48 protein-coding genes (1 of these 48 only partly in view) are annotated in these 54028 nt (G+C 43.6%); 22 read left to right on the top strand and 26 right to left on the bottom strand.

The window, feature by feature from the left end; translation table 11 throughout:
• Positions 1–224, top strand: a 224-nt coding sequence (locus ACK1U4_RS06485) for a hypothetical protein (RefSeq protein ID WP_419421665.1), incomplete at its 5' end; no start/stop codon positions are given.
• A 48-nt stretch (positions 225–272) separates the two neighbouring features.
• Here the strand turns inward: ACK1U4_RS06485 and ACK1U4_RS06480 are convergent.
• From ACK1U4_RS06480 to radC, 3 genes are all read right to left on the bottom strand, one after another.
• Positions 273–2276, bottom strand: a complete 2004-nt coding sequence (locus ACK1U4_RS06480; protein ID WP_419400800.1) for a TonB-dependent receptor domain-containing protein — start codon at positions 2274–2276, stop codon at positions 273–275.
• A gap of 131 nt (positions 2277–2407) precedes the next feature.
• Entirely contained in the window at positions 2408–3877 is a 1470-nt protein-coding gene (locus tag ACK1U4_RS06475) for a DHA2 family efflux MFS transporter permease subunit (RefSeq protein WP_419400799.1), read from the bottom strand.
• A gap of 126 nt (positions 3878–4003) precedes the next feature.
• A complete protein-coding gene (gene radC / locus ACK1U4_RS06470) occupies positions 4004–4678 on the bottom strand; it encodes a RadC family protein (RefSeq protein ID WP_419400798.1) in 675 nt (224 codons plus the stop codon).
• Between the two features lie 114 nt (positions 4679–4792).
• Here radC and coaBC point away from each other — a divergent pair, with 114 nt between their 5' ends.
• Positions 4793–6106 carry a bifunctional phosphopantothenoylcysteine decarboxylase/phosphopantothenate--cysteine ligase CoaBC gene (coaBC, locus tag ACK1U4_RS06465; protein ID WP_419400797.1) on the top strand — a complete coding sequence of 438 codons (1314 nt, stop codon included), beginning with the start codon at positions 4793–4795 and terminating at the stop codon, positions 6104–6106.
• 4 nt (positions 6107–6110) lie between these two features.
• On the opposite strand, the gene ACK1U4_RS06460 is transcribed toward coaBC, so the two are convergent.
• The 4 genes from ACK1U4_RS06460 to ACK1U4_RS06445 form a co-directional block, all read right to left on the bottom strand.
• A complete protein-coding gene (locus tag ACK1U4_RS06460) occupies positions 6111–6896 on the bottom strand; it encodes a nicotinate-nicotinamide nucleotide adenylyltransferase (protein ID WP_419400796.1) in 786 nt (261 codons plus the stop codon).
• Positions 6871–7653, bottom strand: coding sequence for an NYN domain-containing protein (locus ACK1U4_RS06455; protein WP_419400795.1), 783 nt, complete (start codon positions 7651–7653; stop codon positions 6871–6873). Before ACK1U4_RS06455 ends, ACK1U4_RS06460 begins: the two co-directional genes overlap by 26 nt.
• Positions 7654–7918: 265 nt before the next feature.
• On the bottom strand, positions 7919–10099 hold the full coding sequence (gene pta / locus ACK1U4_RS06450) for a phosphate acetyltransferase (protein WP_419400794.1): 2181 nt from the start codon (positions 10097–10099) through the stop codon (positions 7919–7921).
• Between the two features lie 9 nt (positions 10100–10108).
• On the bottom strand, positions 10109–11284 hold the full coding sequence (locus ACK1U4_RS06445) for an acetate/propionate family kinase (protein WP_419400793.1): 1176 nt from the start codon (positions 11282–11284) through the stop codon (positions 10109–10111).
• A gap of 277 nt (positions 11285–11561) precedes the next feature.
• On the opposite strand from ACK1U4_RS06445, the gene ACK1U4_RS06440 reads away from it, so the two are divergent.
• The 5 genes from ACK1U4_RS06440 (at position 11562) to xerA (ending at position 15729) form a co-directional block, all read left to right on the top strand.
• The gene (locus ACK1U4_RS06440; protein WP_419400792.1) at positions 11562–11753 is read left to right on the top strand and encodes a hypothetical protein; all 192 of its coding nucleotides are present in this window, start codon (positions 11562–11564) and stop codon (positions 11751–11753) included.
• 355 nt (positions 11754–12108) lie between these two features.
• Positions 12109–12339 carry an LPS translocon maturation chaperone LptM gene (gene lptM, locus ACK1U4_RS06435; protein ID WP_419400791.1) on the top strand — a complete coding sequence of 77 codons (231 nt, stop codon included), beginning with the start codon at positions 12109–12111 and terminating at the stop codon, positions 12337–12339.
• On the top strand, positions 12329–13636 hold the full coding sequence (gene lysA / locus ACK1U4_RS06430; RefSeq protein WP_419400790.1) for a diaminopimelate decarboxylase: 1308 nt from the start codon (positions 12329–12331) through the stop codon (positions 13634–13636). Before lptM ends, lysA begins: the two co-directional genes overlap by 11 nt.
• An 86-nt stretch (positions 13637–13722) precedes the next feature.
• Entirely contained in the window at positions 13723–14691 is a 969-nt protein-coding gene (gene dapF, locus ACK1U4_RS06425) for a diaminopimelate epimerase (RefSeq protein WP_419400789.1), read from the top strand.
• A 129-nt stretch (positions 14692–14820) separates the two neighbouring features.
• Complete coding sequence (xerA, locus tag ACK1U4_RS06420; RefSeq protein WP_419400788.1) at positions 14821–15729, top strand: site-specific tyrosine recombinase/integron integrase; 909 nt, start codon at positions 14821–14823, stop codon at positions 15727–15729.
• An 18-nt stretch (positions 15730–15747) separates the two neighbouring features.
• Here the strand turns inward: xerA and ACK1U4_RS06415 are convergent, their stop codons facing one another.
• Together ACK1U4_RS06415 and ACK1U4_RS06410 are read right to left on the bottom strand one after the other, a co-directional pair.
• On the bottom strand, positions 15748–16200 hold the full coding sequence (locus ACK1U4_RS06415; protein ID WP_419400787.1) for a cyclic nucleotide-binding domain-containing protein: 453 nt from the start codon (positions 16198–16200) through the stop codon (positions 15748–15750).
• A gap of 14 nt (positions 16201–16214) precedes the next feature.
• Positions 16215–17288 carry a nitrilase-related carbon-nitrogen hydrolase gene (locus ACK1U4_RS06410; protein WP_419400786.1) on the bottom strand — a complete coding sequence of 358 codons (1074 nt, stop codon included), beginning with the start codon at positions 17286–17288 and terminating at the stop codon, positions 16215–16217.
• Positions 17289–17526: 238 nt separating this feature from the next.
• Between ACK1U4_RS06410 and rpoN the strand changes: the two genes are divergently transcribed.
• A complete protein-coding gene (gene rpoN / locus ACK1U4_RS06405) occupies positions 17527–19176 on the top strand; it encodes an RNA polymerase factor sigma-54 (protein WP_419400785.1) in 1650 nt (549 codons plus the stop codon).
• Between the two features lie 10 nt (positions 19177–19186).
• Here rpoN and thiS read toward each other — a convergent pair whose 3' ends face one another.
• The 3 genes from thiS to rpoH form a co-directional block, all read right to left on the bottom strand.
• Positions 19187–19387 carry a sulfur carrier protein ThiS gene (gene thiS, locus ACK1U4_RS06400; RefSeq protein ID WP_419400784.1) on the bottom strand — a complete coding sequence of 67 codons (201 nt, stop codon included), beginning with the start codon at positions 19385–19387 and terminating at the stop codon, positions 19187–19189.
• Between the two features lie 97 nt (positions 19388–19484).
• Positions 19485–19850: a DUF423 domain-containing protein gene (locus ACK1U4_RS06395; protein WP_419400783.1), complete on the bottom strand. Its 366-nt coding sequence runs from the start codon at positions 19848–19850 to the stop codon at positions 19485–19487.
• Between the two features lie 2 nt (positions 19851–19852).
• Positions 19853–21052 (bottom strand): RNA polymerase sigma factor RpoH, encoded by a 1200-nt coding sequence (gene rpoH, locus ACK1U4_RS06390; RefSeq protein ID WP_419400782.1) that lies wholly within the window; start codon positions 21050–21052, stop codon positions 19853–19855.
• A 192-nt stretch (positions 21053–21244) separates the two neighbouring features.
• Between rpoH and ACK1U4_RS06385 the strand changes: the two genes are divergently transcribed.
• The 3 genes from ACK1U4_RS06385 to tmk all read left to right on the top strand — a co-directional run bounded on the left by ACK1U4_RS06385 (position 21245) and on the right by tmk (position 24097).
• The gene (locus tag ACK1U4_RS06385; RefSeq protein ID WP_419400781.1) at positions 21245–22153 is read left to right on the top strand and encodes an aminotransferase class IV; all 909 of its coding nucleotides are present in this window, start codon (positions 21245–21247) and stop codon (positions 22151–22153) included.
• A 96-nt stretch (positions 22154–22249) separates the two neighbouring features.
• A complete protein-coding gene (gene mltG / locus ACK1U4_RS06380) occupies positions 22250–23473 on the top strand; it encodes an endolytic transglycosylase MltG (protein WP_419400780.1) in 1224 nt (407 codons plus the stop codon).
• Complete coding sequence (gene tmk, locus ACK1U4_RS06375; RefSeq protein WP_419400779.1) at positions 23474–24097, top strand: dTMP kinase; 624 nt, start codon at positions 23474–23476, stop codon at positions 24095–24097.
• 354 nt (positions 24098–24451) lie between these two features.
• Here the strand turns inward: tmk and nadB are convergent, their stop codons facing one another.
• Positions 24452–26137 (bottom strand): L-aspartate oxidase, encoded by a 1686-nt coding sequence (nadB, locus tag ACK1U4_RS06370; RefSeq protein WP_419400778.1) that lies wholly within the window; start codon positions 26135–26137, stop codon positions 24452–24454.
• Between the two features lie 464 nt (positions 26138–26601).
• Here nadB and dapA point away from each other — a divergent pair, with 464 nt between their 5' ends.
• The 3 genes from dapA to purC are packed head-to-tail and all read left to right on the top strand — an operon-like array spanning position 26602 to position 28547.
• The gene (dapA, locus tag ACK1U4_RS06365) at positions 26602–27495 is read left to right on the top strand and encodes a 4-hydroxy-tetrahydrodipicolinate synthase (protein WP_419400777.1); all 894 of its coding nucleotides are present in this window, start codon (positions 26602–26604) and stop codon (positions 27493–27495) included.
• A gap of 17 nt (positions 27496–27512) precedes the next feature.
• A complete protein-coding gene (locus ACK1U4_RS06360; RefSeq protein ID WP_419400776.1) occupies positions 27513–27779 on the top strand; it encodes a hypothetical protein in 267 nt (88 codons plus the stop codon).
• Positions 27780–27833: 54 nt separating this feature from the next.
• A complete protein-coding gene (gene purC, locus ACK1U4_RS06355) occupies positions 27834–28547 on the top strand; it encodes a phosphoribosylaminoimidazolesuccinocarboxamide synthase (protein WP_419400775.1) in 714 nt (237 codons plus the stop codon).
• Positions 28548–28813: 266 nt separating this feature from the next.
• On the opposite strand, the gene serB is transcribed toward purC, so the two are convergent.
• On the bottom strand, positions 28814–29806 hold the full coding sequence (gene serB / locus ACK1U4_RS06350) for a phosphoserine phosphatase SerB (RefSeq protein ID WP_419400774.1): 993 nt from the start codon (positions 29804–29806) through the stop codon (positions 28814–28816).
• Between serB and ACK1U4_RS06345 the strand changes: the two genes are divergently transcribed.
• The 3 genes from ACK1U4_RS06345 to ACK1U4_RS06335 all read left to right on the top strand — a co-directional run bounded on the left by ACK1U4_RS06345 (position 29786) and on the right by ACK1U4_RS06335 (position 32254).
• Complete coding sequence (locus ACK1U4_RS06345; protein ID WP_419421664.1) at positions 29786–31309, top strand: hypothetical protein; 1524 nt, start codon at positions 29786–29788, stop codon at positions 31307–31309. The genes serB and ACK1U4_RS06345 overlap by 21 nt on opposite strands.
• Before the next feature lie 104 nt (positions 31310–31413).
• Entirely contained in the window at positions 31414–31665 is a 252-nt protein-coding gene (locus ACK1U4_RS06340; protein WP_419400772.1) for a PA3496 family putative envelope integrity protein, read from the top strand.
• A gap of 49 nt (positions 31666–31714) precedes the next feature.
• The gene (locus ACK1U4_RS06335; RefSeq protein WP_419400807.1) at positions 31715–32254 is read left to right on the top strand and encodes a UPF0149 family protein; all 540 of its coding nucleotides are present in this window, start codon (positions 31715–31717) and stop codon (positions 32252–32254) included.
• Between the two features lie 181 nt (positions 32255–32435).
• Here the strand turns inward: ACK1U4_RS06335 and argG are convergent, their stop codons facing one another.
• From argG to carA, 8 genes are all read right to left on the bottom strand, one after another.
• Positions 32436–33791: an argininosuccinate synthase gene (gene argG / locus ACK1U4_RS06330; RefSeq protein WP_419400771.1), complete on the bottom strand. Its 1356-nt coding sequence runs from the start codon at positions 33789–33791 to the stop codon at positions 32436–32438.
• A gap of 147 nt (positions 33792–33938) precedes the next feature.
• Entirely contained in the window at positions 33939–34415 is a 477-nt protein-coding gene (gene greA / locus ACK1U4_RS06325) for a transcription elongation factor GreA (protein WP_419400770.1), read from the bottom strand.
• 278 nt (positions 34416–34693) lie between these two features.
• Positions 34694–37936 carry a carbamoyl-phosphate synthase large subunit gene (gene carB, locus ACK1U4_RS06320; RefSeq protein ID WP_419400769.1) on the bottom strand — a complete coding sequence of 1081 codons (3243 nt, stop codon included), beginning with the start codon at positions 37934–37936 and terminating at the stop codon, positions 34694–34696.
• A 20-nt stretch (positions 37937–37956) separates the two neighbouring features.
• The gene (locus tag ACK1U4_RS06315) at positions 37957–38409 is read right to left on the bottom strand and encodes a PIN domain-containing protein (RefSeq protein ID WP_419400768.1); all 453 of its coding nucleotides are present in this window, start codon (positions 38407–38409) and stop codon (positions 37957–37959) included.
• A gap of 11 nt (positions 38410–38420) precedes the next feature.
• Positions 38421–39536 (bottom strand): AAA family ATPase, encoded by a 1116-nt coding sequence (locus tag ACK1U4_RS06310; protein WP_419400767.1) that lies wholly within the window; start codon positions 39534–39536, stop codon positions 38421–38423.
• A gap of 243 nt (positions 39537–39779) precedes the next feature.
• Positions 39780–40343 (bottom strand): hypothetical protein, encoded by a 564-nt coding sequence (locus ACK1U4_RS06305; RefSeq protein ID WP_419400766.1) that lies wholly within the window; start codon positions 40341–40343, stop codon positions 39780–39782.
• A 3-nt stretch (positions 40344–40346) separates the two neighbouring features.
• Positions 40347–40916 carry a ComF family protein gene (locus ACK1U4_RS06300; protein ID WP_419400765.1) on the bottom strand — a complete coding sequence of 190 codons (570 nt, stop codon included), beginning with the start codon at positions 40914–40916 and terminating at the stop codon, positions 40347–40349.
• A gap of 2 nt (positions 40917–40918) precedes the next feature.
• A complete protein-coding gene (gene carA / locus ACK1U4_RS06295) occupies positions 40919–42109 on the bottom strand; it encodes a glutamine-hydrolyzing carbamoyl-phosphate synthase small subunit (protein ID WP_419400764.1) in 1191 nt (396 codons plus the stop codon).
• Positions 42110–42492: 383 nt separating this feature from the next.
• Between carA and ACK1U4_RS06290 the strand changes: the two genes are divergently transcribed.
• The gene (locus tag ACK1U4_RS06290; RefSeq protein ID WP_419400763.1) at positions 42493–43743 is read left to right on the top strand and encodes an FAD-dependent monooxygenase; all 1251 of its coding nucleotides are present in this window, start codon (positions 42493–42495) and stop codon (positions 43741–43743) included.
• Positions 43744–43785: 42 nt separating this feature from the next.
• Here the strand turns inward: ACK1U4_RS06290 and ACK1U4_RS06285 are convergent, their stop codons facing one another.
• Both ACK1U4_RS06285 and ACK1U4_RS06280 read right to left on the bottom strand, forming a co-directional pair.
• Positions 43786–46914, bottom strand: coding sequence for an HD domain-containing protein (locus tag ACK1U4_RS06285; RefSeq protein ID WP_419400762.1), 3129 nt, complete (start codon positions 46912–46914; stop codon positions 43786–43788).
• 131 nt (positions 46915–47045) lie between these two features.
• The gene (locus ACK1U4_RS06280) at positions 47046–47348 is read right to left on the bottom strand and encodes a hypothetical protein (RefSeq protein ID WP_419400761.1); all 303 of its coding nucleotides are present in this window, start codon (positions 47346–47348) and stop codon (positions 47046–47048) included.
• 211 nt (positions 47349–47559) lie between these two features.
• On the opposite strand from ACK1U4_RS06280, the gene ACK1U4_RS06275 reads away from it, so the two are divergent.
• Positions 47560–48816, top strand: a complete 1257-nt coding sequence (locus tag ACK1U4_RS06275; protein ID WP_419400760.1) for an FAD-dependent oxidoreductase — start codon at positions 47560–47562, stop codon at positions 48814–48816.
• A gap of 145 nt (positions 48817–48961) precedes the next feature.
• Here the strand turns inward: ACK1U4_RS06275 and ACK1U4_RS06270 are convergent, their stop codons facing one another.
• The gene (locus tag ACK1U4_RS06270; protein ID WP_419400759.1) at positions 48962–50500 is read right to left on the bottom strand and encodes an OmpA family protein; all 1539 of its coding nucleotides are present in this window, start codon (positions 50498–50500) and stop codon (positions 48962–48964) included.
• Between the two features lie 585 nt (positions 50501–51085).
• Between ACK1U4_RS06270 and ACK1U4_RS06265 the strand changes: the two genes are divergently transcribed.
• From ACK1U4_RS06265 to ACK1U4_RS06255, 3 genes are all read left to right on the top strand, one after another.
• The gene (locus tag ACK1U4_RS06265; RefSeq protein WP_419400758.1) at positions 51086–51715 is read left to right on the top strand and encodes a rhomboid family intramembrane serine protease; all 630 of its coding nucleotides are present in this window, start codon (positions 51086–51088) and stop codon (positions 51713–51715) included.
• A gap of 19 nt (positions 51716–51734) precedes the next feature.
• Complete coding sequence (locus ACK1U4_RS06260) at positions 51735–52685, top strand: metallophosphoesterase (protein WP_419400757.1); 951 nt, start codon at positions 51735–51737, stop codon at positions 52683–52685.
• 245 nt (positions 52686–52930) lie between these two features.
• On the top strand, positions 52931–53845 hold the full coding sequence (locus ACK1U4_RS06255; RefSeq protein WP_419400756.1) for a bestrophin family protein: 915 nt from the start codon (positions 52931–52933) through the stop codon (positions 53843–53845).
• A 147-nt stretch (positions 53846–53992) separates the two neighbouring features.
• Here ACK1U4_RS06255 and ACK1U4_RS06250 read toward each other — a convergent pair whose 3' ends face one another.
• Positions 53993–54028 carry the final stretch of a thioesterase family protein gene (locus tag ACK1U4_RS06250; protein ID WP_419400755.1) on the bottom strand. Its footprint extends 777 nt past the window's final position, so only the last 36 of its 813 coding nucleotides appear in the window; its start codon lies off the right edge, out of view — the gene reads right to left on this strand; its stop codon occupies positions 53993–53995.

Genomic DNA, 54028 nt, shown 5'->3' with positions numbered 1-54028 from the left:
AGATATCGGTTATTACTCTCAGCTTCTCAGTCGGCTTTTGCCGAATTAAAGCTGTTGAAGACTGCGTAACTTCAGTTATGAAAAAGTTTTTTGCGTCCTTTTTCATCGTGTATGCAATTTGGTGGCTAATGCTCAGCCTTAAATTTGATATCAGCCTAACCTGGTTAATATTAGCAAATCACCCTTGGATTTGGGTTGGAATTGTCAGATTAGGTCTGGACTAATACAGTTAAAGATAACAGAGATGATTAACCTCGACAGTACCAATAGATTTAAAACTGATAACTCATGGATACTTTGACATTGCGTCCCATGGCTTTATCGCTACTGTTTGAAACATGTTCGGCATACTCAGCATCGCTTAGATTATAGACCCCTGCATCAATACTAAGATTTTTTAACGCACTAGGACGATAACTACCAAACACATCATAAGTGGTAAAACTTGGCAAACGTGATACCGCAGTGCCACTGGTTTGGCGTGTCAAACTTGCCACATGGCGAATATTACTGCCAAAACTAAATTGCTCATTGAAGGCGTAGTCAAAACCAACATTAAACAAGTCGCCAGCATCTTTACCAAGTCGATAGCCTTTATCGGTTTCGCTTTTGGCATGGGCATAGCCTGTGTTTAGGCTGATATTGTTGAGGCGATATTTAGCATTTAACTCATAGCCTTTGATTTTGGTGTCGCCTGCATTGCTATAACTGGCACACTTTCCATCTGTGACTGCTTTGCCTGTCGTACAATCAATACCGTTTAAACGATTGATTTTATTATCATACTTGGTGTCAAAGGCTTTGGCTGTCAGCGACAATTTATCTTGTTCATTCAACACGCCTTGAAAACGACTGCTAAAACCCACTTCGGCATTCGCCCCTGTTTCGGCTTTTACATCATTATTGATAAAGACCTGCCCATTTTGCTGTAACGTTTCTGGCAATGGTGGGCCATTAAACAACTGAGTGTAACTGGCAAACAGCGTATGATTGGGGGTAAGCTTAAACTCACCTGCCAACGCTCCAGATACTTGGTTGTAGTCCTCACTGCTAAGGCGTTCGGATGGGGTGTAATGGTCAAACCGCACACCGGGAGTCAAGGCGAATCGCCCAAAGTCCACACGGTCTTGCAAGTACACGCCGACACTGGTCGCATCTTCGGTAATTTGGCTAGTTGGTAAGGTTGCAGATTTTTTATATGCCTCTACGCCATAGTTAAGGGCGTGTATTTGGTGGATTTTTCGTTTGATATTGACATTAAGCCCATCGGTTTTGCCTTCGGTCTGAATACTCATCGGCGTTGTGCCACGCAAACCTTGTGATAGGGCTTCATTGGTCAAATGATAAACTTTGCTATTTAGCTCAAAATTTGTATTGGGTTTAAACTGATAGCCCAACGTATAGGTTTCATTATTAGAAAAACCTGCTTTAATATTATTGGGCAAATTGGCTTGATAGCCGACATTTGGGCGAAATGGGTATAGCCCCTCATTGTCATAACGCTGATAACTGGCAGTGATTTTATGTCCATCAATAGGCGTGACACTGGCTTTGGCTAAGATATTTTTGATATTAATATCATCGCCTTGGATGTGTTTACCACCACCATCTTCGCCACCATCGCTATCACGTTCGCCATACGACAATAACAAATCTAACTTGTCATTTGGCTGGGCATAAGTGGTAATGGTACGCTGAAATTGTTTATCATTACTGCCATAGCCCAGTTTGATTTTTGCCCCCAGTTTTTGATTGGGTAATAATAAATCTTCAGCATCCACCGTGGTAAACGCCACGCCACCGCCAATCGCATTGTTGCCCAACGTTACCGAATTATTACCCACAGCGACTTCGGTAGTTTTATATAAATCTGGGTCAAGCCCACTAATCCCTGCATGGTGAAAGCCACGAGTTTCTGGCTGACGCACGCCATCCACCGTGATTTTCAGCCCACTGCCTGCATTATCCGAACCTAGACCACGAATATAAATATGTTGGTCAACTCCAGACGTACCGCCCACATTAATGCCTGCTACGGTTGGTAAATATTGGCTAATCAAATCGGCTTGTTGTACCTTGACTGAGTTGTCATGGTGGACACTTTCGACCTGTCGTTGAGGGGTATATTGATGGGTGTTAAAGGTGATGGTTTGTAGCGTTGTAGTGGGTTCGGATTCACTCGCCAACACCGATGACGAATAAAACGCTGTCAAAATACAGACGCTAAGATAAGATAATGCACGATGTGATACTGGGGAAAAATTGGTTGTTAACATAAGACCACGCAAATTACCAAAAATAATAGGATGTGTTACAATGAAGTGATAATAATAATATAAATGATAATCATTATCAACAAAAAAATCGCAATTTAAGAAGGAATTTGGTGTTTTACTCAAATTTTCCCTTAACGATACATCCCAGCCCCATCACGAGGGTGCAAGCGTAAAAAATAAAACCCAGACACAATCGTCAATAGCCCCAACAGCATAAACGCATACGAAAACGCCTGCGAAGTCTGAGCCAAGCTCGCCCTTGCAGGGGTCAATAAATGCAACAACGAAGCCCCAAGCCCAATCCCAAAGCTAATCGCCAACTGCTGATTGACCGACAACAAACTATTACCGCTACTGGTCTGATTGGCTCGAAGCCGTGCGATACTGATACTATTCATCGTGCTAAACTGTAGCGAATTACACGCTCCCATAAATGCCAACAACGGCACACTCAGCCACAAGGGTGTATTTTTGTCAAATTGTGATAACAGCATGATATTCATACCAATTATCAAAGTATTGCCAAACATGGTCATGCGATAGCCGAATTTTTTGACCACTTTTGTCACCAAAGGTTTGGTCAATAACGCCCCCACCGCAATTGGTGCAAGTAGCCACCCTGCTTGCGAGGGCGAATAACCCAACACCACTTGCAACAATAATGGCAACAAAAACGGCACAGCACTCATGCCAAGCCGAGTCAGCAAATTGCCGACAATGCCTATGCGAAACGTCCGCACCAAAAACAAATCCAGCCCAAACAATGGCTTTTGCCCATTACGAGATTCAGAATATTTGGCATGAAAATAATAACCCACCAATAACATCACCGCCAAACACGCCACCATAGCGGTAAAAATCATCGATAACGGCTTGTCACGGCTGATATTATTGGCAAATTCAAGGGCAAAGGTAAAACTTGCCATCGCCCCACCAAACAGCAAAAACCCCAACAAATCCATACTTGGATTGCGTTGTAAATAATTGGGCATCAACTGCCAACCAGCCCATAGCCCCAATATACCCATCGGAATATTAATCAAAAAAATCCAATGCCAACTGGCAAGCTCCACCAAATAACCACCCACCAAAGGACCAATCACAGGGGCAATGAGGGCAGGCATCACCGCATAATTCATCACCGATAACATCTGCTCACGAGGGTAACTTTTTATCAAGGTCAATTTCGCCACAGGCATCAATAACGCACCGCCCAAGCCTTGCACGACACGAGAAAAAATCAAGCTATTCAAAGTCGGTGAAATCGCACACATGATAGAGCCTGCGGTAAAAATCCCAATCGCCATCATAAAAGTGGTTTTTGTGCCGTATTTGTCGGCAATATAGCCACTAATCGGCGTGAAAATCGCCAACGTCAAGGCGTAGCTAATCACCGTCCATTGCATCGAGAGTGCAGGTTGGTTAAGGTCGGTCGCCATCGAGGGCAAGGCGGTATTGAGTACCGTGGCATCCAAAATCTGCATAAATAACGCAATCGCTACCACGATGGGTAGCCATTTGCTTTGGGTGGGGGTCAAAATGGGGGTAGTGTGGTCATTTTGAAGCGGTTTTTTATCTTCGGTGATGAGGGAATTTGGCATGGTATCAATTATTAGACAAGTGCATTAAACATGGTATTGTAGTCTAAGTTTTTGTAGCCTTTGTTGTAATTCGGCATATAATTGTTTAAGGTAGAATGTTACACAATTTTTATTTAGTTGCTTAGATTAAAAAACGTTAAGTTCCTTTAAAGATCTCGTTCCATCTTGCCCCACGATAATATGGTCAATCAGCGACATATCCACCAACTCACACGCTTTTGACAGGGCTTGAGTGAGTTGTAAATCCGCCTTAGACGGTTGTGCGGAGGTATTGGGGTGATTGTGAGCGATAATGAGCTGACTTGCCCCATATTTTAACGCATTTTTTAGCACCTCACGCACGCACACCGAGCAAGACGAAATCCCACCAGTAAATAAAATCTCAAACTGAATCAAGGTCAATTCATTACTCAAAAACAGCACCGCAAATACCTCACGTTTGAGATGGCGAAGTTGGGTGGTGAGGTAGTCTTTGACCAGTTGGCTAGAGGCGAGGGTGGGGGAGGCTTTGACTTGGCTAGCAAGGTAGCGTTTGCCCATTTCTAGACTGGCGAGGATTTGGGCGTATTTTGCTGTGCCGATGCCGTGACACGCCATGACTTCTTCACTTGGGGCGGATAGTAGCCCTGCAAGACTGCCGAATCGCTCAATCAGCCCTCGTGCCAGTTCGATGGCGGAGTGGTCTTTTGTGCCTGTGCGTAGGAATATCGCCAAGATTTCGCTGTCGGATAGGCTGTCTGCTCCTTTTTGCAAAAGCTTTTCTCGTGGGCGTTCGTCCTCGTGCCAGTCTTTGATTGCCATAAAAATCCTTATTTTTGGCTAATTTTATTTTTCCTTAATCATACCTAAACTTAGCAAAAATTGTTACTATATCTCCAAATTTTTTATCCCAAAATCATTCTCAAAAGAAACACTATGAAAAATATTATCCTTGCTATCACAGGTGGCATTTCTGCCTACAAATCTGCCTTTTTCGCTCGCCTACTTATCAAAGACGGCTACAACGTGCGAGTTATTATGACTGATGGGGCAAAAGCCTTTATCACCCCCATGACCTTGCAAGCCTTGACTGGCAACCAAGTCCATAGCGAATTACTCGATGAAACCGCCGAACTAGGTATGGGACATATCGAATTGGCAAAATGGGCGGATTTGATGATTATTGCCCCTGCCACCGCCAATACGCTCGCTCGCCTTGCGATGGGCATGGCGGATGACTTGCTTGCCACCGTGTGCCTTGCCACCACCGCCCCTGTGTTGGTCGCCCCTGCGATGAATCAACAAATGTGGCAACACCCTGCGGTCAAACTCAACGTACAGACGCTTGGCGATTTGGGTTATGAAATTATCACCCCTGCCAGTGGCGTGCAAGCCTGTGGCGATGTGGGCGAGGGGCGACTGCCTGAGCCAGAGGACTTGCTGGCGTATGTGAATTACGTCATCGCTCGCAACCAAACACCGCAAGTATTGGCAGGCAAAAACGTCACCATTACCGCAGGGGCGACCGTTGAGGCGATTGACCCTGTGCGATATTTGTCCAATCATTCATCAGGTAAAATGGGCTTTGCGTTGGCGAAAGCCTGTCGTAATGCAGGGGCGAATGTGACATTGATAGCAGGCGGTAAGGTGCAACTGCCGACACCGCTAGGCGTTGAGCGTGTCAATGTGCTGTCTGCCGAAGATATGCTACAAGCCTCTCGCCAAGCGATGTTGGGTGAATTACCGCATCAAGTGATGGATTTTGATGATGAAGATGAAGAACATCACCATCATCACCACGACCATGACGAATTTGGCAATGATATCGAGCCAGAACCGATTAATCATAAAGCCGATATTTTTATCGCTACCGCTGCCGTTGCCGATTATCGCACTCGTGAATCTGCTCCGCAAAAAATCAAGAAAACCCAAGATGAAATGGTGTTAGATTTGGTAAAAAATCCTGATATTTTGGCGACGATTTCGCATGAATTTGCCGAGGTGTTTACCGTAGGTTTTGCTGCCGAAACACAAGATGTGGAAAAATACGCTCGTGGCAAGTTGTCTGCGAAAAACTTGGATATGATAGCCTGTAATGATGTATCACGCACGGATATAGGCTTTGCCAGTGATGACAATGCAATGACGGTGTTTTTTGCGGATAAAGAAGAGGGCGTGAGCCTAGAGAAAGCCAGTAAGGATAAAATCGCTGAACAGTTGGTAGCGTTGATTGGTGAGCAAATTCATTAGGGTGTTACAGTATAGCTTGATGCTGATATAAGCCAAATTGCTCAATCAATGCCAGCACACTCGCTGGCACAACGGCATTCAATGCCTGTCGGTTACCTTGTTGTACCCATTGGCGAATATCACGACTAGCGATTGTTGGTGGCACAAAGCTATCTATAAAAATAGGGTAAGGGGGCTGATTTTTGAGGGTGTTTAACTCAAATGTCAGCCGATTTTTTAGTGGGATAGCCAGTTTTTTTGCCAACATATTTAATTCATTTTGAGTGAGTGGTGAATTGGTATTGGTGGTAAGGTTTTGGCAATTTGGTTTCACAGTCGGACGAGGCAATACCCATAAATTTGCTAAATCCATCAATTCAAAGCCTCGATACCATTTATCCAACTGTAAAATACTGTCTTCACCAAGGATAAAAATGCGAATATCATTGGGATAATGTTGACGAAAGTTGCTTAATGTATCAAAGGTAAAAATCGGCAGTGGTCGCCCCAGCTCGCTGTCATCAATGTGCAAAAATGGATATGGTTCGATGGCGACTTTGAGCATCGCAAGGCGTTGCTCGGTGGGAGTGGGACGGTCTTTTAGTGGTGAGCCTGCCGTGGGGAGTAAACTGGCGATGATGGGTGTATCGGCAAAATGCTTGCGGAGCTGTTGATACACATGCTCGATAATGCTCAAATGTCCGATATGAATGGGGTCAAATGAACCGCCCAACCATACTCGAATACATGGGGCTTGGGTTGTTAAGCGTGGGCTATGGGCGAGGTTAGAGGATTTCACGATTGCGGACAAACACGACTTTGTGGTTATTGTCGTTGGGATAGCGTTCTTGCAGTTCAAAATAACGAGGGTAGGCTCGTAAAAAGTCACTAAATTTATCAAAATTAAATAAACGTGCATCAAAATCGGGTTCGACTTTTAGCAGGTAATTTTTGACAGGGGCGATATTTGCCCACCCTTGCTCGTCCGCCATGCTGTCAATCGCCACTTTAACAAAGGTGATTGCCACATCAATGGGCTTCATTTGTTTACTAGCCGAAAATAGCATATCTGCCGAATCATAAAAATCCACGGTCGCAGGGTGTTTTTCTTCTTCAAAAAATTCTAGGTAAGTAAAGCGGTCACAGGCTTGGACAAAGGGCTTTGGGGTGTTGCTACGCCCAAAACCATACGCCAATAGCCCTTGCTCTCGAATGCGTTGGGCAAGGCGAGTAAAGTCGCTATCGGAAGACACCAAACAAAAGCCGTCAAAACGTTCGGTGTAGAGTAAGTCCATTGCGTCAATAATCAGACTGGCATCGGTGGCGTTTTTGCCTGTGGTGTAGCTAAATTGTTGAATGGGTTGGATAGAGTGCGACAGTAGCACGTTTTTCCAACTGTTCATTTGTGGGCGTGTCCAGTCGCCATACGCACGGCGAACACTGGCTGTGCCGAGTGTGGCGATTTCTGACAACAGGGGGTCGAGGTGGTTGACCGAGGCATTGTCGGCATCAATCAGTACCGCAAGGCGTGCATCGGTTGGTTGGGTGCTGTTGATGGCTGATGACATGAGTTGGGGTGTCTTGGTCGAAATGTTGGGATTATTTTAGCATAAAATTTTGGGTGGATATAGAATTTGACGTTTAGAATAAGTTAAGACTTATGCAGTTTTGACGTTTCCGTTCGTGGTGAGCCTGTCGAACCATAGGAAACGCTACCTTTCGACAAGCTCAGGGCGAGCGTTTCGATTACTTTTGCATAAGTCCTATAAGTAAAGGGCGTATTCAATACGCCCTTACAAAAACATTTGTTTATTATTAATGGGTTGAATGTAATTAAAAATCCCCGCTATCCGCCTGTACGGCGGTCAAAGCAATGGTATAGACAATATCATCGACCAACGCCCCACGAGAGAGGTCATTCACAGGTTTATTTAACCCTTGTAACATAGGTCCTACGCTGACCACGTTGGCAGAGCGTTGCACCGCCTTATAAGTGGTGTTACCTGTGTTAAGGTCTGGGAAGATAAACACGTTGGCTTGTCCAGCGACAGGTGAATTAGGGGCTTTGGATTTGGCAACACTCATCACTGAAGCTGCATCATATTGCAAAGGCCCATCAATTAGCACGTCCAATTGCATTTCGGTGGCTTTGGCTTTGGCGATTTCAGTGGCTTGGCGGACTTTATCCACATCAGCCCCTTCACCCGATGAACCTGTCGAATAGCTAATCATCGCCACTTTTGGCTCAATCCCAAAGGCTTTGGCTGATTGGGCGGATTGTAGGGCGATTTCGGCAAGCTGTTCGGCAGTAGGGTCTGGGTTGATGGCACAGTCGCCATACACCACGACCTGTTCTGGCAATAGCATAAAGAATACGGATGATACCAGTGAGTATTGCGGTGCGGTTTTAATCAACTGGAACGCAGGACGCACGGTATTGGCAGTGGTATGTACTGCACCAGATACCAAGCCATCGACTTCATCTAGGTATAGCATCATCGTGCCTAATACCACGGTGTCTTTTAGTTGTTCTTTGGCTTGCAATTCGTCAATTTTACCTTTACGCCGTTCGACCATTGGTTTGACGTAGTTGTCAATCAATGGCGTTGGGTCAAGGATTTCAAGGTCTTTTGGCAATCTTAAACCCAGATTTTCTGCCACTTCTTTGACTTCTTCTGGTTTGGCAAGTAGCACACAGTTCGCGATACCACGGCTTTGGCAAATAATCGCCGCCTCAACGGTACGAGGCTCATTGCCCTCTGGTAGCACGATACGCTGTTTGGCATGTTGGGCTTTTTTCACCAATTGATGACGGAATGCTGATGGTGATAGGCGAGGATTGGCGTTGCCTTGGCTAAAGGTGGCTTTTATCCAATCCAAATCAAGGTGAGCCGCCACATAGTTGGTCACTTCATCGGCTCGGTCAGTGTCATCGGCTGGGATTTCGTGGCTGATATTGCTCAGTTGTTGCACGGTGTCAAAGCTGTCGGTATTGACCAACATCACAGGAATACCCGTTTTGAGGGCAGGGCGACATAGGTTGATGACATTTTGGTTTGGCATAATACCGCCTGTCAACACCAAGCCTGCCAATGGCACGCCATTCATGGTGGCAAGTGCGGTCGCCAAAATCAAATCATCACGGTCGCCTGCGGTCACCAGTAGATTGCCACGAGTGAATGAGTCTTCAAGGTTGGCAACGGTGCGAGCCACCAGTTTTGTGCCAACCACTCGGCGAGTTTTAGCTTCGCCCTCATTGAGCCAAGTTGCCCCCAGTTCTTGGGCGATATCCCACGGACGAGGCACGCTCAAGGTATTGCTAAAGGGTACGACCCCAATCAAGCGGAATTTATCGGTATCAAAGTCTGGGGAATGGGCTTTGATGGCGTGGAGTTGGTCGCTTGATAAGGCGATTTTGGCTTGACCAGGGGCGACAGGCTCGGTGGCATAGGCGTTAGGTACGTCCTTGATACGCATCAAAATCGTCCCCAAAGTGCGGTCATTTGCCATACCGCCAAAGTCACGAGCGAACAGGTCAAGTTTATCCGCTAACGCATTCGGCTGAGTCAAGTCGCCACCACTGACCAAAATCACTTTGGCATCAAGGGCATTGGCAATCGCCAAATTCACCGCTTCGGCATAGCTTGAGTCGTTGTCGGACACCAAGCCCTCACACACGATGACATCATATTGGTCGGTCAAAGTTTGGTGTTTGGCGACCACTTCTTCCATTAAGTCGTCAAGTTGGTCGTTGCCAATCACTCGTTCGAGGCGAGTTCGGCTAATCGAGGTGGGTGGGGTGAGGTTAAAGGCGTGTTGGGCGAGGGTGCTTGAGCTGTCGGCAAGGTCGGTGGCTTCGGCACTATTGTTTAAGTCAGTTGTGCTGATGGTTTGGGAGAAAGGTTTTAAAAATCCTGCTTTTAGCCCAACATAGTCCAATGCTCGGATAAAACCAAGACAAGCTGATGTTAAGCCAACACCGCTACTGGTGGGTACAAATAAAATTGTTTGCATTTTATTTCCTTAATCAATCGCTAATACCATTTTTGTTTCTTTGGCAATTTGGGCTTCTTCATCGGTTGGAATGACCCACAATTGCAATTTGCTATCGGCTGTATGGAAACTACCTTCCGCCCCACGGCTTAATTCAGCATTTTTCGCCTCATCAACCGCAATGCCAAAATGTGGTAAATTTGCCAAAATCTTGGCTCGAATGCTGGCTGAATTTTCCCCAATACCGCCTGTAAACACAATCCCTGTAAAAGTCGGCAATGCACAGCTTAATGACGCAATATAACGGGCTGATTTATAACAGAAAATCTCAATCGCCAAACTTGCGTCTTCATTGCCCTCAAGCGAGGCTTGTTCAACGGTACGCATATCATTAGAAATGCCTGACAAACCAAGCAGACCGCTTTGCTTGTTCAAAATCGTATCAATTTGGTCAAGGCTATAGCCCAAAATACGGTGCAAATGAATGTGCAAACTTGGGTCAACATCGCCACTGCGAGTTCCCATCACCACGCCCTCAAGGGGGGTCAAGCCCATACTGGTATCCAAGCTTTTGCCATCATACACGGCTGTCAATGAGCAACCATTACCCAAATGCACAGTTACCCAACCATTGGTTTGATTGGTGGTTGCCAATTCATCGGCACGGTTGCTGACGTAGGCATGCGATGAACCATGAAAACCATAACGGCGGATATAATGTTCATTATATAGCTCTTTTGGGATGGCATAACGGAAGGCTTTGGGGGGCATGGTTTGGTGAAAGGCGGTGTCAAATACCACGACTTGGGGTAATTCAGGATAGATTTTTTGCACCGCTTCAATGCCGAGTGCATTGGCAGGATTGTGTAATGGGGCAAGGATTTTTAGGCGTTTGACTTCGGCAAGTACGTGGTTATCGACTTTGACCGCTTCAGAAAATTCACGTCCACCATGTACCACACGATGACCCACGGCAATGGGGTTATAGTCCGCCAATAATTCAAGGACTTTTTGTAAAGCAAGTTGGTGGTTTGCCCCTGCGAGGGCGATTTCGATTTTTTCACCATCAAGATTGGTGTGTTTGATACGAGCGGTATCGAGGTTTAAGTTTTCTGCAAGCCCTTGCAACCGCTCGCCATCTTCGCTAAGTAAAGCGTATTTGATGGACGATGAGCCACAGTTAAGTACCAAGATTGGGTTTTTCATACAATTTCCTTATGATAATCACTGTCCTTTCCGTGTGACAATGATTTTTTAGAAATTAAAAGATATCCGTATCTTTGGTGTTAATGCAGTTGATATGACAATTTTTTCTGAAAAAGGTTGTTTAAAAAGTTGTCAAAGTATTGTAGCGGAAATTGGCAAAAGGTGGGGATTATTTTCGCATGAATAAAATTTTTTGTGGCTAAACTGTTGGTTGGCAACTGTCAAAAACTGGACGAATCATGTTAATATAGCCCACGTTACATTCATGGAAGTCGCCATGACAGTCATTAATTACCATATTAGTATCGAAGATTCGCAAAACAATCAAAGTGATTTTGTTGAAGATAACTTGACCGAACCAACTGATGAATTATTATATCAAATCTCAGGTATTCGTCCCTTTACAGGTGGTAAGCATATCATTACTAATGAAATGGTAAATCAAATTCGTGAGCAAGAAGAGATTTAATTAGGACTTACGCAAAAATTCCATTTGTAGGTTGGGTGGAAGAATGACACCCAACATAAACCCTTCAAATTGTTGGGTATCGCAAGCTCTACCCAACCTACGATTTGGTTAAATGCGTAAGCCCCATTAATAAAAGATTGGTATTGTGTAAAAAGTAAAGTTTTGACATCGGTAAGGTGCGTCATACGCACCTTTAAAAAAGCTGACGCTATCTAAGTGGTGCGTGAGACGCACCCTACATTTGATTTATTAAAACTTACCATTTTGATATTACCAAAAAACTCAATGTTCTAATTTGTTAAAATTTCCGTAGAATAGGGGTTTTTTCATTTTTTTCTCATTTAAAGGCACTGCTATGTCAAAACTTCATCTAATTAGCACCTTAATAATTACCTTAGCCCTCACCGCCTGCGGACAAAAAGGGGCGTTATATTTACCAGAACAAAATTCATCAGTCGTTGAACCACAAGTCCAACCAGCCGATGACAGCACCCAACCAGCTGTCAGCGATAATCCGCAAAACCCCAATGTCAACCCAACTTCACCCTTACCGAGCAACCATATAGGCAACGCCAATGACTATTAATACCGACTCTTTACAACCGCTTAACATTGACCCGATTCACCATGTCAGCCATTTGCCATATTTTGACTACCAAGATAAGCAATTAGCGGTTGAAGGGGTGCTATTAAATGACATCGCCAAACAGTTTGGCACGCCTTGCTATGTGTATAGCGGACAAGCCATTTTGGACGCTTATCAACACTATGTCGATAGCTTTGCCGAGATTGACACCCAAGTTTGCTATGCCGTCAAAGCCAACAGCAATTTGGCGGTGTTGCAACTGCTTGCCAAACAAGGGGCAGGCTTTGACATCGTGACTGGGGGCGAGCTAGCAAGGGCGTTAAAAGCAGGGGCAGACCCTAGCAAAATCGTGTTTTCAGGATTGGGCAAAACCGCTGATGATATCAAAACCGCATTGAGCGTGGGCATTGCCTGTTTTAATGTTGAAAGCGAAGCCGAGCTGTACCGCATTAGCCAAGTTGCTCAAAGTATGGGCAAAACCGCTCCGATTTCCTTGCGAGTGAATCCCAATGTCGATGCCAAAACCCACCCTTATATCTCGACTGGATTAAAGGAAAATAAATTTGGCATCACCGCCGAAGATGCCCCTCGGATTTATGGTATTGCCAAAAATTTGCCGAATATTAACATCGTGGGGATTGATTGTCATATTGGCTCACAACTCACCGAAGCCCAGCCATTTGTTGATGCGTTGGATAAAGTCATTGAGCTAATCAATCAGCTAAAAGCCGATGGTATCGAGCTTGAGCATATCGACTTGGGCGGTGGTTTAGGCGTGCAGTATGTGGATGAGCAAGTGGCAACTATCAACGAATTTGCCCAGTTATTATTGCCAAAACTTAAAACGCTAGGTTTAAAACTGTACCTTGAGCCGGGGCGGAGTATCGTTGCCAATGCAGGAGTGTTATTGACCAAAGTCGATATTTTAAAACCAACTGAACATAAAAATTTTGCGATTGTCGATGGGGCGATGAATGATTTGATTCGTCCGTCATTGTATCAATCGGTGATGGCGGTGATTCCGACCCAGTTAAATTCACAAGCTGAACCCAAAGCGTGGGATATTGTCGGAGCGATTTGTGAAACGGGGGACTTTTTGGCAAAAAATCGTGAATTGGCGTTAAGCGATAATGATGTTTTGGCGATGACTGGGGCAGGTGCGTATGGCTTTACCATGTCGAGCAATTATAATAGCCGTCCGAGAGCGTGTGAAATTTTAGTCAAAGATGGGCAGGCTCATGTTATCCGTGAAAGGGAAACAGTGGAAAGTTTGTGGGAAAAAGAATATTTATTGTAGGGTTTTATCTTTGGTTTGCCCCCTTATAAAAAAACGTCTAGCATGGTAAGATAATCAGCATATTATAATAATTTTAAGGAATAATCATGCTAATTGAATTTACCAAAATGCACGGACTGGGCAATGACTTTATGGTCATCGACCTTGTGACCCAACGCCTCAACCTTACCACCGAACTGGTCAAATTACTGGGTGACCGCCATTTGGGGATTGGCTTTGACCAACTGCTGGTGGTTGAGCCACCCTCTCGCCCAGATGTGGATTTTCGCTATCGGATTTTTAACCAAGACGGCACGGAAGTTCAGCAATGTGGTAATGGGGCAAGGTGTTTTGCACGCTTTGTACAGGCTCGTAAATTATCATTTAAACAACGCATTCGAGTCGAAACTGCCAGTGGCATTATTACCCTTAGCACGGATGATTATGGCTGGGTGCAAGTCGATATGGGTAAACCCAAATTTGACCCTGCGGATATTCCATTCGCTCCCAAAACCATTACCCAAGTCAAGAACTCTTACCGCCTCAATGTCGATGGCACACCTGTCGCCTTGTATGTCGCCAATATGGGCAATCCGCATGCCGTTATTAAAGTCGATGATGTATTGACTGCTGATGTCGAAAAATTGGGCAAAGCCATCGAAAGTCACGAAGCCTTCCCTGAAAAGGTCAATGTCGGCTTTGTGCAAGTGATGAATAACCGCCATATCCGTCTGCGTGTGTATGAGCGTGGGGTGGGCGAAACCCAAGCCTGTGGTACAGGGGCGTGTGCGGCGGTGGCGACTGGTATTCGTGAGGGCTGGCTTGATGAAGGCGTGGACATTCGAGCCCAGTTGTATGGGGGTAGTTTGATTATTCGTTGGCAAGATGGCTATCCACTGTATATGACAGGGCCTGCGACCTTTGTGTATGAAGGGGTGTTTAGTCCAGAGGGCTTGATGACAGGGGCAGGGTTAAAACTCACCACCCCAAGTTATACCTCTAATACCAGCAATACCAGTGCAGACGTTGCTCAAGACCCTGCGGTGACGGATGAGCCAACTGGCTATTATCGTTAAATAATCTGTTATTCTCAATACCCCCTCTAACTCCCCCTTCACAAGGGGAGAATACTTCTCGTTTTTAAGGGCAAGTTGGGGGATGTCTAATGAAATCAATCATTTATATTTTGGCTTGAGAATGGCAGTATGATAGATACCATGAATTTGGCAGAGCGTTGGCTGTCGCAATTAGCAAGCCAACATTATAGCCCTGCCAGTTTGCGAAGTTATCGGCAAGCGTTACAACCCTTTGGGCAATACCTTGATGAACAGGCTTTGAGCCTTGAGGTGTTGCGTTATGCGGATATTTCGACTTATATCACCACTCGCTTAGAGCGTGATAATCTTGCCAAAAGTAGCGTGCAACAAAACCTTAGCATATTGCGTCAGTTTTTTGCGTGGCTAGTGGCAGAAGCCATCTTACCCCATAATCCCACCACCGCTGTTCGGCTCAAACGCCAACAACGCCCCTTGCCAGAGCTGTTAGACAGCGATTTATTATCGCAACTACTTGACCAACTCCCCCCATCTGACACCAAGCAAGCCCAGCTTTGGACTCGTGATAAAGCCATGTTTGAATTGCTTTATGGCAGTGGACTGCGAGTCAGTGAAGTGGTAGGGCTAAACTTATCGGATGTGGATAAAGCCGAACGACTGGTGCGTTTGGTGGGTAAAGGTGAAAAAACTCGCATCGTTCCTATCGGTAGTAAGGCGTGGCAAGCGATAAGCGACTATCTACCGTATCGCACCTTATGGCTAAAAGCCGATGAATCCGCCATATTTATCAGTGAGCGTCATGGCTCACGGCTGACGACTCGCACTGTGCAATCACGGCTCAAACACCACGCCAAACGAGCAGGCATTGCCCAAAACTTATACCCACATTTGCTACGCCATTGTTTTGCTTCGCATTTATTGAGTGACAGTGGTGATTTGCGAGGGGTGCAAGAGTTGTTAGGGCATAGTGATATCAGCACCACGCAGATTTATACACATTTGGATTTTGGGCAACTGACCAAGGTGTATGACAAAGCCCACCCTCGTGCCAAGCGGTAGCCTTTTTCTAATACACTACTAACTTTTCCGACTTAACGTTTCGGACGTTCGGCGGAGTTTTAGACTCAAAATAATCGCAATGCCTCGAAGCATTTCCACCCCAATACGAGGATGGTCAGCCAAAATGGTTTCAAAATCTTGCCGTGATAGCGTCACCAACGCCGATGGCTGAACCGCTCGCACCGTGGCAGAGCGTGTCAGTGTATCCAATAACGCCATCTCCCCTGTGTTATCCCCTGCCTTAATCAAGCCAACTTGGGTCAGTGAACCATTTTGCCCATTTTTAAGCACATCCAGCTCCCCTGCCAATAAAAATGCCATATAATCGCCATGTTCACCTTCATTAAATAGCACTTCTTTTGGGGCAAGTTCTCGAAATTTGAGATGTTGCTCGACCACTTGAAACATATAAGGGTCAAATTTGGCAAAAAATGGGGTGTTTTTGAGATGGGTAAATAAAATATTTTCCATAATTATATTCTTTATTAACTCAAGGGATTAACAATGCCAAACCGTTGACATTGTTGCAAATCAATTTGTTGTCGCCATTGCTGTTGGGCGGAATTATCCCACGCACTCAACAACACCGAGGGCAACATGGGCAAAAAGTGATAGCAATCGCTTGGGGGAATCCACGATTTGGCTTGATTGGCAATGGGTAGCACGTCAGCAAAATCTTGTGAAAAATCAGTGATAAACAATTGGGGTAATTGATTAAAACTCACAGGGGTGGGAGTTAGTACCTCACCATTGGCATTGGTAAATAAGCTGTGTCCCCATGTTTCTCTGAATTGGGTTGCTGTGAATTGGGTTGCTGTGAATTGGGTTTTTCTGAATTGGACTTCTTGAAATTGAGTTTCTTTAAGCGGTGTTTGTTGAGATTGGGTATTTTTGACAATACCGTGCCGTCCTGTTTGCCCTGCTCCTACCACCAAACATTGACTGTCTAACGCCCTTGCGGTCAGCAGTGATTGCCAATGTGCCTTGCCTGTGGCATAGGTAAAGGCAGACGGTGCGGTCAGTATGTCTGCCCCCATTTCACGCAGTTTGATGGCAAGGGTAGGGAAGCGAATGTCAAAACACACCATCATACCAATATTACCCAAAGCAGTGTGAGCGACCACAGGGGTATCCCCTGCCTCAAAAGTTTGCCCTTCGTCATAACTGCCTGTGCTGTCGTTAACCGTGGCTTTAAACAGATGAATTTTATCATAACGAGCCACACAATCGCCTGCTGGGTCAAATAATAAGCTGACTTGTCGAAGCTTGTCATCAGCGACTTTTTGTCCATTGGGGCGGAATTGACAAGGCATTGTCCCTGCCAATAAATGCACATGATAATGGCGAGCCAACGCACCGCACCAGTCACTGAGTGGTTCAAAATATCGACTGATTGCCGATTGATTGCCAAAGCCAAACGCATTTTCTGGCAATACCACCAGTTTTGCCCCTGCGTGACTGGCGAGAGCCACCCCTTGCTCAATGCAAATAAGATTCGCCATGATATCGGTTTGGCTGTTTAATTCGACAATCGCAATGTTAAAATTGGGCGTGGACATGGCTGGCACTCATAAGAAACAATAGGCTAAAAATTGGTGGAAAATGGGCTAAATAAAAGGGTAGCAGTCTCATTGTAGCATAATCATCCGTGACAACCATCGCCAAAATCACCCCAGTGAGCATAGATAACTGTACCAAGACTAAAAAAAACCTTAAAATATTATCAAAGAACACTGTTAATATGAATAATAATAACCACAATCGCTGTCAGCAACACTTGAAAGGTAGTATTACGCAATGAAAATGGCTCTTGGCACAAAACTGACAACAGGGCTGACCCTCACACCCCAAATGCAACAGGCGATTCGCTTGTTGCAATTGTCCAGTTTTGAGTTGGAGCAAGAAGTTCAACAAAAATTGGATAGTAATCCACTGCTTGAGCGTGATACTGACGATGATTGGCAAACCGCCAACAATGCTGACGCAGACACGACTGCTAATGCCACTCCTCAAGAAGCATCAAATCCAGAATCCTCAGTGGAGGATTTTGGTTGGCAAGATAATTGGCAACGCAACACCAAAACCGATAGCAAATCTCGTGATGACAATGCTGATTGGCAAGATGGTGGTGATGGTTTTGATGGTGGCTTTGATGGCGATGGGGGCTTTGATAATATTGATAGCAGTGAGCATTTTGCCAGTGATAATTTGGAAATGACAGTCGATACCCAATGGGATGAAGTCTATACCCATGAGCCGACAGGGCTGTCACGAGTGGACACCGATGAGCTAGACGATGATTTTAAATTTAGTACCCAAGGCAATATCCAAGACCATGTGCGTTGGCAGTTAAATTTTAAACATTTATCCGACATCGAAATGATGATTGCTGAATATCTGATTGATAGTATGGATGAGCGAGGCTTTATCACTTTAAGTTGTGATGAGCTATTTCACAGTTTTGACACCATGTTGGCGTTTTATCAAGTCGAGGATTTAGAGCTTGAACTTGAAGACATTGAATTGGTGGTCAAGCAAATCCAAAATTGTGACCCCATTGGCGTAGGGGCGAGAAGTTTGGCGGAATGTTTGCTGATTCAATTAAAACGCTTGCCCAAAGATACGCCCCACCTCGAAAATGCCCAAAAACTGCTGGCGTATCCAGAATATTTTGTCAGTAATAATATCAGTGCGTTACTCAAAGCCACAGCCCTCAATGTGGACGATATTCAGCCTTGTATCAACTTGCTTCGTACCCTAAACCCCAATCCTGCGTTAAGCTATGAGCAGTCGCAAAGCCACTTGGATTTTGTGCCAGAAAGCTATGATGTGCCTGATGTGTTGGTCAGTCAAAGCAAAAACGGCTGGCACGTGCAGTTAAATCCTGACCTGTTGCCAAAATTACGAGTCAATCAAGAATATGCCAATTTGATTCAACGCAATGACCAAACCGAACAAGGCGTATACTTGCGTGAGCAACTGCAAGACGCACGGTTATTTATTCGCAGTATCGAGGAGCGTAATCAAAACTTGCTGAAAGTCGCTACCTGTATCATCAAGCGTCAACAGGCGTTTTTGGAACAGGGCGAAACTGCCATGCAACCGATGATTTTACGAGATGTGGCAGACGAGGTAGAACTGCATGAATCCACGGTGTCACGTATCACCACCAGTAAGACCATGCTGACACCTAGGGGCTTATTTAGCCTAAAATATTTCTTTTCTAGTCAAGTTAGTAACGATGATGGCGACGGCGTATCTTCGACTGCGATTAGTGCGATGATAAAACGCATGATTGACGCTGAAGACCCCAAAAAACCACTTTCGGATAATGCCATCATGGATAAGCTCAAAGAGGATGGCATCGACATCGCTCGCCGTACCGTCACCAAATACCGTGAAGGGATGAATATTGGCTCATCGACTCAGCGTAAACAGCGGTTTTAGATTAAATTGTCTAACCACCACCCACCGCTTGCACGACTTCGATGGTCATGTTGTCGGTGATAGGGGTGTTGCCGAGTTGGGTTTTGGGGACAAGTTCGCCATTGACTTCAACGGCAAAACGCCCTTGGGTTTGTCCCATTTCATCAAGAAACTGTAATAGGTTGGTGTGAAGGGTTTGCATGGTTTCGCCATTCAATTGTACTTGGGGCATTTTGATTTCCTAGAGCCTAAAGATTGAGGTAAGGTATGTCATACACACCCTAAAAAATAATGTATATTAATGGTGTGCATGGCACACCTTACGATTTTTATATTTTTGCTTTTGCTACACTCACCGCTAACCACACCCACGCCACTATCCACAGCGTACCACCAATCGGCGTAATCGCCCCAAACCATCTCGGCATTCCCAACGCCATCAAATAGAGTGAGCCAACAAACAACACAATGCCAAGCTGTAATAGCCAAGCCACACTGGCAGGGGCGAATTTTAGTCGTATCAATAACCCAACGATGAGTAAGCCCAACGCATGATAAAAGAAATATTGCGTGCCGATTTGCCACCAGTTGAGTTGTTCAGCCGTTAGCCGAGCCTTTAAGCCGTGCGAGCCAAACGCCCCACACACCACCGCTAACGCCATATTGATTGCACCAATACTTATCCAGTTCATCATAATCAATCCAACTGTAAATGGGTATTGGCAAGCATGGCTTCTTTGATTTTATCCATCGCATTTTTTTCAATCTGACGCACTCGCTCGGCAGAGATGTTATATTCCGCTGCCAACTCATGCAAGGTGGCTTTTTGGTCATTCAGCCAACGCTGTTGCACGATATCACGAGAGCGGTCATCAAGCTCTTCCATCGCTTCCATCAAGGCATTGTTATTGGATTCTTCCCAGTCGGCATCTTCGATGGCATCAGCAGGGTCGGAGTCGTCCTCAAGGTAGTATTGTGGGGCGTAGCGTCCTTCGTCTTCATCATCGCTTTGGGCTTCAAATGACGCATCATACGAGGTCAGACGGCTTTCCATCTCTAACACTTGTTTGACCGTGACGTTGAGGTCTTTGGCAATCGCCTCAGCTTCGTCAAGGGTCAGTTGGTTGTTGGTTTTTTTCAACGAACGTAAATTAAAAAACAGCTTACGGTGAGCCTTGGTGGTAGCAACTTTAACAATCCGCCAGTTACGAATGACAAATTCGTGAATTTCTGCTTTTATCCAATGCACCGCAAAGGATACCAAGCGTACGCCTTTATTGGGGTCAAAACGCTGTACCGCTTTCATCAAGCCAACATTGCCTTCTTGAATCAAATCGCCTTGTGGCAAGCCATAGCCCGAATAACTGCGTGCGATATGAATGACAAACCGCAGATGCGACATGACTAACAAACGTGCTGCCTCGACATCGCCTTCATCGGTGTAGCGGTGGGCGAGTTCTTGCTCTTGCTCTGGGGTCAAAATCGGAATTTGATGTACGGCATTGATATATGCCCCAAGATTGACACCGGGGGCAGACAAGGCAGTCGGAATGGCAGGCACGATGGCACGACTTTTACTGAGTTTTTTGCGAGGGGTAGGGCGTTTTGGGCGTTCGCTAAATTCATCAGCTTCATCTATTCCATCATTGATATAATCGTCATCAAAGCTGTCATCAAAATCATCATAATCACCGTCAAAATTTGATAAATCATCCATGTTATCAAAGTCAGTATCATCAAAGTCAGGCTCGTCAAGCCAGTCATCTAGCTCGTCTTCGCTATTTTCTTCAAGCAAGGTTTGTTCATCTGTACGGGTGTCAGCATTTTTGGCGGAAGTTGGGTGCTTTTTTGTACGAGAAGAACGATGAGCGTTAGCGGTTGTTGAGCGAGTTGCCATGAAAAAACCTGTCCATTTAAATAAAAATCAGTTAAAACTTTTGTGAATCAGTATGCACCAAAGCCAACGTTTTTTTAAGCGTGATTTTGTAAGTGCTGTTTTAACCATGTTACTATAGCCCTGTATTTATCAGCCCTGTACTTATTAAGCATCCTACAAAAAATCACATACAAAGGCAAGGTGTCAATCATCATGTGGTACGAACTTTATAGCGTCTTTCTGGGTAATTATCAACCGCTCACCACACTTGATATTGATGAGCGAGTGATTGCCTACGGTGATGGGTTTTTTACCACCATGGCGGTGGTGGCAGGCGAGGTCAATTGGCTGGATTATCATATACAGCGAGTGGTTGATAGCTGTGACGCCTTACAACTTACCCTTGATATCCCAACGCTTGTGACTGCCGTGCAAGCCCACGCTCAAGCGATGGGGCAGGGGGTGCTAAAGCTGATTGTTTGCCGAAAAAATCAACCTGTCAAAGGCTATGGCTTTGTCAATGGTGATGCCCATACGTGGGTGAAGCGAATGCCGAGCGACACGCCTTTGGCACAAATACCCCAACGTATCATCCTCCAACCGCCTAGCCAAGCGGTATGTCTAACCCAACAAATCGCCTGTTTACCCAAACCCTTGGCAGGGTTAAAACTACTCAATGCCCAAGATAAAGTGCTTGCCAGTCGTGAGCTGTTAACCTATCAAATTAATGCTCAAGACAGCCAACGAACTAGCAATCTTCCCATCATTGAAGGTTTGGTAAAAAACGTGATGGGCGAGTGGGTCGAGGGGACTTTTTGTAATATTTTTTATCAATTAAAGTCTATTGATGTAAATACTGTTAGTACAGACTCTCAGCAATGGTTTACCCCACCACTGGATAACTCAGGGGTCAAAGGTGTGATGCGTCAAGTCATTATGGATAACCTAGCCAAGCATCAACAGCCAGTGATTGAGCGTGTATTAAGCGATGCGGATTTGGGCGAGTTAAGCGGATTATTGGTATGTAATGCGGTGCGAGGCGTGATACCCATTTCGATATTGCAATTACCGAATGGCGATAGTGTTACATTTGCTGACTTTTTTATCAACTTTAACCGATGAATTCTAGCCCTGCCCAACCCACGTTAACCAAAAATTATTGCTATTTTTGTGATAAATTGCTAAATTTCGCTTAATTTATTCTGCTATCGAATCACTATGAACGACCAATCAGACAATACCCATAAACAGCCAGAACATTCCCACGATAATTCCCTTGCCAATGACTTACCAAAACCCACCACTGACGAGGGTTTGACCGACAAGCATCCTATCATTGTTGAAGATGATGAATTGCTAACTCGCTCCAAAATCGAATTTGCCGATGAAGTCACAGGGCGAGCCAAACACCCCTCAAAATTCCGTGGTTTGGCAATCGTGGCGTTTGTGGTCATGTTATTGGGTTGGCTATTGTTTGCTTTTTATAACACCTTGTTTGGCACGATTAAACAACCCAAACAAATGATGACGGTGGATAAAGGCGAAACCTACTATGGGTTGGTTGATAAATGGGATAAAAAACAAAAACTATTTGTTGCCCCATTAGCCAAGCTATACATCAAGCTAAAAATGGATAAGTCACTGCATTCTGGCGTGTACCAAATTCCAGAAAACCCCAGTTTTGCCACCATGCTAAACGTACTTCAACAGGGTGAAAAAGTCGCCTTTATCAAAGTGCAAATCATCGAGGGTAAGACCGCCAAAGATTTATACAAACATCTGACCGACAATAAAGGCATCAAAAACGAAGTCATTAACGGCTCAAAAGTCGATGTCGCCAAACTTGGGCTGAATTTACCTGCTGAGTACACGCCAAACGGTAATCTTGAAGGCTGGTTTTCACCAGATACCTATTATTTTAATGAGGGCAGTAGCGACAAAAAAGTATTGACGGATTTATTTACTCGTCAGCATGATGCCTTGATGAGTGAGTGGGAAAAGCGTCAAGCCGACTTGCCGTATGCCACACCGTACGAAGCCTTGATTATGGCTTCTATCATCGAAAAAGAAACCAGTGTCGATAGCGAGCGTGGCGAAGTGGCAGGTGTGTTTATCAATCGTTTGAAGAAAAAAATGCGACTGCAAACCGACCCTACGGTGATTTATGGCATGGGTGAGCGGTATGATGGCAATATCCGCAGAGCCGATTTGGCAGAAAAAACCCCGTACAACACCTATCAAATTGACGGCTTACCACCCACGCCGATTGCATTGCCGAGTATTGCCTCTATCAAAGCCTCACTGCATCCTAACAATACGGATTCGCTGTACTTTGTGGCGACTGGTAAAGGTGGGCATAAATTTACCAGTAATTTGGCAGACCATAACGAAGCCGTACAAGAATACCTACGTGTCATTCGAGAAAAAAAGGCGAGTGAATAAATGATGAGTACATTGACACCGCAATTTATTAGTTTTGAAGGCACAGAAGGGGTGGGGAAAACCACGCTGATTCAAGGCGTTGCTGAGCATCTTCGCAAAGCAGGTATCGACTTCATCCAAACTCGTGAACCAGGGGGAAGTCCGTTTGCCGAAAAACTGCGTGAGTTACTGCTTGACCCTAACGTGACGATGGTGGAAGAAAGCGAACTGCTACTGATGTTTTCGGCACGAGCTGACCACCTAGCCAATACTATTTTGCCTGCACTTGCCAATAATCAATGGGTGCTGTGTGACCGTTTTATTGATTCAAGTCTAGCGTATCAAGGCTTTGGGCGTAAGCATGGCGACCCTAGTGAGCTTGCCAAAGTGCAACAATTAATTGATAGCTTTGTGCCACGGTTGCCAGATACCACGATTTGGCTAGATTTGCCTGTGATTGAGGGAATGAATCGAGCCAAAAGCCGAGGTAAGCTTGACCGCTTTGAGCAAGAGCAAGTGGCGTTTTTTGAGCGAGTGTATCAAGGCTTGGCGTATTGTCACGACCGCTATCCGCAACGGGTTAAACGCATTGATGCGAGTGGTTCAGTCGAAGATGTATTGCAAAGAGTTTTAACAGTGATTTAATAATAGACCTTTTTCCAATTCCTCAAGTAGTGTGGGTTAGCGAAGCGTTACCCACGAAATAGCGTGTTAAAACTGATGCCGTTTTAAGGCAATCTTTCGACCAGCTTAGGGCGAATGTTTGTATTTTTTTGCGTAACTCCTAGAAATAATAAGCATTTTTTGTAGGGGCGTATTGCATACGCCCTTTTATATTAATATTTTAAAATCAATGTGTTAAATGGTGCGAAAAACGCCCCCTACGTTTTTTATAGCTTTTATCAAGCATTAAATCAACCGTAATATCTTGAGATTTTGGGCGTATGCAATACGCCCCTACAGAATCATATCATTTAAAACATTATATTTAACAAACGCTTACGGCAAAGATGGTGTCAAAATGGTATCACCGACCACAGGTAAGGTCTGCGGAAAGTCCTTACTATAGTGCAAGCCTCGTGACTCGTGACGGCGTAATGCACAACGCACAATCAACTCAGACACCAACAATAAATTGCGTAATTCAATCAAATTTTTGCTCACCACAAAATTGGCATAATACTCATTCACTTCTTGTTTTAATAACAAAATCCGACTTAACGCACGGTGTAAGCGTTTATCCGAACGCACAATCCCCACATAATGCCACATGGTTTGGCGAAGCTCATCCCAGTTTTGTAGCACAATCACCTCTTCGTCAGGGTCAGTGACCTCTTGGCTATCCCACGCAGGGATGTTGGGCAGGCTTGGCACTCGGTCTTCAGCAAATGCACTGGCGATATGTTTGGCAGCACTCATCCCATACACAAAGCACTCAAGCAGTGAGTTACTTGCCATGCGGTTTGCCCCATGCAAGCCTGTAAAGGAGGTTTCGCCCAGTGCGTATAGATTGATGACATCGGTTTGGGCGTAGTCATTGACCATCACACCGCCACAAGTATAGTGGGCGGCAGGCACGACAGGGATTTTATCCACCGTCATATCAATGCCAAGCTCAAGCAAGCGTTCATACAACATAGGGAAATGGGCTTTGATAAATGCTGGGTCTTTGTGGGTGATATCCAGCCACACATGACGCAAGCCCAAACGCTTCATCTCAAAGTCAATGGTACGAGCCACCACATCTCGAGGGGCAAGCTCGCCACGCTCATCGAAGCGAAGCATAAATCGCTCGCCCTCTGGATGTTCTTTGGTCGGTGGCAGACGTAGATATGCCCCTTCGCCTCGCATCGCCTCGGTAATCAAAAACGAACGTGCCTCTGGGTGATATAGGCAAGTTGGGTGAAATTGGTTAAACTCAAGGTTTGCCACTCGGCAACCTGCACGCCATGCCATCGCAATGCCATCACCTGTGGCGATATCGGGATTTGAGGTATAAAGATAAGCTTTTGACGCACCGCCACACGCAAGGGCGACAAATGGGGCAACAAAGGTCATCACTTGATTGGTTTGCAAATCCAACGCATACAAGCCCACCGCACGGTTGGTTTCGCTGATAGGGGCATCGGCAAGTTTAGCAAGTTTATTGGTGGTGATGACATCAATCGCCGTGACATATTCAAATAGCTTAACATTCGGGCATTGTTTGACACGTTTCACCAAGGTAGTCGAAATCGCCACCCCTGTCGCATCGGCAGCGTGGATGATACGGCGTTTGGTGTGACCGCCCTCACGAGTCAGATGCAAGGTTTCATTTTCATCAAGGGTAAATTTGACACCTTGTTTTAACAAGAACTCCACCGCCTCACGGCTATGCTCAACGGTAAACCGCACCGCATCGGCATGACATAGCCCAGCCCCTGCAATCAGCGTATCACTGACGTGTTCATCGACCGAATCATCATCCGACAGCACCGCCGCCACACCGCCTTGAGCATAAAAGGTACTGGCTTCGGTGAGTTTGTCTTTGGCAAGTACCGCAATGTTGAGGTGGCTTGGCAAAGATAACGCCAACGTCAGACCTGCACCGCCACTGCCGACAATCACCACGTCAAAATGGTGGGCATTGTTTGAATTGGGTATGATGGGGGAAGGATTGGTAGCGTCTTGGTCAAGGTGAGTCATAATTAGCTGTCCCTAAAATATGCGGTATGATGGCATTTTTGCATAATTTCTAAATTATCACAAATCCAATAAATATCGTATTGTAGGGGCTTATTGCATAAGCCCAATATTTGAAATCTTAAAATAGGGCGTAAGCATTACGCCCCTACGACTTTAAATTTTGGATTCGATATTAGGTTTTACACAAAAGTGTTATTTGTAGATTTGGGTCAAAGTATCAGACCCAACATAAATGATTGATAGTGTCGTCTGATGATACCATTTTTTGAGCAATAGTTTCAGATAAAGGTGACGGTATGCTACCATTTTTTGGCGATTTGGGAGGGGCGTTGGCAATTATCCACATGCTTGCACAATAACGCTTAAACTATGGCGATATTTTGTGGTAAACTACTCGCCATAATTTGGTGTAATAATGATGTTATTGGAAAAATAAAGCCCTATAGTATAAAAGGTATTCAGCTATGACAACCATTCAAGAAAGATTGCAAGGTTCGATGGTTGCTTTAATTACGCCCATGCACAGCAATGGGGACGTAGATTGGCAATCATTAGCCACCCTTATCGATTGGCAAATTGAACAAGGCACAAAGGTGCTAGTGGCTGTCGGCACGACAGGCGAATCTGCCACCCTTTCCATGCAAGAGCATGCGGATGTCATCGAATTTTATATCAAGCAAGTGAATGGACGAGTGCCTGTCATGGCTGGTACAGGGGCGAATAATACCCTAGAAGCCATCGAATTGACCCAGCACGCCAAACAAGCAGGGGCGGATGCCGTATTATTGGTTGCACCTTACTACAACAAACCGACCCAAGAAGGTATTTATCAACATTATAAAGCCATTGCTGAAGCGGTGGATATTCCACAAGTGTTGTATAATGTACCGGGGCGTACCATTGTTGATGTTCAGCAAGCCACCGTGGAGCGTTTGGCAGATATCGAAAATATCGTTTCGATTAAAGATGCCACAGGCGATGTCGCTCGTGGGGCGAAACTCATCGAAGCCATCAAAGGGCGGATGACCGTACTATCAGGGGATGATGCCACCGCCTTGCAACTGATGAAACATGGGGCAAAAGGTAATATTTCGGTCACTGCCAACATCGCACCACAAATCATGGGGCAAGTGTATGACTTAGCCCTAAAAGGTGAGTTTGATAAAGCCGAAGCATTGGACAAAACCTTGGCACATTTACACAAAGATTTATTTATCGAGTCTAGCCCAATTCCTGTCAAATATGCCTTACATAAAATGGGGCGTATCGAATCAGGCATCCGCTTGCCGTTGACATGGCTGTCTGAGCAATATCACGCCACCATTGATGCCGACTTAGCACAGGCAGGGCTATTATGAAACAGGTTATGAACGCTATGACAAACAACTTCATGGGTATCGGCTTGGTCAGCCTCGTATTGGCGACCACAGGTTGCTCGACCTTTAAACACAAAGTGGGCGATAACTCTTTGGACTATACCAAAACCCAAAAACTTGCCCCTGTGCAACTGCCTGCGGATAGCCAAACCTATCCTTTTGTGCCAATGTACCAAGTGCCTGAATCTGGTGAAAACACCCTAAAATTGACAGGCGAACAAGGCAAGCGTTTTGTATTGCCAAAACCCATTAGTACCGTTAAATAATTAATTCCTTTTCCAAATAACCCATTTTTTATACAAACTCTGGTGGAAAAACCCATGCAAAAACAACAACTGCTTTATAAAGGTAAAGCCAAATCGGTATTTGAAACCCAAGACCCAGACTACCTTGTATTGGAGTTTCGTGACGATACTTCGGCATTCAATGGCGAACGTATCGAACAATTGGCTCGTAAAGGTCAAGTCAATAACCGCTTTAATGCCTATATCATGCAAAAGCTTGCCGAGGCAGGTATCGAAACCCACTTTGAAAAGCAACTCAGCGACAGCGAAGTATTGGTCAAACGCCTAAAAATGATTCCTGTTGAATGTGTGGTGCGTAACTATGCCGCAGGTTCATTGGTACGCCGTTTAGGTCTAGAAGAGGGTAAAGCACTGACCCCACCAACTTTTGAATTGTTTTTTAAAGATGATGCGTTAGGCGACCCAATGGTCAACGAATCGCAAGCCATTGCATTGGGCTGGGCGACCGAAGCTCAACTTGCCGAAATGAAAGCCTTAACCTATAAAGTCAATGACGTGCTATCACAACTGTTTGATGCAGGCGGATTGATGTTGGTAGATTTCAAACTTGAGTTTGGTCTATTCAAAGACCGTATCGTATTGGGTGATGAATTTTCGCCAGATGGATGCCGTGTTTGGGATAAAGAAACCAAGAAAAAACTCGACAAAGACCGTTTCCGTCAAAGCCTTGGTGATGTGATTGAAGGCTATGAAGAAGTTGCCCAACGTATTGGCGTACCGATGAATTAATGGGTGGCATTATTTTTAATTAGGACTTACGCAAAAGACACTGGATTCCTGCATACGCAGGAATGACGACAAAGATTTTAATTACTCGTCACCCCTGCGAAGGCAGGGAACTAGCGTCTTTTTTATTTGCAAAGTTATCCAAAATTGCGTAAGTCCTATTAATTAGAAATAACATCCGTTCTGTAGGGGCGTATTGCATACGCCCAAGATTGTAAAACGTTGTTAAATTTGTAAAAAGCCAGATTCTTATAATCTGGCTTTTTTATTTATTTTAACCCCAAAATCGCCATCACCCCATCCAGTCCTGCCACGGTCACTGCATAGTCCGCTTGTTCACGTACCACAGGTTTGGCACGATAGGCGATGCCGATATCAGCAAGACCTAGCATCGGTAAATCATTCGCCCCATCGCCTACCGCCACGGTTTGGGATAACTCAATATTTAAACGTTTTGCCACGGTTTGTAAGATTTCGGCTTTGCGGTTACCATCGACAATTGGCGAGGTGATTTCGCCTGTGACTTTCCCATCGACAATATCTAAATCATTGGCATAAATTTCATCAATGCCAAGTTCGGTTTTGACATATTCAGCAAAATAATTAAACCCACCTGACACCAATACCACATAATAACCGTTGGCTTTAAGGGCAGTGATTAGGCGTTTTGCCCCAAGGCTAAAGCTAATATGATTGGCAATGATATCCTCTAATACCGCACTATCCAAGCCTTTAAGCAAGGCGACACGGCGAGTAAAGCTTTCATTAAAATCAATCTCACCACGCATCGCAGATTCAGTGATGATATTGACCTGTTCGCCAATGCCTGCTTTTTTGGCAAGCTCAACAATCACCTCTTGCTCAATCAAGGTCGAATCCATGTCAAATAACGCCAATTTATGCGGACTTAGATAGGTCGCCAACGGCATGATATTAACGTCAATATGCCCCAAATTGGCTTGATGAAACACCTGTTTGATGGTTTGACAAACTTGGTCGGCATGGCTGACATCGCCTGTCAATACCCAGCGTACACAGGTCACAGGGCTGACTTGCTCGGCTTGTGCCAACCTTGCATTGGCATGCCAATCTTGCTCGCTCACCAAGGTGGTCTGCTCAACAATACGTAAACTGGGATAATGCGTGGCTAATAAATGACTGACTTTCGCCAGTGTTCCCAGTTCAAGTTTGGCAGTGGTCAGTGTCAAAACCCAACTATTGGGTGATTGAGCCTCAATTTTATGCAAAAAATTTGCCGTCATGTGTATTTGCCCCTTGTGCGTCAAAAAAATAAACATGATAATGTAGCATTTAATTATCGCCAAAGAAAGTTTATTATACCCATGAATTATCTTGCCCCACGCCAAGGCATTTTTGCCATTATATTATTGATTAGTTTTTGCCTAAATATCATCATGTTAGTATTTAGCACTGAAAAACAACAATATGAATACCGCACCGATAAAGGTGAAAAAATTGTCGAGCAATTGGGCAAAGAATCCATGACGGCAATTGCCAATCAAGACCGAATTAGCCTAAGCGTATTAGCCAATCGCTATCAAGTCGATAATGATATCGCCAAACTGGTCATCAGCGACCAAAATAAACAAACATTGGTACAAATCGGACAATCACAAACCGAAACAGGTCAAGTGATTGAAGATAATATTATCCAAAATAATCAACTTTTAGGCTATGCCAGTGTCACCATGAAAGCCGTTTCTAAAGGTGAAATCATCAGTGGGCAATGGTTATTTTTGTTGGGTTCGGCGATTTTACATGGGTTTTTGTGGTTGATTTATGGGTATTTGGCACGCCCCACCCGTCAACAGCTTGAGCAATTGGGTGAAAAAGTCCAACAACGCCTTGCTTTGGCTCGAATCAACAATGAAAACATGGCGACAACAGGTGTGGCAGACCCACAGCCATCGAGTGAAGAAGCACTGTCAGTTGAGCAAGATAGCCGTTCGATTACCGACTTTTTATACCCCAATAAAAACCAAACCGACAGCGATAGCACACTTGATGACACGCAATCCTTCGCCAGTGAACTGCACACAGCGGAGAATGACGCACCCAATATCTACCAAACCACTGCCCAACCTAGCGTTTCGCCCAATGTCATCGTGCCAGCTTATAATCAATATGCCCAAATTCAAATGCAAATTTGCTTTTTTGATGAATTTCATTTGCTGGATCGTGTCGCACCAGAGCTTGCCAATCCGTATCTACGCCTTTGTGACCAACTATTTGCTCGTACCGCAGAAAGCCTGTTTGAGCATAGCCACGCCCTCATCAATCGCTATATCAAAGATGTCAAACTTACCCAAGTTTCGCACTTTAGCACCCAAGGGGCAGTGGTGCATTTAAGCGGTAAAGCCGAACAGCTTCCTTTGGCATCGGTATTGCTTGCCAAATTGGTGATTATGGTCAATCAAGTGGTGTACGAAAAACACCGTGAACTGTCACGTTTTGCCTTGCCCATTCATGTCGGTGCGAGCCTCAACCAACAATATGATGCCATCCATCAATTGATGGCAAATCATGGCAAAGAAGATGGTTTACTGTTATTGTACCCACAACCCTTGCTAAAAACCCTCGATGGGCAAGTACAGCTCAAAAATATCAAACATCCTACCAGTGTCATCGAACGTGAAGCTCTGCTGTATCAAGGCTTATCTGCTATTTTGATGAAAGAAATGATTGAGAAACGAGATACGATTTTGACCAGTAGTGACACGGACAATATGGACAAATCATCATAACCCAATCCAAAAAATACTTGACTTATCAGATTAAAGCCATTATAAGGCTGTATAAATCAAAACTTTGCTAAAACTTTTGCACACGACATGACGGAGGCACACTTATGGCAGACACGGATTTAGAAGACGGATTTGAAGACGAAAGCTTTGATGATGATGATGACGCACGACTGGCAGATGATGACGCATCAGGTCGAGGGCGTGCGAGCAGTCTTGAAAAAAGACGATTGATTGACAATTTATTAGAAGAAAAACGTCTTGAACGCTCACTCAAAGACGGTTTTGACGATTTTGATAAAGACTTAGACGACCTAGATGATGACGATGACTGGGACGATGATGATTTTGATGACTAATGCGAACTTAGTCATCACCAACTGACATAACCAAAGGTAAATAACAATGATGAACTTTGATGATTTAATGGATTTTTTGGATAGCGATGACAACGAATTTGGTATGCCAAGTATCGCTACGCATGGTTTTTTGACTGCCTCTATCGTGGGCAAGCCACTCAAAGATTGGCAAGATTTTTTATTTGAAGGGCATCAAAAACAGGTCAAACCTGCGGTACTTGACGCATTGACAGCATGGCGAGATGAGCTAAAAGCCACGCTACAAGATGAGCGTGAGATTGAATTACCATTTGATATCGAAGACATTGATTATGATGATGTCATTGAGTCGGATGTGGGTGAATGGTCAGTGGGTTTTGTTGATGCGATGTATGCCAGCGAAGATGAAGAGGCGGATTGGTTTAGCGATGAAGACACCCAAGAAGATGTGGCGATGTTGACCTTGCCGATGGTGTTGTTTAGTGGGATTGATGCCGAAGAGCCTGATATGGTTGAGTTGATGAAAGACCCAGATACCATGAGCCAAATGGCAGAAGCCATTGAGAAAAATGTCGTGGAATTGTTTTTGTTATTCCATACCAATGATTAAATAAAAAAGGGTAATTCCCTTTAATCTCCCCCAACCCCTTCTTTATGAAAGAGGGGGCTACACCGCCATAAATTAGACTAAAACGGAGGTGAAGTCCCCCTTTAAAAAAGGTGAGGAATATATTCCGCAAGGGGGGATTAAAACTTAAAGCAGTTATAATCCTAAAAGGGTGTAAGCAATCTTATTTATGCTCAAGTTGTGGCACGTCACAGCCTTGTTCCATGCGTAATAGACCGCTATTGCTATAGATACCCAATTTAAAGCGAGTATCATTGATATCCAAATTACGCATCGTCAACTGACCGATTCTATCCATTGGTGTAAAGGCAGAATTCTCTACTTTTTCCATTGAAAGACGCTCTGGGGCGTAGGTCAAGTTTGGTGATTCGGTATTCAGAATCGTGAAGTCATTACCACGGCGTAGCTCTAGTGTGACCTCACCTGTGATGGCTTTGGCGACCCAGCGTTGGGCAGATTCACGAAGCATCAAGGCTTGCGAATCAAACCAACGACCTTGATACAACAAGCGACCCAAGCGAATACCATTGATACGGTATTGCTCGATGGTGTCTTCATTATGAATGCCAGTCACCAAACGCTCATACGCAATGTGTAACAACGCCATCGCAGGGGCTTCGTAGATACCACGAGATTTGGCTTCGATGATACGGTTTTCGATTTGGTCAGTCATACCAAGACCATGACGACCACCGATTTCATTGGCTTTGAGAATCAACTCAACTGGGCTGTTAAAGGTTTCGCCATTGAGTGCCACAGGTACGCCTTCTTCAAAACGTACGCTGACCGTTTCAGGTTGAATATCAATAGACATATCCCAAAATGCCACACCCATAATCGGCTCAACAATTTGCATACTGGCATCCAAAAATTCCAAATCTTTGGCTTCATGGGTCGCCCCTAGCATATTAGAATCGGTCGAATAGGCTTTTTCTTTTGACATTTTATAATGATATTCATGGTCAAGCAAAAATTGTGACATTTCCGCACGACCACCTAATTCATCAATAAAAGTTTGGTCTAACCAAGGTTTATAGATTTTTAGCTTAGGATTGGTCAACAAGCCATAACGATAAAAACGCTCGATATCATTGCCTTTATAAGTCGAGCCATCGCCCCAAATATTGACATCATCGACATTCATCGCACTGACTAGCATCGTGCCTGTCACAGCACGACCCAATGGCGTAGTGTTAAAATATGGCATACCGCCTGTACTGACATGAAATGCCCCACATTGAATGGCAGTAATCCCCTCATGGGCTAATTGCAAACGGCAGTCAATCAAACGTGCCTCAATCGCCCCATATTCAAGGGCTTTTTGGGGAATGGCATTGTAGTCATCTTCGTCTGGCTGACCTAGGTTGGCAGTGTAAGCATAAGGCAAAGCCCCTTTTTGCTTCATCCAAAGCAAGGCGGCCGAGGTATCAAGACCGCCAGAAAAGGCGATACCGACTTTTTGTCCAACTGGGACAGATTGTAAAATGGTGGCGTGGTCGTTCATCAGCGTTCCTAACAATTATCTAACAATAAAAATAAGGTAAATATGTCACTAAAGCGTGGGGTATTGTAACATTTTTGCTGGGGCTTTTTGAGCCAATTTGATAATAAACCATTAAATAAAAAATCCAGTTAATCGTAACTGGATTTTTTATTTGGCAGTGTCTTATTGGTATAAAATCTTAACGATTTCGTATTCTACTGTGCCACTTGGGGTTTCGATTTTGGCTTCATCGCCTTCGGATTTGCCAATCAAACCACGAGCAATGGGTGAGTTGATTGAGATTTTATTGGCTTTAAAATCCGCCTCATCATCGCCTACGATTTTATAGGTTTTTTGCTCTTCGGTGTCAAGGTTTTCGATGACCACGGTCACGCCAAACACCACACGCCCATCTTGAGGGATTTTGAGTGGGTCGATGACTTCAGCACCGCCTAGTTTAGCTTCGATATCACGGATACGAGCCTCGCAAAAGCCTTGCTGTTCACGGGCGGCGTGGTATTCGGCGTTTTCTTTTAGGTCGCCATGTTCACGAGCTTCGGCAATGGCGGCGGTAATGCGTGGGCGGTCAACGGTTTTGAGCTGTTTTAGCTCTTCTTCGAGCGAAGCGTGACCTTGTGGGGTCATGGGATAACGTTGCATAAGATTTCCTTGTCAAAAATATACAGGTCAAAATATACGCAAGGTGGCAAAAAATGTTGCGTGGCTTTTCTGCATAGTTTTCTTACGTATAAAAAAAACCATGCTAGGCAGTATTACCACCTAGCAGGGTCGTTAAATTTCGCTGTGAACGGTCAAACCGTTTAATGGGGCTATTGTAGCAATTTTTGGATAAAATGCAACTGATTATTGTTTCAATCCATCGAAAAAGCCAATAATATCAATCATTGGCTTTTTATTTAGAAAAGTACAATGAACGCTTATTTCGCTTGAGCGTGCAATTCTTGCAATTTATATACTTCAAACGGCAATTGTACTTTATAGGCTTCCGCCACCGCCGCCGCCGCATTGAGCGTTGTCACATTAAACACTTTGTGTTGCAAGGCACTACGGCGAATTGAGAACGAATCTTCGTGGGCTTGTTTGCCTTCAGTAGTGTTTACCACAATGGCAATTTCACCATTTTTGATGGCATCAACAATATGTGGGCGACCTTCATTGACTTTGTTGACTTTTTCACATGCCAATCCAGCATCGCTTAATACTTGATGCGTACCGCCTGTGGCAACCAATCCAAAGCCATATTCGATGAATTGTTTGGCAATCGGAATTAAGTTGGCTTTATCACTATCACGCACCGATAGGAAGACTTTTTTCACTTCACCATCAACTGGCAAACCAGGTAAGCGGTCATTACTACCGATGATAGCTTTATAATACGCTTCGCCAAAGGTCTGACCCACGCCCATGACTTCACCCGTTGATTTCATCTCTGGGCTAAGGATTGGGTCAACCCCCGGAAACTTGGCAAATGGGAATACTGCCTCTTTGACCGCAAAGAAACTTGGAATCACCTCTTGGGTAAAGCCTTGCTCTGCCAAGGTTTTGCCTGCCATACAGCGAGCGGCGACTTGGGCAAGCGATGTGCCGATACATTTTGACACAAAAGGCACGGTACGAGAGGCACGAGGATTGACCTCAAGGATATACACCACGCCGTCTTTGACCGCATATTGCACGTTCATCAAGCCGACCACGCCAAGCTCTTTTGCCATTGCCACCGTTTGCTCACGCATGACATCACAAATCTCTTGACCGAGCGAATAAGGCGGAATCGAGCAAGCCGAGTCGCCAGAATGCACGCCTGCCTGTTCGATATGTTGCATGATACCGCCAATCACCACGTTTGTGCCGTCCGAGATACAATCCACATCGACCTCAATCGCATCATCAAGGAAGCGGTCAAGTAGCACAGGGGCTTCATTCGAGGCTTGTACCGCCTCACGCAAGTAACGGCGGAGTTCGCTTTCGTTATACACGATTTCCATGGCACGACCGCCCAACACATACGAAGGACGCACCACCAGCGGATAGCCGACTTTTTCGGCTTTGACAATACCGTCTTCGGTACTGGTCGCCAACGCATTGGGTGGCTGAGTAAAGCCTAACTGGTTAATCATGTGTTGGAAGCGTTCACGGTCTTCGGCACGGTCGATGGCATCTGGGCTAGTACCGATGATATGCACACCTGCGGCTTCTAAGGCACGAGCAAGTTTCAATGGCGTTTGACCACCATACTGCACAATCACGCCTTCAGGTTTTTCGATACGTACGATTTCTAGTACATCTTCAAGGGTAATCGGCTCAAAATATAGACGGTCAGAGGTATCATAATCGGTCGAAACGGTTTCTGGGTTACAGTTCACCATGATGGTTTCATAACCGTCTTCACGCATTGCCAATGCCGCATGCACACAGCAATAATCAAACTCAATGCCTTGTCCGATACGGTTTGGGCCACCACCGATGACCATGATTTTTTTGTTATTGGTCGGCTGTGCTTCGCACTCATCGTCATAGCTTGAGTACATATAAGCGGTTGAAGTTTCAAACTCGGCGGCACAAGTATCGACACGTTTATAAACAGGATAAACGCCCAAATCCCAACGCTTTTTACGCAGTTGTTTTTGTGAAATACCAAGTAAGGTAGCAAGGCGTAAATCTGATAAACCTTTACGTTTAAACGCACGTAACACATCGGCTGTCAAACCACCAAAGCCCGTTTCTTTGACTTGTTTTTCGGTTTTAACGATGTCTTCGATTTGTACCAAGAACCAAGGGTCAATGTTGGTAAAGTTAAACACCTCATCCACACTCATGCCAAAGCGGAACGCATCGGCAACGTAGAAAATACGCTCTGGGGTCGGGGTTTTTAGTTTAACTTTCAGTGTACTACGAATGCTGTCAGTATCTTGGTTTAAATCCAAATACTCATCAAAACCATTCACGCCAATCTCAAGCCCACGCAAGGCTTTTTGCATCGACTCTTGGAAATTACGCCCAATCGCCATGACTTCACCGACTGACTTCATTTGCGTTGATAGCGTGTTATCGGCTTGTGGGAATTTTTCAAAGTTAAAACGAGGTACTTTGGTCACCACATAGTCAATTGATGGCTCAAAACTGGCTGGGGTTTTACCGCCTGTGATGTCGTTTTTGAGTTCATCAAGCGTGTAACCAACGGCGAGTTTGGCAGCGATTTTGGCAATCGGAAAGCCAGTCGCCTTAGACGCTAACGCAGAAGAACGGCTAACACGAGGGTTCATCTCGATGACAACCATACGCCCTGTTTTTGGGTCGATGCCAAACTGGACGTTTGAACCGCCTGTTTCCACGCCAATCTCACGCAATACCGCAATCGAGGCATTTCGCATGATTTGGTATTCTTTGTCGGTCAAAGTCTGAGCAGGGGCAACGGTAATCGAGTCGCCTGTGTGTACGCCCATTGGGTCGAAGTTTTCAATTGAACAGATGATGATACAGTTGTCGTTTTTGTCACGCACGACTTCCATTTCGTATTCTTTCCAGCCGATTAAGCTTTCGTCAATCAATAGCTGTTTGGTCGGCGACAGGTCAAAACCACGTTCGCAAATCTCGACAAATTCGTCACGGTTGTAAGCGATACCACCGCCCGAACCGCCCATGGTGAATGATGGACGAATGATACAAGGGAAGCCGACTTTGGCTTGGATTTCAAAGGCTTCTTGCATATTGCCTGCGACTTCGGCACGAGGACATTCTAAGCCGATTTTTTTCATGGCTTTGTCGAATAGGTCACGGTCTTCGGCTTTTTCGATGGCATCTTTGGTCGCACCGATTAGCTCACAGCCGTATTTTGCCAATACGCCATGTTTATCAAGGTCTAACGCACAGTTAAGTGCGGTCTGTCCGCCCATGGTTGGCAAGATGGCATCTGGGCGTTCTTTTTCGATGATACGCTCAACGGTTTGCCATGTAATCGGCTCGATGTAGGTGGCATCCGCCATGACAGGGTCGGTCATGATGGTGGCTGGGTTTGAGTTGACGAGAATGACTCGGTAGCCTTCTTCACGCAAGGCTTTACAGGCTTGAGCACCTGAGTAGTCGAATTCACAGGCTTGTCCGATGACGATTGGACCTGCACCGATGATTAAGATGGATTTGATATCTGTACGTTTTGGCATGGTTACTCTCTCACTCTCAATTACTCAAATGGGGAATTTGGCATTAAATCAATCACATTTTCAATTTTGTTAAAGTCTTTTTGATTCACATTGACCAGTTCTAAATGACGAATCTTGGCAACAACGTAATGAAATACGTCAAAGTTTTGTTTGTCTAATTTAATCCCTGTATTTTTTGCCAAAAAATCATCACTTCGGCTGAAATGGAAAATTTTAGCGGATGGATTGGCTTCTTTATCCGTGATGTTAAACTCAACAAAATCGTCTAAAATCGCTTGGGCTTCATCAATCGAAATGCTTTTTATACCACGCAACACTTCATAACGAATCAAAGGCGTAATGGCAATGGCAACATTTTGCTCTATCAAATCATTAAATTTTTGTTTTGCTTCAACGTGATTTGGGTTTGTATTATCACCATCAATCATGGCAATTAAAATATTAGCATCCACTAAAACAGATTTTTGAGTCATCGCTTCACCTGTTATCTGTTTAATAGTGCTAGTAATTTTTGTTTAGCTTTACTTTGGTCGATATGTTCCATATTGTCACGTTTTAATTGGTTCAAATCGACATCAAAAGCATCTTGCAAAACATTTTCAAGTAATCGAGTGTTAGGCGAGTTGATTACCGAACTTCTTACAACATTGTCATCATCACGCTTTAATAAATAAGCTTCGCCTTCGTCTAACTGTGATAATACTAATGGCGAATGGGTAGCGATATAGAATGTGGTATTGGGAAACAAATTTTTTAAAGTCGGTACGATTTTGGTTTGCCATTCGATGTGTAAATGGCTTTCAATTTCGTCAATCAATACCACGCCTTTGACGTTTAATAAATCGGTGGCATTGGTAAAGGCGGAATAAGCTGAAATTATGGATTGAATGATTTTTACCACCGAGATAAAACCAGAGCTTAATTCGCTTAACTCTCGTTCTTGTCCTTCAATGGTTAAAAACACATTGCCGTCACCATCAATTTTTAGCGTTTTTTCAATGCGACTGTCTAAAATGTTTAATGCATTTAAAACCGTATCAATATCAACTTTGCGATTGTCTTCTTCTTTTTGGTAGGGATTGACGGATTTGGCTCGCTCGGTAAACCAAAGATGAATATTTTGATTCATCGCAAAATTAGTTAATGTTTGGTCATTAATTGCGTTGTGTATAGATAATATATAATTATTTTTTCTATCCGATAATCCATTGTTTAAACTATGACTATCAGAACTTTTTAAGATTTTACTTCTCTCATTTGCACCTAAATAGGCAATAGCTTGATAGCCAAAATAGGGTACTAAATCTTTTAAATAGTGATAATCAAAAAAAAGAGCATTACTATCTCTGAAAAAATAATCAACGAATTTCAGTTTTTTATTAGAATATGTTATGTTTTTAAAAAAATTAAAGATATTATCTTTTTCTAATTCAAATTTAAAACCAGTAGTTTTATAAAAAAGAAAAAGGAACAAGCTTTCTAACGTTTTCGTTTTCCCAACACCATTTGACCCAAAAAAAACAAAGACACGTTTGCTATCGTCAAGTTGTAGCTCAACGTCACCGACACCACGCAAGTCTTTGATTTTAATTTCGGTCATTGCTTATTCATTTACCCAATTATTAATCCAAATAAAATTCATCATACTCAAATTCAATTAGCCACTTTGTTATAGTGAATCCGAAATCATAATGAACACCGCTCGCCCTGAGCCTGTCGAAGGGTGGCGGTCGTTATGGTTCGACAAGCTCACCACGAACGACCTTGTTCACTATAATTCAGTGTTAACTATAAAAATACGTTTTGGCAACTACATTTACGAAGGTGGAAACAGTATTTTCCTTTAATTCCACAAACTATTCTGTTGATAAAAATTACCATTCTTTGATAGTTGCTTTAAATATGTTGAACCCTTTTGGATAATGGTATTTGCCAAACCTTTATCAGCGATTTGTAATAAATCATTCAAGTCCTGTTCTGATACAACTTTTATAAACTGTTGATTAGGCTCAAAATAGACCAATGATGGTTTGTTTTGCTTTAATAACTCAGCAATATTATTAAGCGAACCAATGCTTTGACCATCCCAAAGCACAAACCCATAATTAGCGACATTTGCCATTGCTACATCTTTAGCGGTATAAAAGGCTCGACCTTTGGCAGAGCTTGCAATGGTCTGAATTTGCCAATTACCTATATTATTACGGCATTTGCCACCTGCACAAAAAACTTTCACCAAATCATAGTATTGGGTCGCAAAAAACGCTTGTAATGTGCTATCTGCACCATCAGCATCCCCAATGACAATAGGGAAGTTTTTTTGCAAAATATTGTCAAAAATACGTTGCTGTACCATAGCTGGTAAGCTGACTAAACTTCGAGAACCTGAAAAAAATATCGGTTGCATGGTTTATCCTCGAGTTTTGGTAAGTACCAAGACATTTACTTCTTTTGCCCCTGCTTGCATCAGTAGTTGTGTGGCAGAATCGAGCGTTGCTCCACTGTCAAATAAATCATCTAGTAGCAAAATAGTTTGATTGGCAACATTGCTTTGTTTATCTAGCTCAATATTGTGTGACAAATTTTCTATCTTTTCATCAAATGTTGCTAAGTTTTTGAGTGGAATTTTTGCCTGTATTTTGTGCAATATCGGCTGATAACTGATATTCAGTCGTTTGGCTAACTGCTCGGCGATTAAATAAACAGGTTGGTGCAATCGGGGGGTGGAAAACGGTGCTGGCACAACCATGTTAAATTTTTCAAAATTAGAAAATTGAGCGAGTAATAAATCGATGATTTTATCAATGTTATCAAGTTTTTGCTGATATTTGAGTTGGTAAATCAACTCACCCATATAATAGGTGCGAGTGGTGTCAAATAAAGGGCGACCTTGGTCATCATAGCCCAAAAATGTGCTATGTTCGATATGTTTGTCATAGGCATAACCGACCGACCAAGAACCGTCTAATTTAATTGCCATTATTAACCTTTCGCTTTCACCATCAACTCAGCGAATTTATCAAACAACGGCGAGCAGTCATGCGGGCCGGGGCTTGCCTCTGGGTGACCTTGGAAACTAAACGCAGGCTTATTCGTCAATTCAATGCCTTGATTCGACCCATCAAACAACGAACGATGCGTTACTTTTACATTACTTGGCAAGCTGTCTTCATCCACCGCAAAACCATGATTCTGTGACGTAATCATCACCGTACCATTCTCAATATCTTGCACAGGGTGGTTCGCCCCATGATGACCGAACTTCATCTTAAGCGTATTCGCCCCACTTGCCAACGCCAGCAACTGATGACCCAAACAAATCCCAAATAGCGGAATATCCGTTTCGGTGATGACGTGCTTAATCGCCTCAATCGCATAAGTACAAGGTGCAGGGTCGCCAGGACCGTTTGACAAGAAAATACCATCTGGATTGTGTTTTAAAACATCCGCAACTGGGGTCTGGGCAGGGACAACGGTGACATGACAGCCTCTATCCACAAGCATACGCAAGATATTGGTTTTAATGCCAAAATCATACGCCACGATGTTAAAGCGTTTTTCGATATCCGTGCCAAGTTCTTTAAAACGTCCACAAGTGCTACTCACTTCAGGGCTAACCAATTCCCAAGAGCCTTGCGTCCACTCAAAGCCGTCTTTATCACAGCAGACTTTTGCCAAGTCCATGCCTTTAATGCCTGCAAAACTTTGAGCAAGTGCCACCGCTTTCGCCTCATCAAGATTGCCGTCAGCGTCTGCGGTCATGATACAGCCGTTCATTGCCCCTTTGGTACGGAGTAGGCGAGTGAGCTTGCGAGTGTCGATATCGGCAATGGCGACCGTGTTGTTATTGAACAAATAATCGGTCAAAGATTCGGTTGAGCGGAAGTTGCTAGTTACCATGGTCAAATCACGGATAATCAAGCCGTTTGCCCATACCTTTTTGATACGCCCAGATTCGGTGTCTTCGGCATTCGTGCCTGTATTGCCGATGTGTGGGTAGGTGAGGGTGACGATTTGCTCGGCATAGCTAGGGTCGGTCAGGATTTCTTGATAGCCTGTCATGGCGGTGTTAAACACCACTTCGCCAACGGTGTGTCCGCTTGCACCGATGCTAATGCCCTTAAAAACTGTGCCATCGGTTAATGCCAAAATTGCGGGAATTTGTGTTTTCATCGTTGCTTCGCCCTGTGTCTGCCAAATGTCAAATTTTGTACCATACCTTTTTACAGGCAAAATTTTTTTGTCTTAAAAAGACCAAATTTCGCCCACAAAAAAGCGAGGAAGCATTGATTTAAAAGAAAATAGCTAACTGGTCTTGATGATACTTACCAGTGTGTGCCATTAACTTTGTCATGCCTACTCGCTTGGATATAGATTTTGCGTATTTTAACAGAACGCACACAAAAAGGCTAGGGCGAAATTGATGGAATAACCAAAAGTTATTGTGAAAGCAACCAACGCCAAAAAACCACTGTAGTTATGTTAAAATAAATCCATCCAACAGCTACCTAAAAATAAACGACCTAAAACAAGCCAATTAAAATTAGAGAAATGCTATGAATAATCCCATCACCTCCCAAACCGTTGCCATCATTGGCGGTGGCAATGTCGGCTTATCGTTTGCCTTATTATTGGCGAATAAAGGCATCAAAAGCACGCTAATCGAAAAAATCAAATACCCCACCATTTCGCCCGATGACGACCTTGACCGCCAGCAATTTGACAGCCGTAATATCGCACTGTCCCGCCGTACTGTACAGATTTATGACAGTATCGGGCTTTGGGATGACTTACAAAGCCATGCCTGTCGTATCGATCAAGTGCAAATCAGCGAACAAGACAGCTTTGGCAAAGCCACCCTAAATAAGCATGAAGAAAAAGTCGAAAGCTTTGGTCAAGTCATGGAAAACGCTTGGCTAGGGCGAAAGCTACTCATGGCTGTGCAGGATAGTCCGCTGATTACCCTGATTACAGGAGCAAGTGTGACGGCTATTAAGCAAACGGATAGACAGGTCAAGGTTGATTATAAAAAGAATGACGTTCAAGATACCCAACAACTCACTGCAGATATGCTTGTGGCTTGTGATGGACAAAATTCGCCATGTCGCAAGCTACTGAGCGTTGGCTCAAGTTTCCATGACTATAATCAAGTTGGTATCGTGGGTGTGGTGATGACGGATACCCCGCATTACCATGTGGCGATAGAACGCTTTACCGAGCAAGGCTTGGTCGCTGTATTACCATTGACTGATTTTGAAGGTGATGGTCGTCAAGCCCAAAAGGGATATCGTCGCTCTGTGGTTTGGGTCTGTAAAAAAGGCGAAGAGAGCCGATATCTCACAGACGAGGCGTATTTTTTACACAGCATTCAGCAGGCGTTTGGCAAGCGAGCAGGCAAATTCGTCAAGGCTGGCAAGCGTGGGGCGTACCCGTTGGTCAAGGTGCTTGCTGAGCGTCAAGTGGTGGGTCGCTGTGTCATCATGGGCAATGCAGCGCATACCTTGCACCCTGTGGCAGGGCAGGGCTTTAATCTGTGTATGCGAGATGCTGATACGCTTGCCCGATTAATCGCTCAGCAAGCCATGCGTGGGGAAGATATCGCCAAAGCAGAGATGTTACAAGGTTATGAGAAACGTCGTAAAGCCGACCAAAAGAGGGTTGAGTTGTTCTGCGATACGGTGGTGTATGGCTTTACTATTAACAATCCAGTGTTGAAGTTTGCCCGTAATGTTGGTCTGGTTGCCTTTGATAAAGTGCCGTTTGTGAAGCCGATGGTCGCTACTTTTGCAATGGGTTTGAAAAGTTAAATCTATCAATAAAAACGCCACATTTCACTGTGGCGTTTCATATTATTTTCTTTTTTCTTTTTCAGATTCGTAAGCCTTTAAAACTTCATCTGATGGTTTAAACATATCTTCAAGCTCTCGAATATCTTTTGGTATGAAGTCTCTCCCCATCTCTCTTGCTTCAACCCATTCTGGAATATTTTTCATTAATTCATCAGCTTGAGAAATGAATTTTTCATATTTTTCTTTGATTGAATCTAATCTGATATATTTTCCATTCTTCTTTAGCTCATCGAACACAGATTGACACAAAAATTCAAAATTTGCTACAGCTATTATGGCTTTTTCATCATCTCTAAAGAAAGCAAAAGGTGATAAGAAGACCTTTTCACGGTTTGTATTATTTCCTAGAAAGTTCTCATGAGCTTCACTGAAACAAATAATATCCTCCAAGTAATTCAAACTATAATCTCTTATCTCATCTGAATCTAATATTATTCTTGTAACATTACTCTTTAATTGATTTTTCAGATGTTCAAAAAGTAAATTATTAGTTTGATTAATTTTTCTTAACTTAAAGGTTCTAATTTCTTCACTTTTAGTTTCAATAATATCTCCACCTGATTTATACCATTCATTTACAAAATTTTCATAAAAATAGTTATGATTGTTCAAGTTTGATACTACAATAGTATTGTTCGGTAAATCTTCGATTTTAATATTGTTAATATAATTTCCATTTACTGTAGTGTCTTCTTCTATTGTAAATTGGTCTAAGCTTATTAAACCTTTGTAACTAATATCAAGATTTGCACTATATTTAACATTATGACTTGTAGTTAATTTCATCTCTTTCCATAAGTCTTTAATACTGTTGTCTAGGTATTCTATCTTGTAATAGTAAAGTAAGGCACTCATAACTTTACTATTTGAGAGATGCTCTTTAATATCAGAGTAATTATCAATAATAATATTTTTATTCAATTCAAAGAAATAATTTTTTTCTTCAAGAGTTTCCAAGAAGTTTTTGCTCCATTTATTTCTATCTATTTGAAGAGATTCTTTAGCATTAAAGCCGAAAAAATCCATGTCCGAAGGAATAATATTGACGGATAATCTGTCTATTTCTTGTCCTTTAAAATAAGTCATACATCTAAAGCTACTCTCAAAAAATGTAAGACTGTCAACTTGGCTTAGATTGATTAAAGATACATATAAGTTTTCTTTACCATACCAAATGCGAAGTATATGATTGGGAGTGAAGCTATTAATTGGATTCGTGATAGCATTCCCATTTGTATTATTAATGCTTTCAAGATGCTTAAATTCTATTGGTACAGAGATATTTGTAATGATTTTTTCACGAATTTTTCTTGTAATGAATAATATTTTAGAAAAATCAAAAATTGGCGTTTTTAACGTGTCAAATTCTTTTTGGTATTTATTTATTAATATGTTTTCTTTAAACTCATCAGATAGATAAAAATATCTTCTACCTTTTCTTTCTACCCTTATATTAATGTTGAGCTTAGTACCATAATCCCTTTTTAAATTTTCTTCATCACTTAATTTTTCAATAAAACAGTACCCCTGATTCCCCGAAATTGGCGAAGTCATCTCAATCCGATAAGACGCATTATCCGCAATACTCTTTGTCTCAAGAACAATCTTGTTATCTTCCTCTCTGCCTTTATCTAGCAACAAAAACGCACTATGTAACCCAATCCCAAACGCACCAGACGGACGCATCCACACAGGCATATCAGCCATTAAACGTTTTTTCTCAACATTGCGACTAGACCCTGCAATCTTCTGCATATACTCCAAATCTTTCAGGCTAATGCCAGTCCCATTGTCCGTCAAACTAAACTGCCAAATACTATAATCAGAATTCGGCTCATCTTCCAATTTTACAAAATCAATGGTAATCGGATAATTCTCCAAAATCTCTTGAAACTTTGGATGAAACGGATGGAAGTCATCGGTAATCTCACGCTTACGCATACCATGCTCAATCCATACTCGCAGATAGGTCGCATCCACCGCATTTTGAATCAGCTCACGGTAGATATTGGTCTCATCATCGTACAGATTTCTACCTTGCAACAGCTCAATCGCACTTTTCTCATCCAGCCCAAACTTCATTGGCTTGTTATTGAGCAAAATCTTAGAACTTGTCATCACCACATCAAGCTTTTGAATCGTAGGTAGCAGACCAAAGGAACGGTTCGGCACAATGTTTTTCCATTGTGACATTTGATTTTGCATCTCTTCTTTAATCCAGCCAAACCACATCTGCGTTTGGATATACGCATCTTCATCTTCACATTCTGCGGTGATACTGACCGTCTTGTTATCAAGCTGAAACTCACGAATCGCCAAATGCTTATGATGATGAGCCTCACTCAATTTTGGCATGGTTGTTTGTTTCATCATAACAGGGCAAAATCGGTTATCATCAATATCAAACAAATCGCCCAAGCGTAGCATACACGCCACAAATCGAGGATGGCAGTTTTCTGTTCCCATACCTGTTTGGCGATAGGGCAGTTGTGACATGACACTCTCAAAACTTGTGCCATGTGCAAGACAAATTTGCCCTAAATAACGATAAATGCGTTTTGGTAATAGTTCGGTGCGGGGTGAGTTAATACCAAGAATTTCAAAAGGGTCAGCGACCACACGTTGAGAGTTTTTAGCATGGTCACGGCGATACCATTCAGCCACCATTTGGCGGTATTTTTCCACGCCTTTTTGTGGATGGTCATACATTGCCAAGGCTTGTTTCCAGTCAGTATCATGCCATTTTTTCGCAAATTCGTGTAAATCTTGGCTATTATCATTGGCAAGGGTTTCGACATATTCTTTAAACTTACTATCTTTGATAATGTCCTGAACCTGTTGGCTATTAAATAACATACCCACATCATGCCAATAGGCAGATTCGAGTAACAGCCAAGTATCTGTAGCCGATAATTCAATTATATTTTTATCTAATAAACGCTCAATATTGACAAGAATTTGGTGTGAATGTGAAGCATTATGACTGCTAAAGTGTGGATAATAGCTAGCAATATTTTCCAAAGCCTTGCCAACCAGTTTTTGGTCAAATTCCCATTGAGCAAGCAAAATAGCCGTATTGCTATCTTGTTCGGTTTTGGCTTTTAGATGTCTGATTAATCCTGCACTCATGGGTTATTCCTTGTGTCGTTAATCTGTTAGAGTAATTATGAAAACTATTTTGTAATCATACTACCAAATAACTGAAATTTATAGACTACCACACGAATAATGTCCAAAATTCCCTTTGACTATTTCTTGGTTTAACGAATTTTTTGATTACCTCTAGTTTTTCGATAAATCACATAACCAACCGCCCCAACACTAAACAGCAGTAAAATTGGAAAAATCACCAATAAATCAATACGAATATTGCAGTCGCCACTACAAAGCACCTTAAAATACATCAAATATTCCCAAATGCCATAGCCCACCCATGCTAGGCTTGCGACCTTTAACACCTTGCTTTTTAGCCCAATTCCCAAGCCCCAAAATACAACTGCAATGATAAACGCAATAAACGGATAAACCATAAAAATCGACAACGAACTCATTAAATCAATCATTGATATTACCTCAAGAAATTTATTACCCATTATAATCAAACAGCGTGATAACCTAGTCAAATGAATTGTCGCTTTATGGTATAAAAATCCTTAACAAAGTTTAACTATTGAGGGCGATTTAAGTTTTTGCCATAATCCAATCATCTAATGACAGGCTATTGTGGTATGCTATTACCCAGTCTTAAAATCATTCTTTTAAATCAGATTACCAATGAAAAAAAACTCAACTCTCATCATCGGCGGTGGCATTGTCGGAGCGACACTTGCCTTAAGCCTCGCCCAAAACAAACACCCTGTTACCCTCATTGACGCACGCCCCAAGCTATCCCCAAACGACTGGGCGGACAAACTCACCCGCCGTGACGCTCGTGTGTATGCCCTTAGCCTTGCCAGTATCGGACTGCTCAAACAAGTCGGTGCATGGCAACGTATCGCCGAATCCCAACGCAAAGCCGACTACACCCAAATGCAAGTATGGCAAACCAATGGCGTTGGCGAACTCAAATTTGGCGACCTAGACAATGAGCAGGACAATCCTCAACAAAACCCACAACTACTCGGCAGTATGGTCGAGCCGTTTATCATCGAAAAATCTCTGTATGATGGGTTTGATGATGAAGACGTAACGCCATATCTGACCCATATTGCAGGGCATAAAGTCACTAGCCTTGACTGGCTAGGCGATGGCTACCGTGTCACCTTAGATAATGGTGATAGCCACACCGCCAAGCTATTGATTGGGGCGGATGGGCGAGGCTCGATGGTACGCCAAACCGCAGGCATTGGGCTAGATACCTTGGCATATCATCAGACCGCCATTTGCTGTGCGATAAAGACCGAACAACCGCATAACGCCACCGCTCGCCAAGTGTTTTTGAGCGACAGTATTTTGGCATTATTACCGCTTGCCGATGTCACTGACAGCGATAAAGCCGACCCACAACATTGGCAGTCGGTGGTGTGGTCATTACCGACTAATACAGCACTCGATTTGCTGACCTTATCACCGCAAGATTTGGCAAAAGAACTTGCCTTTGCCAGTGGCTATGCGTTGGGTGATATTACTGATATCGAGTCGATTGCCAGTTTTCCACTCAATGCCCAACATGCCAAAGGCTATGTCAAACCCAACCTTGCGTTGATTGGCGATGCAGGGCATGGCGTACATCCATTGGCAGGGCAAGGTCTAAACTTGGGAATGCTGGATGTTATTGATTTGGTCAAAATCTTGCAAAACGACTTTGAGCGAAGTGGTGGTAAAAACTGGGCGGAATTTGCCACGCTACAACGCTATGAGCGAGTACGCTATGCCCATAATGCCATGATGATGCACAGTTTTTCTGGGATAAATTGGATTTTTGGGAATCAATTTCGCCCCATTCAGCACCTGCGTAGTGAAGGCGTGAGTGCGGTGAGTAAGTTTAAACCTTTGATGAAGTTTTTTACCCAAAAAGCCAGTGGTGTTTGATTTCTCAAGTAGGGGCGTATTGCATACGCCCAATATTTAAGATTCTAAACAGGGTGTCAAGCTTACGCCATTGTTAAAATTTCAAAAATTTCCCAATAAAAAATCCTGCACGATGGCAGGATTTTTTATTGCTAATAATCTAAGATTATTTTGCTGGGCTAGCAACGGTAGTAACTTGCGTAGTTGTTACAGAGGCAGTTGCAGGAACGGCATTGTCATCAGCAATATATACATCCACACGGCGACCTTCTTGGTCTTTACCTTCAGCACCAACGCTGTCAGTTGGTTTGATAAGTTTTAGCTGTGCATCAGGTACACCATTCGCAACTAAGAAAGCTTTAACGGCTTGGGCACGTTCTTTAGATAGTTTAGCATTGGCAGCAGCATTACCAGTGCTATCAGTGTAACCAGTTACACCCAATACTTTACCTTGTTTAGCTGCATCAAGGATTTCTTGTGCTTTTTCTACTGCATTGCCTGCTACATCAGCTTTACCAGTAGCGAAGTAGAATGATAGACGACCATGGTCAAATACTACTGATGGCTCAGTTGATGAGATAGTAGTTGTGGTCGTGGTTACACTAGCCGTTGATGTGGTGGTTGAAGCTGTGGCTGGCATTGCTGAATCAAGCATAACCATAAAGTCTGGTGATAAGGCTTGGATGTCTTTAACCAATTTATCAGCGGCGGCTGCGTCTGGAGCAGATACCATGATATGGTTGCCATCAACTTTTAGACCAGCGTTTGGTACAGCTTTAACAAGGTTCAAGATATCGCCTAGTTTATCAGCAACAGGCATATTCACATCATAAGCTGGGTCAACGTTGACGTTTACGGCATTACCTGCATCCGCACCAAACACACCAGTTAAGGCACTCATAATTTTGGTTTTTAGGTCTTCGTTACCAACCGTACCTAAGCCACCTAGGCTTAGTTTGCCATCAGCACCAGTGGCTAGAGCCAAGGTTGGGGCAAGTAAGCTGGCTGATGGGCCAGAGGCAACCACTACGCTCGCTGGGGTGGTAGAAGCAACAGGTACAGCGGTGACTTCTTCTTTTTTGCCACATGATTTTAACAATGCCCATGCCAAAGCAGCTAGGATTAGCAAACCAATGATTGGCAACAAGATTTTCATCAAGCCACCCTCTTCTTCTTTTGGCGTGGCAACTAGATGTTCTTCAGTGCGAGTGGTGGTCACGGTTTGTGGTTGTACGTGAGTGGTTGAAGCATGAACTGGGTTGATGTTCAATAGACCCAAGATACCTGCTGGGATAAAGCCATACGCCCAAGCTGGCAATACGCTAACCAATGAAGATAGATTATTGGTCAAAAATGAGGGTAGTGAGGTTGTGCCTGATAAGCCACGTAATTCATTCAATACCAATGGTGCGGCACGTTGAATAAGGCTTTGAGTTTCTTGCTCTGGCACGCTGTAGTGTTTGGCAAGTTCTTGTACCATGGTGCTACGGTAGTTAGCTTCTGGAAGCAAACGGTCGAAGAAACCGTGGTCTTCATTATCCACATTGATATTGTCAAATTTGGTATATACGTCTTTGTCAGCTAGACGTGCAACGATAATGGCATAGACTTTTTCTAACAATGAGGTGCGACCGTCATTGGCAGAAACAGCATTGCCTAATAATACTGGTGTAACGGTACGGGCTAGATGCTCGATGATATTCATAACAATTTCCTCTAAAATAAGTTCAGTGACTTATCGGATGGGTCACGGATGACATAACAGTAACATAACTATCAAATGTAACCATTAAACATAACTATCACGTAAACATAACTACCACGATAAGCGATGTGATTATCAACTAATTTACCAACGCATGTCTAATAACATGATAAATTAGTTGCAAGTTAGCGATAAATATAAAATTTTGATTATTAATCACAGCCGTTTTTATATCAATTTTGCTAACCTTTAACAATTGAGCCTAAGATAATAGAAAATTTTCCTGCGTTCAGTTATTTTAAAGTAACAATTAGGTAAGTTTTGTTTTTATTTGAGCAACCTTTGCGTTACCACGAGGGCTTTTGTGAAAATTAAGTAGCAAAATTCAGTTTATGTTAAGTTTTGTAAAAATATTTGGGAGCAAGAATGGGGTCAATTATTGGTGAAATGGGTGAGTAGTGATAAGTAAGGCTTTTGTAGTTTATGTAATCGGCTGTTGTGAACAAATTGGTTTTGCACAAGTAGTGTGCTAAATTACTACTTTATTCCGATTTTCATTATTATCTTATTTGCTTTGGACAAACTATGTCACTGATTTACAATCATAATTTATTTATCGTCATTATCACCGTGGTGGTGAGCTTGCTTGCATGGCAGTCGCCCCAACTGATGCAACGGCTGATTTTTTATCCGCCTGCGGTACAGCGTGGGCAAGTTGACCGTTTTGTGACGCATGGCTTTATTCATGCCGATGGTATGCACTTGTTTTTTAATATGTTTACCTTGTTTTCATTTGGTAATGTGGTACAGCGGTTTTTTATGGACAGTGCAGGCACGATTGCCTATGTACTGTTTTATTTGACAGCGATTGTGGTGGCGATTATTCCGACCTATATGAAGCATAAAAACAACCCTCGCTATAGCAGTCTTGGTGCGTCTGGGGCAGTGTCGGCAGTGGTGTTTAGCTATGTATTGATGAATCCGTGGAGTACACTATTGGTGTTCTTTATCCCTGTACCAGCGATTGTGTTTGCAGGGCTATATGTGGGCTATAGCGTGTGGGCGGACGGTCAAGGGCGTGGTAATATCAACCATTCTGCTCATTTGGTTGGTGGGGTTTTTGGGATGCTCGCTACCATTGCCGTTGAACCTGCGATTGTGCAACACTTTTTTAATGCCTTGATGCACCCACGGTTTTTAGGGATGGGTGGTTAAAATTACCAAAGAGGTAGCTATGATTTACGATGTCATCGGCGATATTCATGGTCAAGCGGATAAACTCATCGGCTTGTTAACGCAGTTGGGCTATGTGGATAATGGCAAATTTTTCGCCCCACCGCCTAATCATCAAGCGGTGTTTATTGGCGATTTAATTGACCGTGGTCGCCAAGAACTCAAAACCCTCGAAATCGTGTTTGCCATGCTGGATAATGGCTCGGCATTGGCGGTGATGGGTAATCACGAGTACAATGCGTTGGCATTTGCCACGTCTGATAAACGCAATTCAAGCGAGTATTTACGCTCCCATAATAAGCCAAGTAATGTCACCCAACACCAAGCGTTTCTTGATGAAGTCGGTTTTGACAGTGAATTGCACCATTTTTGGCTCAAACGGTTTTTTGAGTTGCCATTATGGCTTGAGTTGGATAATGTGTGTTTTGTACATGCCTGTTGGGATGGCGAGGCGATGGCGGTGTTACAGCCGTTATTGACGGCGGATAATCGCTTGACCGATGAAGCGTTACAACTGACTTCGTATCAAGGTACAACAGAGTTTGAAGCGTTAGAACGTGTCTTAAAAGGCGTAGAAACTCGCCTACCAGACGGGCATTTTTATTTGGATAAAGAAGGCACAAAACGCAAAAAAGTGCGTGTACAATGGTGGCTTCCTGAATTAAAACAGCCGAATGCACGCTTGCCGATTCACCATGTCGCAAGGGCAGGGCAGTCGGATTTGTTGCATATTCCTGTCGAAACCTTAGCCGATGAAATTGATTTTCGCTTGACCACTGATAAGTTCGTATTTGTGGGGCATTATTGGTTGACTGGCGTGCCACAGCCGTTGTCTGAGCAAGTGGTATGTGTCGATTATTCAGCGGTGAAAGGCGGATATTTGACCGCTTATCAATTTGATACCGATAATCCGAGCTTGTCAGCGGATAATTTTGTGCAGTATATTTATTAAATCCTCCCCAAGCCCCTCCTTTGACAAAGGAGGGGAGTAGTCCGCTTTTGAGCCAAGAGGGATTTTTGGGATTCAACTCTTTTGTTATAGGATTTACGTAAAAGACACTGGATTCCTGCATTCGCAGGAATGACGAAAATATTTTAATTACTCGTCACCCCTGTGAATACAGGGGTCTAGTGTCTTTATTCAAAGATGAAGTTATAATTTGCGTAAGTTCGATGTTATTCTAAAAAGTACCGTCTATGATAAAACGTGCCATCCAACCATTCAAAATGCTGTTTGTCATGCAGGGGTCGTATTTTCGGCAACTGATTGTGCCACAGACGGTGCTGTTTGTCTTTTCCGCCTTTATCTATTATTACCAAACTCATATCACCAAAACCCCTGTACCGCTAAATCCGTCCGTGTTTGCCTTGCTTGGGATTTCGCTTGCGATTTTTCATGGTTTTTGTAATGCCTCAGCGTATGACCGTTTTTGGGAAGGGCGTAAGCTGTGGGGGACGTTGGTTTGGCTTTCTCGCAATATTGCTCGCCAAGTTTTGACCTTATCAAATGTGACGATAAGCGACAAACAAGCCTTTATCCGTTTACAAATTGCCTTTGTACATTGCCTGCGGTTGCAACTGCGAGGGGTGGATAATCAGCTGACCCTTGAGCGGATTTTGACTGCCGAACAACGTAATCCGTTGCTAAATCAACCTTTTACCGCTCTACTTCTCACTCAAATGATGGGGCAGACATTGGCAGATTGGCACGCTGATGGGCGGATTGATAGTTTGCAATGGCAAAGCCTTGATAAAAGCGTGGGGGAAATCGCCCATGTACAGGCAGGTTGTGAGCGGATTAATAACACGCCGATTCCGTTTGCGTATTTTGTGCTGTTGCATCGTACGGTGTATTTGTATTGTTTTATGTTGCCGTTTGGGCTGGGTAATACGATTGGCTGGGTGACACCGTTTTTGGTGGCGTTTATTGGTTATACTTTTATGGCACTCAATGAGATTGTCGATGAGATTAGCGAGCCGTTTGGGGTGAATGACAATGATTTGCCGTTGTGTATGATGTGCGATACCATTGAAACGCAGTTGGCGAGTCTAAGCGGGCAGACGTTTGAAAAGGATAATCGTGAGCCATTGCCAGATTATGTGGTACTGTAAAATGAATCTTTCTACAAAATCGTTAATCCCCTATATTACTTATTATTTAATCAGTTATATCATTTCATTTTTTGCATTAGGGTTTTTGGATAAAGTAGAGCTAGATAATTTTATACGACTATCTTAGCTGTATAAAATATAAACCAATTACATCTCCCTCACCGTCAAAATCTGTTCACTCCG

Origin of the sequence: Moraxella sp. TY6 (assembly GCF_048551375.1) — a bacterium.
Lineage (GTDB): Bacteria > Pseudomonadota > Gammaproteobacteria > Pseudomonadales > Moraxellaceae > Faucicola.
The sequence above is the reverse complement of the archived record's forward strand: the minus strand, read 5'-3'. Positions and strand labels throughout refer to the sequence as shown.

Bases quoted from the DNA above. Each gene is read 5' to 3' on its own strand.
- ACK1U4_RS06275 (WP_419400760.1), top strand. From the start codon at position 47,560: ATGAAAAAAAACTCAACTCTCATCATCGGCGGTGGCATTGTCGGAGCG.
- nadB (WP_419400778.1), bottom strand. From the start codon at position 26,137: ATGACTCACCTTGACCAAGACGCTACCAATCCTTCCCCCATCATACCC.
- ACK1U4_RS06340 (WP_419400772.1), top strand. From the start codon at position 31,414: ATGGCAGACACGGATTTAGAAGACGGATTTGAAGACGAAAGCTTTGAT.
- ACK1U4_RS06305 (WP_419400766.1), bottom strand. From the start codon at position 40,343: ATGCAACCGATATTTTTTTCAGGTTCTCGAAGTTTAGTCAGCTTACCA.
- ACK1U4_RS06290 (WP_419400763.1), top strand. From the start codon at position 42,493: ATGAATAATCCCATCACCTCCCAAACCGTTGCCATCATTGGCGGTGGC.
- coaBC (WP_419400797.1), top strand. From the start codon at position 4,793: ATGAAAAATATTATCCTTGCTATCACAGGTGGCATTTCTGCCTACAAA.
- ACK1U4_RS06345 (WP_419421664.1), top strand. From the start codon at position 29,786: ATGCAAAAAATTTGCCGTCATGTGTATTTGCCCCTTGTGCGTCAAAAA.
- ACK1U4_RS06360 (WP_419400776.1), top strand. From the start codon at position 27,513: ATGACAAACAACTTCATGGGTATCGGCTTGGTCAGCCTCGTATTGGCG.
- pta (WP_419400794.1), bottom strand. From the start codon at position 10,099: ATGCAAACAATTTTATTTGTACCCACCAGTAGCGGTGTTGGCTTAACA.
- mltG (WP_419400780.1), top strand. From the start codon at position 22,250: ATGAACGACCAATCAGACAATACCCATAAACAGCCAGAACATTCCCAC.
- thiS (WP_419400784.1), bottom strand. From the start codon at position 19,387: ATGCCCCAAGTACAATTGAATGGCGAAACCATGCAAACCCTTCACACC.
- ACK1U4_RS06270 (WP_419400759.1), bottom strand. From the start codon at position 50,500: ATGAATATCATCGAGCATCTAGCCCGTACCGTTACACCAGTATTATTA.
- ACK1U4_RS06285 (WP_419400762.1), bottom strand. From the start codon at position 46,914: ATGAGTGCAGGATTAATCAGACATCTAAAAGCCAAAACCGAACAAGAT.
- carB (WP_419400769.1), bottom strand. From the start codon at position 37,936: ATGCCAAAACGTACAGATATCAAATCCATCTTAATCATCGGTGCAGGT.
- ACK1U4_RS06455 (WP_419400795.1), bottom strand. From the start codon at position 7,653: ATGTCATCAGCCATCAACAGCACCCAACCAACCGATGCACGCCTTGCG.
- carA (WP_419400764.1), bottom strand. From the start codon at position 42,109: ATGAAAACACAAATTCCCGCAATTTTGGCATTAACCGATGGCACAGTT.
- greA (WP_419400770.1), bottom strand. From the start codon at position 34,415: ATGCAACGTTATCCCATGACCCCACAAGGTCACGCTTCGCTCGAAGAA.
- dapA (WP_419400777.1), top strand. From the start codon at position 26,602: ATGACAACCATTCAAGAAAGATTGCAAGGTTCGATGGTTGCTTTAATT.
- rpoN (WP_419400785.1), top strand. From the start codon at position 17,527: ATGAAAATGGCTCTTGGCACAAAACTGACAACAGGGCTGACCCTCACA.
- ACK1U4_RS06410 (WP_419400786.1), bottom strand. From the start codon at position 17,288: ATGTCCACGCCCAATTTTAACATTGCGATTGTCGAATTAAACAGCCAA.
- tmk (WP_419400779.1), top strand. From the start codon at position 23,474: ATGATGAGTACATTGACACCGCAATTTATTAGTTTTGAAGGCACAGAA.
- ACK1U4_RS06335 (WP_419400807.1), top strand. From the start codon at position 31,715: ATGAACTTTGATGATTTAATGGATTTTTTGGATAGCGATGACAACGAA.
- ACK1U4_RS06395 (WP_419400783.1), bottom strand. From the start codon at position 19,850: ATGATGAACTGGATAAGTATTGGTGCAATCAATATGGCGTTAGCGGTG.
- ACK1U4_RS06310 (WP_419400767.1), bottom strand. From the start codon at position 39,536: ATGACCGAAATTAAAATCAAAGACTTGCGTGGTGTCGGTGACGTTGAG.
- purC (WP_419400775.1), top strand. From the start codon at position 27,834: ATGCAAAAACAACAACTGCTTTATAAAGGTAAAGCCAAATCGGTATTT.
- ACK1U4_RS06415 (WP_419400787.1), bottom strand. From the start codon at position 16,200: ATGGAAAATATTTTATTTACCCATCTCAAAAACACCCCATTTTTTGCC.
- ACK1U4_RS06385 (WP_419400781.1), top strand. From the start codon at position 21,245: ATGTGGTACGAACTTTATAGCGTCTTTCTGGGTAATTATCAACCGCTC.
- ACK1U4_RS06475 (WP_419400799.1), bottom strand. From the start codon at position 3,877: ATGCCAAATTCCCTCATCACCGAAGATAAAAAACCGCTTCAAAATGAC.
- ACK1U4_RS06445 (WP_419400793.1), bottom strand. From the start codon at position 11,284: ATGAAAAACCCAATCTTGGTACTTAACTGTGGCTCATCGTCCATCAAA.
- ACK1U4_RS06300 (WP_419400765.1), bottom strand. From the start codon at position 40,916: ATGGCAATTAAATTAGACGGTTCTTGGTCGGTCGGTTATGCCTATGAC.
- serB (WP_419400774.1), bottom strand. From the start codon at position 29,806: ATGACGGCAAATTTTTTGCATAAAATTGAGGCTCAATCACCCAATAGT.
- ACK1U4_RS06265 (WP_419400758.1), top strand. From the start codon at position 51,086: ATGTCACTGATTTACAATCATAATTTATTTATCGTCATTATCACCGTG.
- ACK1U4_RS06280 (WP_419400761.1), bottom strand. From the start codon at position 47,348: ATGATTGATTTAATGAGTTCGTTGTCGATTTTTATGGTTTATCCGTTT.
- ACK1U4_RS06315 (WP_419400768.1), bottom strand. From the start codon at position 38,409: ATGACTCAAAAATCTGTTTTAGTGGATGCTAATATTTTAATTGCCATG.
- radC (WP_419400798.1), bottom strand. From the start codon at position 4,678: ATGGCAATCAAAGACTGGCACGAGGACGAACGCCCACGAGAAAAGCTT.
- lptM (WP_419400791.1), top strand. From the start codon at position 12,109: ATGTCAAAACTTCATCTAATTAGCACCTTAATAATTACCTTAGCCCTC.
- dapF (WP_419400789.1), top strand. From the start codon at position 13,723: ATGCTAATTGAATTTACCAAAATGCACGGACTGGGCAATGACTTTATG.
- ACK1U4_RS06260 (WP_419400757.1), top strand. From the start codon at position 51,735: ATGATTTACGATGTCATCGGCGATATTCATGGTCAAGCGGATAAACTC.
- xerA (WP_419400788.1), top strand. From the start codon at position 14,821: ATGATAGATACCATGAATTTGGCAGAGCGTTGGCTGTCGCAATTAGCA.
- lysA (WP_419400790.1), top strand. From the start codon at position 12,329: ATGACTATTAATACCGACTCTTTACAACCGCTTAACATTGACCCGATT.
- rpoH (WP_419400782.1), bottom strand. From the start codon at position 21,052: ATGGCAACTCGCTCAACAACCGCTAACGCTCATCGTTCTTCTCGTACA.
- ACK1U4_RS06480 (WP_419400800.1), bottom strand. From the start codon at position 2,276: ATGTTAACAACCAATTTTTCCCCAGTATCACATCGTGCATTATCTTAT.
- ACK1U4_RS06255 (WP_419400756.1), top strand. From the start codon at position 52,931: ATGATAAAACGTGCCATCCAACCATTCAAAATGCTGTTTGTCATGCAG.
- ACK1U4_RS06440 (WP_419400792.1), top strand. From the start codon at position 11,562: ATGACAGTCATTAATTACCATATTAGTATCGAAGATTCGCAAAACAAT.